This window comes from Bacillus taeanensis, from assembly GCF_003318295.1.
Classification (GTDB): domain Bacteria; phylum Bacillota; class Bacilli; order Bacillales; family UBA6769; genus Maribacillus; species Maribacillus taeanensis.
The window spans coordinates 1-56,027 of sequence record NZ_QOCW01000014.1 but is presented as its reverse complement, the minus strand read 5'-3'; the positions used below and the strand labels follow the sequence as shown (position 1 = coordinate 56,027).

The window sequence follows — 56,027 nt, the reverse complement described above, 5'->3', positions numbered from 1 at the left end:
CAATGTTGAAAAAGAAAAAAAAGAACGTTTAAAAGAACTGCTGCCTTCGTTAATAACTGGAAAAGATAGAGAGATAGGTGCTGTAAATCGTCATCTTCAAAAGAAAAAGCGAGAATTGATGCGTTCAAGAGCAGAATACTTGTATTTAATTCAACAGCTTCATGAGATGAGATTGTATGCTGATGAAGTAGATGAAACATATCGAAAAGCAGCAAGGGAAATTAATGAACGTCGTCCAACTCCTCGATTTGAAGGAATTTCAGTTCATACGTTATCATTTTCGCATCATGAAATTCAATCTGTTTATGAAACTGGGAAACTTCCAGCTTGGGTAGAAGAAATATTAGGAAATGAAGATCAAAGAGTCCCTAACGACAAAGAACTTTCCTTCAAGTTATTATCAAAAAAATAAGTATAAAAAACAAAGAGATTACATCTTCTTTGTTTTTTTTATAGAAAATTCCACATAAGCCTTGTACAAACGCCTCTTCCACTCTTGGATTTATACATAATATGTAAATAGGTGACAATATTTTTAATAACAGTTATGACAAATAGTATTGGAGATTTTTTTAAGAAAGGAGGATAAAAATGTCATTTGAACATTATTATCACACTTGTTGTGAGCATATCGGACGCACAGTAGAAATTGGGTGTCGTGATGGAGCTGCTTATCGAGGCGTTATTGAACATGTTGATAAAGAGTATGTATATTTACGTCCTTTTGATGAAGAAGTGAACGAACATCATGAATCTCCAAATCATGGTTTATTTTTATGGGGATTTGGAGGAAGCTTTGCCGGTGGTTTTCTAGGTGGCTTAACGGGTGTCGCTTTAGGGAGAATTGCCTTTTTTAGACCATATCCGTATTACTATTAAATCTTTTAGAACATATTAGTAAATCAAGTAATAAGATAGTTACAAGAAATAAACCAAAGAATTTGTATGACGGCTTTCTTAAAAAGATAAAGGCTGTGTCTTTGTGTCTCTAAAAATTCCCCCTTCTTATTTTATTAAACGAAGGGGGATTTTTAGCACCATCGTACAAGAGTGAAAAATGTTAATAAAGGGGAAAAAAAATGAAACATGAATGGAAATTTCCGCTGATAGAATCTCCCCATCTTATTTTTAGAAGACTTGAAGAAAGAGATTGTGAGGCTGTTTTTGCACTTTTTTCAGATAAAGAAGTGATGAAGTATGATGGAGGAAGAATAATGACTGATCGAAAAGAGGCAGATTATTATATTGATGTTTTTTCCAGTCCTCATTCATACTACCGAATGAATTCAATACGATGGGGAGTAGAACGAAAAGATTCCAATACATTAATTGGAACGTGCGGTTTTAAAAATTTAGACCGTGTTTCACATCATGCTGAAATTGGCGGTAATCTTTTGAAAGAATATTGGCAACAAGGCTATGGAAAGGAAATGCTGCAAACACTTATTGATTTTGGGTTTAATAAGATGAAATTAAATCGAATTAGTGCGCTAACAAGAGCTGAAAATAAAGCAGTTCTTAAGCTTCTTGAAAAGTTTCACTTTCAAAAAGAAGGCATATTACGTGAATACCAACTCGTGAATGGGAAGTTTGTAGATGCTCTTCTATTTTCGTTATTAAAGGCAGAGTTTATCGAATGAATATACAAAACAAATAAAATGCTGTTTGACACTCATACAATTTAAATAAGCTAATAAAATAAAATCAAAAGGGGGGCATGTAGAATGCCGGCAGTTGTTGGAAAGGTTAATTTTATTTCAATTGGGGAAGCAACAGTTACACAATTTGGAGATATTTTTTGGGTTGCTCCAGTAAGTGAGGATATTATTTTTGGAGGTCCAGGTTCATTTAATTCAGGTGATTTTGATCGTACGTATTCTGAACAAAATGTTACATTGATCCCAAACGATGATGATCTAGTTGATACATCCAATATAGGTGTATTGTAAAGAAGCTGCTTCGTATTTTCTCTCATCACTTCTTTTGTACGTGCATATGATCAAATAAAGAGTTGTAGAAGAAGTGGGAGGGAGTTGGATGTATTACCCGGATTTGTACCAGTATTTACAGCAAGTATATCAATATATGAAAACGCAGCATGAGCGTGTGAAAAATTTAGAAGCACGTATGGATGAATTAGAAGGTGAGATAAATGCTTTGAAAAGCAATGGCGCAATGAAGATTGACAAAATTGAATATAAATTTGATCAGTTAAAAGTTGAGACACTTGAAGGGACACTAAATATTGGCTTAACGCCCAATCTTTCAGAGGAAATTGAACAGTTTTCTGTTAATGGTAAAGAGAAAGAAGAAGTTTCAGAAGGTCAAGAGCAATTATTTCAACGTATTCATAAAGATGTGCATCATTACTTAAATCATGAGATTGTTAACGATATTAGACAATTTGAAGAAAAGTATAATTACAAATTAGAGGATCCCTATCGTCAATTTATTGTGCAAGATATTCGAAAACAAATTGATCGCAGAATTAGCTTTTATTTAAATCAAATGAATCGAAATGGATCAGCAGAAGGTCCAGTTGAGCAGGCCGTACTTGAAAAGGTGAAAAAAGATATTTATAAGGCAATTGAAGCGTTTATTAACAATTTGCCACAGAAGATGGAGGGGGATAGGTAATGTTTTTCCAAGTTATAAACCGGGAGCTTTCTGTTGGGAATATTAATATTACTGGGGTGGGAAGTGCTTCAATTGTACTTGTTGGTGATACAGAAACGATTTGCTTATCATCGATTTTTGATACACCGCCTGAGTCATTAATTATTGGTACGGAGTTAGCATTTACGCAGGTATAATGTAGTTATATAATTCGGGGAGGGATAAAATTGACTTCGCGAATTTCATCAGTTCGACATGTGGAGCTGATATCAGTTGGTGGGTCTTCCATCGTTCATTTTGGTGATTCTGTTGGTGTTACACCGAAAGCGAAAGGGTTTGCAGTTCAGCGTGAAGTGGCTACTTTTAAAAAGGATGAGGGAGATTTTTCAGATCCATTGTTTGTTGAACCGATTCCCACACCTCTCATGACAGAAAAAGTACGCATGAATCGCTTTAACGAATTATCGTTTATTAATGTGAATCGACTGCATATAATATCTGTAGGGAGTGCTTCCATTATTCAAATTGGTTCTAATCGTTTTATAGACGCTGAAGCGCGTATTAAGAATACACGGCAATTTATTTCACCACCTTCTAAGCAAAATGAGCAGGAGGAAAGGTAGAAACATATGCAACCGAACATATTAGAATAATCAACATACAATACACTAACACTATTGAAAAAGGGTGTTAGCATATGCCTTCCATTGTAGGAGCAGTTAACATAGTGAGTGCCGGGGGAGTCATTAATTTTGGCGATTCCTTTTATGTAGCACCATTTAGTACTTCAAAAACATATGCTGGTTCAGGCTCATTTAATACAGGGAATATTGTTGAAACATATAATCGTTACAGTGCTACAAATGTGAATGACCCTGACTTAGTGGACAATTCAAATGTAGCCAACATTTAGTTGGAGGAGCACTGTTTATGAATTTTTTTATTAATCAAAGCATTGTGATCCATCAGTTCAAAGTTGGTGGTGTATCAAATTCTTCTGTTCTTCAAATTGGCAGTGCCGGTATGATTAAGTCGCTTTCTAATTTATATAATACAGGTGGCTTTACAAAGGAAGCTCCACAAATAAGTGAAGAGGTTCCAGAAGTTACTGTAGAACTTCCACCTCCTTCCGAATAAAAGAAGCACCAAGATTTGGTGCTTCTTTTATAATTGTAGAAAAGAAACGTTATAGCAATTTACTTATAAGCTTTTCCTTTTGTTAAAATACAAGGAATTCCATAACCGACTGCTCCAGGCTGTGACATTTTTTCGATGTAGGAGATTCCACGGACGCACTTTGTTTTACAAGCTTCACAAATACCAGAGTGTACAACTTTCATATTATATTGATGTTTGTTCACATCGGACTGTATTACTTTTTTCTTATTCTTTTTTGCCATGGTGTGCTGACTCCTTTTCGGGATTATTTCTGTATTGTATGATGAAAATAAGATTTGGGTGATGAGTTTTCTTTATTGAAAGTCTTCCGGGCAAAATAAAGGAAAATTAAAATAAAACAATGCTATCATAAAAGTAACTGTATAAATTTAGACTCAAATCAATAAGGTATTTACAAACTTATCTATTTAAAGAAAAGAAGGTGATGAATGATGGAATTTTTCTTTTTAATAGGGCTAGCAGTCGTTGTTCTTCTTCTTTTGGTTAGTCTAAAACAGAAGAAACCGTCACTGCGTTTAAAAAATGAAGCCCCATCTAAAAATCTTGGTGCGCGGCCAGGCAGCATGGATCTTGCTGTACGCCTTGAATCAGCATTGGATGATCAGTTAGTAAAGAAAGTAAAAGACCGTCTTCAGCAAAAAGATCCCACTCTTTCAGATCACCAATTTGATTGGCTTTTTTATGAATTAAAACGCTATTTTCTTATGAGTGCTGTTTTGAAAAATGTCCCAATGTTTAGTGAGAAAGTCGATCAATTATGGCATGAAATGTTACTATTTACAAAAGAATACCAACAATTTTGCGAAGCATTTTCTGGACAAATCATTCACCATATGCCTCATGAACAGAAACAAGCAGATTCAGATGGACGAGCTTGGTTTGACTGGGTTTACAGCCAGCTTTTTATAGTGGAAGAAAACAGTATGAGGATTTGGAATGGATTTTATCGTTATCCTTTAAACAAAGAAATGCTTCTGCAAATCGAGTCTTTGAAAGCTCACCAAATAAGAGAAAAATATTTTAAGCAGGTTCCCCTTATTAAGGAAGTAGACGAGAGCATTGATTATGTGATGAATAGGTTACGTGAAACGTTCGAGGAAATCCGAGCTGTAAAACAACAAGGGGGAACGTTTGAAAAGTATCGCAATTTAACAGATTGGGCTTATCTTTCTGCACCAATGGTTTTTTATTCCGTGTACGACTATGAAAATTATCAGACAGAAATGGATCAATTATTGCCAAATGACTTTCAAAAAGGTGGATCAGATAGTTCAGTGTGCTCTTTTGATGGCGGAGGAGACTCTGGTGATGGAGGTAGCTGCAGCAGTAGTTGTGGCGGTGGGTGTGGTTCATAAGGTTAGCTGAAACTTTTTTGCTTGCCGTTCGTATATAACAATGTAATAAAAGTATTTGATGGAGGATTTACTATGACACATTCAAGGTCATCCGGCAGCCAAAAAAGATTGAAAAGTATTTTGGTTACAATAGGTCTTCTTGCTGCTACAAAATTAAAATGGATTATAGGCTTTTTAAAGCTCTCAAAATTTGGTACCACTTTTATTTCACTAGGTATTTCTCTTGCAGGATATGCTGTTTTTTATGGATGGAAATTTGCTTTCGCGTTAATTTATCTTATTTTTATTCATGAAATGGGGCATTTACTTGCAGCGAAACGAAAGGGAATTGCAACATCTCCAGCAGTTTTTTTACCATTTGTTGGCGCCGTTATTTCAATGAAAGAAGCACCAAAAGATGCAAAAACAGAAGCCTATCTAGCATATGGAGGACCTTTAATAGGGATGATTGGTTTTCTACCTGCTATCCCCCTTTACGCTGTAACAAATAATCCATTTTGGGGGCTTGTTATTATGCTTGGAGCTATGATTAATCTTTTTAATCTCTTTCCTGTTTCTCCACTTGATGGTGGTCGAATTGTCTCGGTTTTATCAACAAAAATTTGGTTTATTGGTCTTTTAGTGATGCTGCCTCTTTTATTCTTTTGGTTCAGTCCAATCTTAATTCTTGTGTTTATTTTTGGGTTTATAACATGGTGGAAACGTGCTCGTGAAGGGTATATAAGAAAAGTACTTTCTTATAAAATTGATAAACAAAAAACACATATTAATGAATTAAATAATATGACAGCTTATATGTTTGATCCAGCGGTAAATGATGAAGGAGAGCTTATTTATCGACGTAATGTTAGCTACTATAATCTACAGGAAGTTTATCGTAAACAAGAACGACAAATGATGAGTAATATTAAACAGAAGCGTTCCTTTTTCATTCCATTTTTACAAGACAAAGAACGTTTTAAGTACGATCAACAAAAAGTTGAGTTTGAATTTTTAGAAAAGAAAAAGCATTTATTAACGGTATTTTCAATGGATAGTGAAAATCTAACAAGAAAAATTCATTCAGAAGAAAAAGAATTAATGAATCTAAAAGAGAATATGGCACGTCTAAAAACTTATTATGAAGCTCCAAAGAAGACAAAATGGCTTGTACTTGTTTTGTATGTTGGCCTTGCAGCTGTTTTATCTTTATTTTTCTGGTATGGGACAAATATTATGGAACAGTATCCCCCAGGGATGTTTTAATTAAAGAAGTAATATAGCGTTAATAAAAAAATAAGACCATTATAATGGTCTTATTTTTTTATTAGATAACATGTTTTATTCTATATAAAGGAAAAATGCATAGTTAATTTATAAAAAAGGGCAAAGGACTTTCCTTTGCCAACTAAGGAGAGAAAACACATTGTCATTCATCCGCAGCTAAGCTTATTTTACGAAGCTTACTCCAACAATGATTAACAGAATAAATAATACAACAATTAACGCAAAACCTTTGCCGCCTCCATAACCATATCCACCGTAGCCGTAACCACCGTAATTATATCCGCCACATCCACAACCGTAGGACATCTAACACCCTCCTCATTATTATATTGAAGGTCTCTTTACCTTCATTAATAATATATGCTCCATCATTCGACTTTGTAGAGGACAAGAGTGGAGGATAAGTGCGGAACTTTTTTATCAAAAGAATAATTTATGAACAAGTAGGAAAAAAGAAGAGTAAGAAAAAGCTTGTATAATAAAGGGGAGAAAATCATTGGAAAAAAAGCGTTATTATGTCAGGGTAGGATCTGGAGAAATTCTTGAAGATCAACATGCTTCTCCATATGAATTTGAAATTGATGCAACTGAAGAAGAAGCAGCTCAGCTTGCGGAATTGTTTGATAAAGCTTCTGCCGAAAATATGAGTGACTGGTATAAGGTCACTCATCCTATTTCAGGAAAAGATGTAGAAAGTAAACATTATGATCAAACATTGCAGGAAGTTTATCGATTTATTCGTGATCATGGAACAGAAAAAACACGAAATCATATTGAAAGTATGAAGATAATTGAACAACTTGGGGAAAAATATCATTAAGGCAATTACAAAAGAAATTAGGTGAAAACAATGTATCCATTTTTAACATTTATGATTATCGCCTTACTTGCTTTTGGACTTTGGTATACGATAAGAAAAGGAAATCGTCAAGCAGATGTTAGCTATGAAGAACAAACGGATAACCCTGTGAAGTCTCTTTCGATGATGTATATAATCGGGACAATCATCGTCTTAGGTGGGATTTTTATTTATATTTATTTAAGAGGATATTAAATTAAGAAAGTGACTCATTTGAGTCACTTTCTTATCATCCGTAATGACTACTTAACGGTAATTAATAAATTGGATTTCAATTGGAAGATCAATTTCCCGAATGAGAGCAATAACTTGCTGTAAGTCATCTTTACTTTTTCCGGAAACACGAACTTGATCATCCTGAACCTGTGCTTTTACTTTAAGTTTTGCGTCTTTAATCGCCTTTGTGATTTTCTTCGCATTTTCTTTATCAAGACCTTGGACAAGCTTGGCGCGTTGGCGTACTGTACCACCTGAAGCAGCTTCAATTTTACTATAATCAAGGTTTTTAATAGGTACGTCGCGCTTAATTAATTTACTAATTAGAACATCTTTTAGTTGGTTTAATTTATACTCATCATCTGAAACTAACACGATCTCTTCATTTTCAAGAGCGAGCGTACTTTTGCTTCCTTTAAAATCGTAGCGGTTTTCAATTTCTTTTCTTGCAATTTGAAGTGCGTTTGTTACTTCAGGTAAGTCGATTTGTGAAACGATATCAAATGAACTTTCTTTTGACATATCATGTATTCTCCTTTATATAAGCTTTTCTTTATTGTAGCAAATTTTAGTGAAGTTTTCTTGTTAGGGATTTACTGTTCACTAATGTGGAAAAATAAACATACATCCTTTATCCAGATTAATGAGAAGGGAGGTTTTAAAATGAAAGAAGAAACATTATCATATGAGAAAAAGAAAGCAACATATAAGCCAGGGGATTCGGTAGATCAACATCGAATGATTGAGACCGCTAATGAATATTTATCCAAAAAGGAAATTGGACAAGTTACCGAAAACAGTTAATAGAAAAGTATTAGTAATTAAAAAACCGCTATCTTAAATGATAGCGGTTTTTTTACGATTAATTAGAGTGTTCTGCTAACCAATCGCCAATCTTTGGATAAGTATGTTTGACAGCACGAGATCCAATTGTAACAGAAACGTGTCCAGTTGGAAGGACTACATATTCTTTGTCTTGGCTGGAGATATTGTCCATTAAAGCTTCTACTTGGTGCGGCATTGCAATGTGATCACGCTCTGCAGCAATGTTAAGTACATTTGCTTTAATGTTTTTTAAATCGACTTTCTTTCCGCGAATAACAAGTTCACCTTTAATCAACTTGTTTTGTTGATAGAAATCTCGAATCCATTGACGATATGCTTCTCCTGGGAATGGAATACCATCACTTAGCCACTTTTGCATAAGCTTCCAGTTGTTAACAAATTTTTCATTGTCAGAATTATTGACAAGGTTAACGTATGGTCCGCAGAAGTTTGCAATTGGTTTAAGCATTTTATTTCCAAAATCAATCATTTCAGGAGGAATAATTCCCATTGTTTCTACTAATTGATCAAGGTTAAAGTAGCGTTCATCCAAGAAATGATCAAATAAACCAGAATCAGAAAAGTCGAATGGACTTGTCATGAAAATAAGGTTTCGAACTGGTAATTCTGGATGAAGGGATGCAAAGATTGAAGTCATTGTTCCGCCCATGCAGTAGCCTAGAACAGAAACTTCTTTTGCTTCAGACGTTCTTAATACTTTATTAACTGCTCTTGGAATATAGTCAAGAATGTAGTTATCTAGTTTCATGTTTTTATCTTCATAACTAGGTGTACCCCAATCAAGAAGATAAACATCAAAGCCACGATTAACTAAGTATTCTATTAAACTGCTTCCCTTTTTTAAATCTAGAATATAGGGTTTATTAATTAAAGCATAAACTAGTAATAAAGGAACTTTGTGTGTTGATGGTTCATTGGATGTATATCGATAAAGTTTTGCTTTATTTTTTGTCCAAATTACTTCTTTCGGTGTTGGACCTACTTGTGGTTCAGGTTCGACTGCTAAAACTTCTGTAGCACGTTTTACACGTGTGTAAGTTTGTGTTGCTTCAGGAGCAAGTGACTCTAGGAAGTTTTCCCAATCTTTTGTCACAGCTATACTCATTTCATCACAACCTTTATAAGAGTTTGATTCACAAAAACCAAATAAAACAAATTACATGTAAAGGCCGCCGTTAATATTTAACTGTTGTCCTGTAATGTAAGACCCGTCTTTACATAAGAATACGACACCGCGAGCGATTTCTTCTGCTTGTCCTAAGCGTTGAGAAGGAATTCCGCCAACAATTTGTTTAAGAATGTCTTCTGGAATTTCAGCTACCATATCCGTTTCAATAAATCCAGGACAAATTGCGTTAACAGTTACTCCTTTTCTAGCAAGTTCAAGTGCAAGTGATTTTGTGAAACCAAGAATACCAGCTTTAGCTGCTGCATAGTTAGTTTGACCAAATCCGCCTTTTTGTCCAATGATAGAAGAGATACTGATGATACGACCTGCATCAGACTCTTGAATGTGTGGAAGAGCTGCTGAAGACATGTTATATACGCTGTTTAAGTTTACGTTAATAACTTCACCCCAGTTTGCATCATTCATTTTTTTGAATGAACTGTCGCGAGTAATACCGGCATTGTTTACAAGAATATCTAAACGATCATATTGTTTAACAGCTTCACTTACTAGATTGTTAGCCGCTTCAACATTCGATACGTCTGCTTTCACAGCAAGAGCTTCTCCGCCAGCTTCTTTAATTTCGTTTACAATTTTGTCTGCAGCTTCACTGTTGCTGTTATAGTTAATCACAACTTTAACACCATTTTGTGCTAGTTCTTTTGAAATAGCAGCTCCAATTCCACGAGATCCACCTGTTACGATTGCTACTTTGCCTTGTAATTCTGTCATGTGCTAAAACACTCCTTCTATTTATGTAAATCAAATGTAGATTTTATCAATAGTAATTCATCTAACTAACTTCTTGTGTAAGAATGTTTAGAAATTGTATTTATAGGTAAAGGTCTGAAATTATTTCTTTTGCTGCTGCGGCTGCTTGTTTTGTTGTTGTGGAGTATTAGATTGCTCAACACTTGCAGCTGCTTGTTTTTGTTGGCTTAGCTGTTCAATAATTTGATCGAGCTTTTTGTCGAGGTTTTTCATTTCGTTTTTCATACGTGTTACGTCACGTTTTAATTCGGATTGATCTCCTTGCTTATCAAGTGTATCCTCAACTTTTTCTTCTAAATCATCAACTTTAGATTCAACATTAATAACAAGGTTTGCTAAATTTGCAATATCGCTTTTAGATGGGACATTTGCTTGTTCAAGATAAGTTTCTGTTGTTTCATTTAACATTTTTTTATACTGAAGATTCATGTCTAACAACTGACCCATCCATTGAGAAAACTCTTCTTTTCGCATATTTTCATCAATCACGTTACTCCAATAGTTTTCGGATTGACTATAAATATCTTTCCATACAGCAAACGGATCAAACGTTTTTTGCTCGCTCATGGTTCAGCTCCTCTCCATTTTTTCTAGGAAAAATACCAAGTTATTTCCAAGTTGAATTATAGTAAAGATACACACAAAAAACAATTGATACTTTTCTATATTTTTCGACAATTATTACGGTTTTTATGTAAAGCGATTACAAATATAGAAGTTTATCATAGGTTATTAGAAAAAATAGTTCGAAAAATGTATTATATTGTCGAAAGAAAAGTTGAACTCTTAATCTAAAAATATTACCTGTATAGGTAAATTATGGATGTTAAATAAATATCTTCAATTTATTGATGTAAAGAGTATTGAGTTTCTCTTTTTTTAATAGTAAGTAAAAGAATGTGAAAAGGTTGCTTCACAAAGATAAGTTATTCTTCGAATGTTTATATTTTATTATCCAATCTTTAGGATGAAATTATATAATTGAGATTAGTTTCTAAAAACTGATTGACAATAGAGATCTATAGGTGTAAATTACATGTAAGAGGTATTCTACAAATAACAGATATTTTAAGTGAGTGGGTGATCGAATTGACAACCAATGATCATAATACATCTACGAATTCGAAACCAAAGAATGAAAAAGTGGTCACCGGGACACCAAAAAATTTAATGGTACCTGTTTTGCTTCTCAGCCTTCGAGGTTGGAATTTACACGGCTACAAATTGATTCAACAATTAACACAATTTGGTTTCGCATCAATCGACCAAGGAAATGTTTATCGCACGTTACGTCAGCTGGAGAAGGACAACATGGTAAAGTCAGAATGGGACACTTCAGAAGGAGGCCCTGCTAAACGAATCTATTCTTTAACTGAAGCAGGGGAAAAGTATTTAGACACGTGGGCAAATTCTTTAGAGCAATATCAATCAATGTTAAGTCGCTTCTTTTCAATGTATACGGATATGATGATGCCGAGCAGTTTTGAACGAAAAGATGACGATAATGAGAGATGAAAAGGTGCAATGGAATAGTGATCCTGCAGCATTGCTGTAATCACAATACATTATTATTAAAATTATTTAGGAGGTTTTTTAAATGGCTGTAAAAACTACGACTGCAAAAACTGAAAGTAAAAACAATGAAGCGTTACACTTAGTGGACGCAATGTGGGATAGCTGGAAAAATGGATTAAGCATGGTTTATGCTTCTCAAACTGAGCTTGAAAATCAAACACTTCAATTGTTAGAGCGTCAGCAAGAAGCTTGGGCAAAAGCAAACGGCAACATTGATAAAATGGAAGAAGAAATGAAGAAATCAATTATTGAACTTCGTGAAAACGTAAATCAAAACATTCAAAACGTAAGCGGTAAAGAAGCTGGTAAGTCATTTGAAGAATTTAATAATCGTGTAGATGAAATCGTTGGCCGTATGCAGCATTTATTATTAACACCTAATAAAGCAAACTTAACAGTATTAAATCAATTTCAAGATCAGGTTCATTCAACACTTAAGCAAGTCATTGAACAGCAGCAAAAAACACGTGAAGAAACAAAAACAGTATTAGAAGATTTCTTCTCACAAGCAAAATCAACACAAAAAGAATTAATTGAAAAGTTTGAAGAAAACACAAAAAATACTATTAAACTATTTTCTTTTAATCAATAATATTAAAAACCTTTCACATATAATGTGAAAGGTTTTTTAATAGATTAAAAAGCTGGATTTGGCGGGTCGACCGCTAAGATCTTTTCCCCATCTACTTCAATCCAGATATATGAATAATCGATTTCTTGGACGGATGTTTCAGTAATGAAATTATGAATAATAGCTTCTTGAGGCTCAAACATCTAGTTTGTAGTTTCTTCATTATATAATAAGAAAAAAGTCATTTTTGAATAAAGCAAAAAGGAAGACTAAACAGCATTAGAGAAGTGATTAATTTTGATCAACATTAAATTCAATCAGATTGCCATCAGGATCACAGCAAAAGATTTGTTTGAATCCGCTTTTACTAGCTGGCTTGGATTTAATTTCAATACCTTGTTGTGTTAAATATGTTAATGCAGCTTCATAGTCTTGAATACGAACAGCAAAATGACCATCTCTTGAATTAATGCCGCCATTTGTCCTTAATGTTTGAGCGTGATCATGAACAATAAGGTGAAGCTGTTGAGAACCAATTTGAAACCAAGCTCCTGGAAATCCAAAATTTGGTCGTTCAATTTCTTTAAACTGTAAGACATTTTTATAAAAGTTTTTAGCGCGTTCTATATCTGTAACTGCAAGACTTACATGATGAATCGCTTCATAATTTATCAACTATTACACTCCTTGTATATATTTTTCATTCTTTCATTATAACTTATTATTTTGTAAGAGAAAAAGTAAAAAAAATAACTCCTCTTGCTGTCAAAGCAAGAGGAGACTCTATATACATCCACTAATCTTCTTTAATAAATGACTTAAGCATCCAAATATGTTTTTCTAATGCTGTACGAATTTTAATTAACAAATCAGCGGTTGGATCATCTTTTTCTTCCGCTGCATTTTCAATTCCCTGTTTCAATTCATTAAGGATAATTGTAAAATCAGCGATAATGTTTTTTACCATTTGCCCTGCATTTTCATGTTCATCTGCTTCATGAATGGAAGCTTGTTCGAGAAATTCCTGCATTGTAGATAAGGGTGTGCCGCCTATTGCTAACAACCTTTCGGCAATATCATCAATATAGGCAGCAGCTTCATTGTAAAACTCTTCAAATTTCTTATGCAGCTCATAGAAGTGACTTCCAGTTACAAACCAATGATAATGATGGAGTTTAATATATAAAACACTCCAATTTGCAATTTGTTTATTTAAAATCTGTTCTAAAGGTTGCGACATTTAATCCACTCTTTCTTTATTTCTTCTTCAAATTTTATTATGTGCATAATAAACATTTTCTAGGCACTATCATTCTCATCTATGATAAAATATTGCTAATTGTGTTGAATTAAGAAAGAAGTGATAAATGTGCAAAAGGCTATTTTTTATATCCTTTTACTTTTAGTAATGGTAATCTGGGGTCTGAATGTTGTAGCAATTAAAATTGTTGTAGAGGCATTTTCACCTGTAATGATTACATCAATGCGTATTTTTACAGCATTTCTCGTTGTAATGCCTATTTTATATTTAAGGAAAGATTTTTGTAAGCTGACTAAGGAGGAAGGGTTTTTAATCTTTGTTGCTGCGGTAACAGGAATTTTCGGGCATCATTTTTTCTTGTCAGTTGGCCTAACGAAAACAACGGCATCCAATGCAGGTCTTATTTTAGGATTAGTTCCGCTTTCTACTTCGCTTCTTGCTATGCTGCTGCTTGGAGATCGAATCACTTTATTTAAATTTTTAGGTATTATTTGCGGCATTACAGGTGTCTCATTTGTTGTGCTTGCCGGAGATAGTCAAATAGGTTTTATCTCTGTAGGAGATTTTTATATTTTTTTAGCGGTAATTACACAGGCTGTTAGCTTTATTTTTATTAAAAAAGCAACCAAAACAGTTCAATCACGTCTTGTTACAGGATATATGCAATTTATTGGAGCGCTGCTGTTGTTTATTGTTAGCATACGTTTAGAGCCCAGTGGATTTTCTACACTAAAAGAGGGATCAATGACAGCCTGGATTGTATTTTTAGCGTCTGCAGTGCTGGCAACTGGATTGGGACACCTTATTTATAACAAAGCAATTCACCATCTTGGTGCAGGTGAAACAGCAATTTTCATTAATTTATCTCCATTCTTTGCACTGCTTGGTTCTGCATTCTTTTTGGGGGAAAACATTATGATTACTCAAGTTTTTGGCTTCTTCTTTATTGTAGTAGGTGTTTTATTAGGGACAGGGGCACTCGAGCAAAAATATCAACTGCATAAAATGAAACAATACGAGTATGCAGCAAATAAAAAATAATAGGAAGATATACTTTCGACTTAATTCGTGGTCATCGTCTTGATGTGAAGTTCTCAAGGTTAATTTGTATACAGAGTGTATAAAGAAGTAACGTAGGTGTAGATTTTTGCCAATACGTTACTTCTTTTTTATTGAACTTACCAATTTAATTGATTAAAAGCAGCTGAAACATCATCATTATATTTTTTGAATTATTAGGCAGAGGTCCACACCAAATGTTAGTGTAAAGCCTATACTATCATAAAAACAGCATGTTGAGGGGGAAGTACTCCAATGTTGTCCCTTACAGTTTATTTTTTGGTCGGTTTCATAATAAGTGTGCTGTTAAGTTTATATCCAAGAAATAAATTATCGTTAGGTTTTTTTCTGCTTTTTGTAGTAGGATGGCTGCCTTTATATCTTGCAGCCATCGTAATGACAGCGCTATACGAAAAAACGTAAAAGGTGAAGAAGTTAATCTCTATATGATTAACTTCTTCACTTTTTATGTTAAAAAACCTCACATGATATAAGACAGCTGAAAAAATAAATGGCATAATTGCTACATAGAAAAAGTCAGAAAAAAACAGTCAATACTTTGGAGGTATTAGTGTGAAGAGAAAACTTGTACTTGTTGGAAATGGAATGGCTGGAGTTCGCTGTATTGAGGAGATCTTAAAAATTGACAAAGAGGCATTCGAAATAACAATTTTTGGAAGTGAGCCTCATCCGAATTATAACCGGATTTTGTTATCAACGGTTTTACAAGGTGATACATCCATCGATGATATCGTTATTAATGATTGGAATTGGTATAAAGAGAATAATATTACATTATATACAGGTGAAACTGTTACAAAAATAGATTCTGAGAAAAAGGTTTTATATACAAACAAAGATAGAGAAGTAGAATATGATGATGTAATTCTTGCAACAGGATCAAACCCATTTATTCTTCCGCTTCCGGGTGCTGATAAAAAAGGTGTAACAGCATTCCGTGATATTAAAGACTGTGAAACGATGCTTGATGCTTCAAAGAAATATCCAAAAGCAGTCGTTATTGGCGGCGGATTACTTGGACTTGAAGCTGCACGCGGATTGTTAAACCTTGGCATGAAAGTTGACGTTGTCCATATTATGGATGCGATTATGGAACGCCAGCTCGATCGTACAGCTTCTAAAATGCTTGAAGAAGAGCTTAAAAAACAAGGGATGAACTTCTTGCTCGAGAAGCAATCAGCAGAAATACTTGGTGAAGATCGTGTAACAGGTTTACGCTTTAAAGATGGTACTGAGGTAGAAGCTGACTTAATAGTAATGGCAGTTGGAATTCGTCCGAATGTTCAGCTTGCGCAGGACAGTGGAATCACTGTAAACCGCGGAATTGTAGTTAATGACTATATGGAAACAGAGACACCACATGTCTATGCAGTTGGGGAATGTGCGGAACACCGTGAAATTGTATATGGTCTTGTTGCGCCGCTTTACGATCAAGGAAAAGCACTAGCACAGAAGATTTTAGGGATTGATGGTCCAAAATATGAAGGATCTATTCTTTCTACACAATTAAAGGTTTCTGGTGTTGATGTGTTTTCAGCAGGGCAATTTGGTGAAGATGAAACAACAAAAACGATTAAAGTATTTGATGATTTTGAAGGAGTTTATAAAAAGGTTGTAGTTCGTGACAACAAAATCATCGGTGGCGTGTTATTTGGAGATACAAGTGACGGGCCGCGACTTCTCAGCATGATTAATGAACAAAAAGATATTTCTGGTATGGACCGTGTCTCTATTCTGCAAGCTCCTGGAGAGGCAAAAGCCGAAAGTCCTGTTATTGCAATGGCTAATTCAGAAAATGTGTGTGGATGTAACGGTGTAACAAAAGGTGCAATTATTGAAGCCATTCAAAATGAAGGACTAACAACTGTTGATCAGGTGAAAGATTGTACAAGTGCTTCTCGTTCATGTGGGGGATGTAAACCACTTGTTGCTGATCTTCTTGAATATACATTAGGTGATGCGTTTGATGCGGCATCTCAAAAGGAATCAATCTGTGGCTGTACAGATTTAACAAGAGAAGAAGTTGTGGCAGAGATTAGGGAAAAAGATTTAACGTTTACGAAAGAAGTTATGAATGTTCTTGGCTGGAAAAATGAAGAAGGATGTTCGAAATGTCGTCCTGCTTTAAACTATTACCTTGGTATGATTCATCCAACGAAATATGAAGATGAAGAAGAATCACGCTTTGTAAATGAACGTATGCATGCCAATATTCAAAAAGACGGGACGTATTCAGTTGTTCCTCGTATGTATGGAGGAGTAACGAATGCAGACGATTTAAGAACAATTGCCAATGTGGCTGATAAATATAATGTACCAATGATTAAATTAACAGGTGGACAACGTATTGACCTATTAGGAATTAAGAAGGAAGATCTTCCTAGCGTATGGGCAGATCTTGGGATGAACTCTGGTTCAGCTTATGGAAAATCACTTCGTACTGTAAAAACATGTGTTGGGGAACAGTTCTGCCGCTTTGGAACTCAAGATTCTACAGGCCTTGGTATTAAATTAGAAAAGAAATTTGAGTTTCTAAATACTCCCCATAAAGTAAAAATGAGTGCATCTGCTTGTCCTCGTAACTGTGCAGAGTCTGGTATTAAAGACTTTGGTGTTGTTGGTGTTGACGGTGGATGGGAGCTTTATGTTGGTGGTAACGGCGGTACAGATTTACGCGGCGGCGACTTACTGTGCACGGTAAAAACAGATGAAGAAGTAATTGAAATGTGTAGTGCTTATTTACAATACTATCGTGAAACAGCTGATTATTTAGAGCGTACATCTAAATGGTTAGAGCGAGTTGGGTTAGAGCATGTTCGTGAAGTAATATTTGATAAAGAACAGCGTGCAGAACTTGTAGAGCGTATGGAAGTGACATTGTCTACACGAAAAGATCCTTGGAGAGAAGCGGTAGAAAGCAAAGAGAAACAACAAAAATTATTTGAAACAATTAATCAGTAAGCTGAGGGGGAAGCGATTATAATGGCTAAAGTGATGAAACGAGTTGAGGTTGCAAAGCTTGACAGCTTACCAAAAAAGCTTGGTAAAACCGTGAAAATTGGTGAACATGATATTGCATTATTCCGATTATCAAATGATGAAGTGCGGGCGATTGAAAATCGCTGCCCGCACAAAGGTGGGGTATTAGCACAAGGGATTGTCAGTGGAGAGAATGTTTTCTGTCCGCTTCATGATTGGAAAATTTGTACGAAGGATGGTAAAGTTCAAGCACCTGACGTAGGGTGTGTTAAAACATATAAAGTAGAAGTCGAAGATAATAAAGTGTTTATCAGTCTATAAAGGAAGTGCCTTTGGTACTTCCTTTACAAATAGAAAAGGTGAGACAATGAGTGATTTATTAAAACATTTTCGTACGAAACAGCAAGCAGTAGGTTCTGAAAAAGTCTATCATACTCAATGTCCTTACTGCAGCATGCAGTGTAAGATGGAATTGATTGAACAGCGCGTTGTTGAACGAAAAAGGTTTAAGGTTGTCCCAAAGAACAATCCAACATCGGAGGGGCGGCTTTGTATTAAAGGGATGAATGCCCACCAACATGCTGTTAATAAAGAACGAATTACTCAGCCGCTTATGAAAAAAAATGGCGAATTTGTACCTGTTTCTTGGGAAGATGCGCTTCAATTCATTAAGGAACGTTTTACAGCCATACAACATGAAGATGGATTAAATGCATTATCAGTATATGGCGGAGGTTCTCTTACAAATGAAGAAGCTTACTTACTAGGGAAGTTTGCAAGAGTTGGACTGAAAACGAAATACATTGATTATAATGGAAGGTTCTGTATGTCTGCTGCGGCCACGGCAGCAAATCAAGCGTTTGGAATGGATCGTGGGTTGACAAATAAGCTGTCAGAAATTCCATATTCTAAATGTATTATTTTAGCCGGAACAAATATTGCTGAATGTCAGCCGACAATTATGCCGTACTTTCAGAAAGCGAAAGAAAATGGCGCGTATATTATTGCGATTGATCCAAGAGAAACAGCGACAACGAAGATGGCTGATCTTCACCTTAAAGTAAGACCGGGCATGGACGCGTCACTAATAAATGGAATGCTAAAAACCGTTGTAGAAGAAGGATATGTTGATCAAGCTTTTATTGAAACACGTACGAATGGTTTTGATGAATTAAAGACACACCTTGAAGCAATTGATCTTAAGGAAATTGAAGCATTAACAGGTGTTTCACTTACTCTTATTCAAAAAGCTGCACAAGAATATGGGAAAGCGGGCTCAGGTATGATCTTTACAGCTCGCGGAGTTGAGCAGCAAACCGATGGCTATATGACTGTAAGAAATCTGTTGAATATGCTGTTAGTTACAGGGAAAATTGGGAAAATTGGCAGCGGTTATGGGGCGATTACAGGTCAAGGGAATGGTCAAGGTGGAAGAGAGCATGGTCAAAAAGCTGATCAATTACCGGGATATCGTTCCATTGAAAATATAGAACATCGTCATTATATTGCGGATATATGGGGAATTCCAGAGAGCGAACTCCCGCGTAAAGGTGTATCTGCATATGAAATGATGGAAAAAATCCATGAAGGTGAAATTACAGCCATGTTAGTATTGGGTTCTAATCCTGTTGTTTCAAATCCGAATGCTCTTTTTGTTGAAGAAGCAATGAAGAAATTAAAATGCTTAGTTGTTGTTGATTTATTTTTATCAGAGACAGGAAAATATGCGGATTTAATTTTACCGACTTCTTCTTATTTAGAAAATACAGGAACAATGACAAACTTGGAAGGCCGAGTGACGCTGCGTGAAGCTGCAAAACCTCGTTCTAATGAAGTGAAACATGATTGGGAAATATTGTGTGAGATTGCACGGGTGTTGGGGAAAGAAAAGTATTTTTCATATGAATCTTCCGAAGAAATCTTTAATGAATTAAGGCTTGCAAGCCGTGGTGGTATCGCCGATTATTACGGAATTACCTACGAAAAGTTAAGGAATAACGGTGTTTATTGGCCTTGCCCAAGTGTTGAAGAGGAAGGGAAAGGGAGAATTTTTGAGGAGTCATTTGCTCATAAAGATGGAAAAGGTGTTATTATCCCTGTTGAAAATTATGTACCGAAAGAACACGCCAATGAAGAATATCCTTTAAATTTAACAACAGGTCGTGTTATGTCTCACTATTTAACAGGAGTTCAAACACGACGCAGTCCAACACTTGAAGCGCGGAATATTGAAGCATTTGTTGAGATTCATCCGAACACTGCAAAGAAATTTAAAGTGAAAGATAAAGCATTGGTGAAAGTGGAATCAATACGCGGCAGTATTGTTGTAAGAAGTAAATTTACAGAATCTATTCGTGAAGATACGGTTTTTGTTCCTTTTCATTGGGGAGATAACCAGTGTGTGAACAGACTTACAAGTGAAGAACTTGATCCTACTTGTAAGATGCCTGGATTTAAAGTGTGTGCGGTAACTATTTCACCATTAGTCGATTTAACATTAAATTAAGCAGTTCTATACGTATTTTTCTTTAAAGCCCGCCTAAATGATGGTAGGGTTCTTTTTTATGAATCATTCGTTTTTTATAAGATCTTAACAAAAAATTAATATAAAGCTAATAAAGCTGTAATAAGCTATTCATAAAGATTGAGGAAGGTAATAGAAAATTATATATTGTCACCCTTTATCCCCCCAATTATACATACATAAAATATGGAAGTATTGTGAGACAGGTTATTTATTTTTACTATGAAATATAGTAATGTTTTGATTAGTTAGCAGCCAATTTTAAATTAAAGGGATGAGTTCATGTGGTACAAACAAGCTTAAACGAATCAAAAATAATTCAGGTAGATGATTTGAATAATCCCGCTTATTATAATAATAGAGAGCTAAGCTGGTTGGCTTTCAATAAACGCGTGTTGGAAGAAGCGATCGATAATCAAAATCCTCTATTAGAGCGTTTGAAGTTTCTTAGTATTTTTAGTTCGAATTTGGATGAATTCTTTATGGTTCGTGTTGCAGGGTTAAAGGATCAGGTGAAAGCAGGTTTCAATAAACCAGAAAATAAAGCAGGTTTAACACCGAAAGAGCAGCTTGTGAAAATTTCTACGATTAATCATGAGCTTGTAGAGATGCAGTATAACACATTAATAGATAAACTTCTTCCTGAGCTAGAACAAGAAAAGATTCGGTTTGTGAAGATGGAAGAGTTGGATTCAAAAGTCGATCATTACATTGAAAAGGTATTTGATGAACAAATCTTTCCTGTTTTAACTCCGATGGCAGTAGATGCGTATCATCCATTCCCGATGCTCCTTAATAAAAGTTTGAATTTAGCAATTTTACTCCGAAAAAAAGATCAAGATGAATATGAAACATACCACATTGCTATTGTACAAGTGCCAGCAGTACTCGATCGTTTTATTGAATTATCTGCTGTAGAGGGTGAACGTCAGATTATTTTTCTTGAGGATGTTATTGCCCACTTTATTCATAAATTGTTTAAAGGACTGGAAGTTATTTCGGTTTCTCAATTTCGGATTACAAGAAATGCAGATCTTACCATTCATGAAGAGGGGGCACGTGATTTATTAAAAGAAATTGAAAAAGAGCTTAAAAAACGGAAATGGGGCGCAGCAGTTCGCCTTGAAGTTCAAAAAAATAGCATGGATAAAGAAATCCTCAACTTTTTATTAAAAGAGTTAGAAATACATGAAAAAGATGTTTATTGGATTAACGGCCCGCTTGATTTAACTTTTTTAGGTAAATTTTATAACAAAATGGCCGATGGAAATGAGCATCTTGTATATGGAGCCCTTATCCCTCAACCTTCAAAAGATTTAAACGATAATGAAGATATGTTTGATGTGATTGCACAAAAGGATGTTCTTCTTCATCATCCCTATGAATCATTTCAATCTGTGGTAGATTTTGTAACGAAAGCTTCTGAAGATTCAGATGTATTAGCGATTAAACAAACATTATATCGGGTAAGTGGAGATTCCCCTATTATTAAATCATTAAAGAATGCAGCTGAAAAAGGAAAGCAGGTAACAGTGCTTGTGGAATTAAAAGCGCGTTTTGACGAAGAAAATAATGTTCAGTGGGCAAAGGAACTTGAAAAGGCAGGCTGTCATGTTATATACGGAATGACTCATTTAAAAACACATAGTAAAATTACGCTTATTGTCCGAAGGAAACAAGGAAGAATTGAAAGGTTTGTACACTTAGGTACTGGCAATTATAATGATATTACAGCGAATTTTTATACGGATATGGGATTGCTAACGGCAAATCGTAAGTTTGGAATTGACGCAACAAACTTTTTTAATTATTTAAGCGGTTATAGTAAGAAACCTGTGTTTGAACATCTTGCTATTTCTCCTTTTGATGTAGGTGAAAAATTTATTGAATTAATTAATCAAGAAATTTTATATCATCAACAATATGGAAATGGCCGTATTATTGCGAAAATGAATTCTGTTACACACAAGCCAATTATTCAGAAGCTTTATGAAGCATCACGCGCAGGTGTGCAAATTGATTTAATTGTACGGGGAATTTGCTGCTTGCGCCCTGGTATTAAAGGAGTAAGTGAAAATATTCGTGTGCGAAGTATTGTAGCTCGTTATCTTGAACATACTCGAGTGTTTTACTTTTATCATAATGGGGAACAAAAAACATATTTATCCTCCGCAGATTGGATGACTCGTAATATTGAACGACGTGTTGAAATTTTATTTCCTATTTTTGATCCGGTCATTAAGGGGAAAATTAAACGTGATCTTGGCATTATTCTTAGTGATAATGTAAAAGCGAGAGAACAGGATGAACAAGGAAGTTATCATTATGTGAACCGTGAAAAAGGAGAGCGGGTTATTAACAGTCAAATGGAGTTGTTTTATTTAACATATCAAGTTTCAGAAGATGAGGAATAAAATAAAGTCACCGACTAGAGCGGTGGCTTTTATGTGTTGGAAAGCTGCTTAGACAGCGGTCTCAAATAAGGTTTAGTCTTTGACTAATTGTAATCACGATGATTAAAAATAAAATAATTAAACTAACAAAAAAGATGGAAAGACGTCGTGATGTATAAGCCCGCTGCATTTCTTCCCATTTTAAAGGACGAATGCCGCTTAAGGAAAACACTGCGATGGCAGATAAAAGTATCGAATTAATGTTAACAAGCAGCAAAAGAAGTGCTCCAAGCGCTTTATCCCACATTAGACCGCCTGTTGTCATACCGAGAACAACAATGGGCGGTAAAAGAGCAACAGCTACCATGACTCCGACAAGAGCTCCGGGAAGACGATTTAAAATAGATAGTGCCCCAGCAGCACCTGATGCTAGCGCAAGGATAACATCTGTAAAGTCAACTTGTGTTCTTGCGGCAAATTCAGTGCTGTCAAGAGGAATATAAAAATAACCAAAGCAAAGTGAAATAAAAAATACAAGGGCAATTCCAAAGTGTAAAGTTAGAAAAGAACGCCATAGCACGTGATAATCTCCTAATATAGAGGCAAAGGCAATGGAAATAACTGGACCAAGCATTGGGGCGATCACCATTGCTCCAATGACAACAGCTGGGCTGTTTTTCATAAAACCAACAATGACAACGAGCGCGGATAAAATAACGAGAAGCGTGTAATTTAAGTTAATTTTACTTGACCTTAAAATTGTTTCATATAACTCCTGCCGGCTTGCGCGAAGAAAGTGCTTATCTTTTTGCTTTTTTTCTTCTTCTTTTTTCTCCTCATTTTTTCTTGTGATATACGTTTGAACAGGGATAAGCATCACTTCAAAACCATCTATTACATTTGAGACCTTTTCAAGAAAATTCAATGTTTCTTCCGTATGTTTTGTATGAACTAAAATGCGTATGAGCATCCGTTCTTTCGATTCGTTTGTACTCCAATAAGAAACGTGAGAAAGGTCTTGAAGAGATTGATCAACTTTCTCAAAATGCCGTTTTGGAACATAAGCTTCAATTAACTGTAAGTCCATCTTCTCTCACCTCTCCAATAGTTTCGCCATCTTTAAAATGTTCATTCAATAGTCTTTCCTAATAAAAAATCCTTCTTTCCTTATGTAAAACAGATAAGAGATTGGTGGATTTATAAAGTACGTAAGATTATATTACATAGTTGTTGTTTGGAAAGGTCGTCCCATGTAAAAATATAAATAACACAAGATGTTAATTAACTTTACACCAATCGATAAGGCAAATAAGTGAAGGTTGTAAAATTGAAAGGAGAGGTTATGATGGATCCGATGTTTTTAATGAATAGTCTTTGGGTAATGGTAGCAGCGGTCCTTGTTATTTTAATGTTAGGTGGCTTTATTTTACTGGAGGCAGGATCAACTCGTATGAAAAATGCCGGCCATATTGCTGGTAAAACTATTTTCACATTTGGTATTGCATCATTAGTCTTTTGGGCAGTCGGATATGGTTTGATCTTTGGTGAAGGAAATGCTCTTTTTGGATTAACGGACTTTTTCTATTCAGGTTATGAAATTGAAGGATTAGGGCTTTCTGGTTCAGTATTCTTTTTATTCCAACTTGCTTTTGCAGGAATTTCATTAACTATTGCATTTGGTGGTTTTGCAGAACGTGCTAAATTATCAGCTTATATTATTTTTGCGGTCTTATTCTCAATTTTTGTTTATCCGGTTATTGCACATTGGATCTGGGGCGGCGGTTGGTTAGCTGAACATGGTAAACAAGACTTTGCAGGCTCAACAGTTGTTCACTTAACAGGTGCGATGGGTGCTTTAGCAGCAACGATTCTTTTAAAGCCTCGTATCGGTAAGTACAATAAAGATGGCTCTCCAAATAATATTGAAGGACATAACCAAGTGTTTACTGCTTTAGGTGTACTCGTTTTATGGGTAGGTTGGTTTGGATTTAATGCAGGTAGTACAGTAGCAGTTGACGATGCATTCTTCGGTTTTGTAGCATTAAACACAAATTTAGCAGCAGGCGCTGGTGCAGTAGCAGCATTATTAGTTGCATGGGCAGTAACAGGAAAAGCAGATGTTCCTACAATGTTAAATGGTGCATTAGCAGGTTTAGTTGCCATTACAGCATCTTGTGCATTTGTAGATACATGGGCAGCTGTTGTAATTGGGTTAGTTGCAGGTATTATTGTCTTTTACAGCATGAGATTTTTTGAAAAACGTAAAATCGATGATCCAATCTTTGCTTTGTCAGTACATGGAACACCAGGTATTTGGGGAACATTATCAACTGGTTTATTTGCAACACCGGAACTTGCTTCAGTTGGTCAACCAGGTTTATTTTACGGCGGTGGCTTCACACAGCTTGGTGTTCAAGCGATGGGTGTTGCTGCAAGTGGTTTATATGCATTCGTTGTAGCGTTTGTACTACTAGCAATTATGAAGAAAGTTCTAAATGGTTTACGTGTAACAGAAGAAGAGGAAATCATTGGGCTTGATTTAAGTGAACACGGCAGCTATGGCTATCCTGAATTACTGCAAACATCTCAACCACAACAATCAGCATCGGCACAGCAGTCAGTAACGCCAGGAACTTCTCAAGGTACAGTGAATAGCTAACCCGTTTAAAATTAAGGGGGCTGTCAAATGGTAGCGGACTTTAATAGTTATGAAGATGTCCGAAAAGCTAGAGAGTTAAAGATAAAAGAAGTTTCATTCGATCACTTTGCACTTAATAAACTGCATGATCAATTAATGTATGAGGTTGTTCAAATTGCATTAAAGAAAATGAAAAAAGAGTGGGGGACTCCTCCCTCTCCTTTTTCTTTTTTTATAATGGGAAGTGCTGGGCGGTTTGAGCAGGCGCTTTGGAGTGATCAAGATCATGGGATTGTTTATGAAAGAAATAGTGAAGCAGCAAATGATTATTTTCTTAAACTCGGCAAAGAAATTTCAAAAGGACTTCACCAAGCGGGATATGAACTTTGTGATGGAAATGTGATGGCTTCAAATCCGTTATGGTGTAAATCGCTTGAAAACTGGAAACTGCAGCTTGAAAAGTGGATGAAACAAGAAAGCTGGGAATCCATTCGTCATTTGTTAATTTTTATTGATGCCAGAGGATTGATTGGTAGGGATGAATATATTACGGAGTTAAAACAATGCATTCATCTTAAGGTAACCGAATCTCCAAACTTATTAAAAAGAATGTTAAAAAATACTATGCATGTAAAAAAAGGGGTTGGGGTATTTGGGCAGCTTCTTGTTGAGAGGCATGGTGTTCATACCGGGGATGTTAATCTAAAAGAAACCGCTTTTTTTCCTTATGTAAATGCAGTAAGGCTTCTTGCTTTAAAAGAAAAAATCCACAATACTTCAACCTTATCAAGGCTAGATGCTTTATCAGAAAGCAATATGGATCCTGCAGATCGAGAAGATTATCGGCGAGGATTTTTAAGATTATTACAATTTCGCCTCGTTCAGGGGGAACATGATAATTACGATGCCATTCACTACGTAAATATTGATGATCTTAATAAAACTCAAAAGAAAGAGCTGAAGGAGATTTTGAAAAAAGGGGTTCAACTTTATAATTACACCAAAAGGTTAATAGAAAAAGGGTGTTAACCAATGCGCATGAATCAAATGATTCAATTTATAAAGCAGTTGTCTGGTAGGGTAAATTCAAGCATGTATGCATCCATTCAAGATCAATCAAATCCACAGCATATTTCGTTATTAAGACAGCTGCAAAAAGAAATTAAAGTGAAAAATAGTTTAGATCTCTCTCTGAAGGATTTAAAGGTCGTCGTCTTTGATCTTGAAACAACAGGTTTTTATCCTCAGAAGGGGGATACTATTTTATCTATCGGGGCTGTTAAAGTAACAGGTGAGAAAATAGAAGAGGATACATTTTATTCTTTGGTTCAATCAAATGCAGCAGTTTCGCCACGTGTAGAAGAATTAACCGGGATTAAGGAAGAAGAATTAAGAGCGGCACCACCTTTTTCAGAAGTGCTTACAAGTTTTTATCAATTTATAAAAGGACATACCCTTGTTGCGCATCACGCGAAACATGAACAAGTATTTATGCAGCATGCGACATGGAGCTTAATGCGGGCAAATTTTGATCACCGTATTATTGATACCTCCTTTTTAATGAGGATTGTTGATCCGGTTCAAAAAGATTTCCAGTTAGAAGAGTGTTGTATAAAATGCGGAATCGACGTAGAAAATCGTCATCATGCTTTAGGGGATGCGAAAATGACAGCAGCACTTTGGTGTTATTACTTAAGAGAGATTCAAGCATTAGGGTTTGAAAATTTGCGTGAGGTTTATGAACGTTTAGCTCAAATGTAATCATAGGAGTGATTTGCTTGGATGAAATTAAAAGAAATGAAGCCTTATTTCCAATTAGTGTGGTCAAGGAAATTACTAATTTAACAGCACGGCAAATTCGTTATTATGAAGAACAAGGGCTTATAAATCCAGGGCGTAATAAAGGAAATCATCGTGTGTATTCATTAAATGATATTGCGCGCTGTCTTGAAATTAAAAGGTATATTGACCAAGGGCTTAATATTGCCGGTATTAAAGCAGTATATGATTCAAAAGTACAAGAGAAAAATATTATACCCAATCATATGGAAAAACTAAAAATTGATCTTTCAGACCTTGAGCTTCGTGAGTTATTAGTAAAAGTGAAGAAAAAAATTTATGGTTCATAAAGAATTATGCTTCATTGTACTTCATTTTAATTCAAGTATTGCTGCTCTTTTTAAAACAACTGGCGAGGGAATAGTGGATCTATTTAGAGAAAATATTAGACATTTCTTCGCCCTATATTAATGTTTTGATAAAAGCAGCAATCTTATGTAAGAGATTGCTGAATTTTTTTCTTGCATCTTTTTTTAAAAATATGCTATAGTGTGATTATGAAGGTTAGATGTCTGACGACTAGCTTTAGAAGTAGGGCGTGTAGGGCTCTTTTTTTATTCAGAAGTGTAAGCGTATTCTCATGAGTTTATTTTTTAGAAATAAAGATTCACCTAAAAAGTCTGACATCTTACAACAAATTGGAATATTTAAAAATAGTTTACCGCACTTAGTTTATTTCATAAAAATAATCTTCAGCTGAAAACTACTTATAAGAGCTTAATCGTTTAAAAAATTTATGATGTGTTGTTATACAGATTATAAAGCGTTGGAACAGGGAAATATGATTGGTGCCGAGAAAAAAATATAATAAGAGGTTGTTTGGTTTAATACAATAAAAAGGGTGATAAGCGATGAGAATGGTTGATTTAATTGCTAAAAAAAGAGATGGCAGAGAACTTACCAAGCAAGAGATTAATTTTATGATTCAAGAGTATACGAAAGGGGAAATTCCTGACTATCAAATGTCAGCTTTTGCAATGGCGGTTTTCTTCCGTGATATGACGCCTGACGAGCGTGCGAATTTAACAATGGCCATGGTTGAATCAGGAGATCAAATCGATTTATCAGAAATCGAAGGTATTAAAGTAGACAAGCATAGTACTGGTGGAGTAGGAGATACAACCACATTAGTATTAGCACCGCTCGTAGCAGCGGTAGGTGTTCCAGTTGCAAAAATGTCTGGACGCGGCTTAGGTCATACCGGTGGGACAATTGATAAGCTTGAAGCTGTTCCGGGCTTTCATGTAGAAATCGATAACAACGAATTTAATGAGCTTGTAAATAGAAATAAAGTGGCAGTTATTGGACAAAGCGGCAACTTAACACCTGCGGATAAAAAATTGTACGGTTTACGTGATGTCACAGCGACTGTTGAATCTATTCCGATGATTGCAAGTTCAATTATGAGTAAGAAAATTGCTGCTGGTGCTGATGCAATTGTATTAGATGTAAAAACAGGCAGCGGCGCGTTTATGAAGAAGCTTGAAGACTCAAAAGAGCTTGCAAGATCGATGGTTGAAATTGGAAATAATCTTGGGCGTAAAACAATGGCAATTATTTCAGATATGAATCAACCGCTTGGGTTTGCAATTGGGAATGCGCTGGAAGTAAAAGAAGCGATTGACACGTTAAAAGGACAAGGACCGAATGATCTCCAAGAATTATGTCTTGTATTAGGAAGTCAGATGGTTTATTTAGCTGAAAAGTCTTCAAGCGTTGAGGAAGCTCGTAAAATGCTTGAAGAAGCTATTTCAAGCGGTAAGGCGCTTGAAAAGTTTAAGCAGTTTTTAGAAGCACAGGGCGGTGATGCATCTGTTGTTGATAATCCTTTAAACCTTCCTACAGCAAAATATACATTTGAGGTAGAAGCGAAAGAAGATGGCATTGTTTCTGAAATTGTTGCCAATGACATTGGTACAGCTGCCATGATATTAGGTGCAGGGCGTGCCACGAAAGAATCTGAAATAGATTTAGCGGTAGGTCTAGTTCTTCATAAAAAAATTGGCGACAGTGTAAAAAAAGGCGAGCCGCTTGTAACGATTCACAGTAATAAAGAAGAGGTAGAAGATGTAATTGAAAGAATTTACGAGTCTTACACAATTACTCAAGATAAAGTGAAAATTCCTACATTAATTTATGATCATATTCAGTAATTTTTAAAATGTTAAATAGTGAAAATTGGAAGGGTGTTTATAATGAACGAAAACGTTGCGAAAATGATTGACCATACATTATTAAAACCAGAAGTAACAAAAGAACAAATTATTACATTATCAGAGGAAGCAAAAGAATACAATTTTGCGTCTGTTTGTGTAAACCCAACTTGGGTAAAAACTGCTTATGATGTATTAAAAGATACAGATGTAAAGGTTTGTACAGTTATTGGTTTTCCGTTAGGTGCCTCAACTCCGGAAGTGAAGGCATTTGAAACGAAAAATGCGATTGAAAACGGCGCAGCAGAAATTGATATGGTATTAAATATTGGGGCTTTAAAAGATCAAAACAATGAGCTTGTTGAGCGTGATATTACAGCTGTAGTAGAAGCTGCAAAAGGAAAGGCGCTTGTAAAAGTTATTATTGAAACATGCTTATTAACCGAAGAAGAAAAAGTTCGCGCCTGTGAATTATCTGTACGGGCAGGAGCTGACTTTGTTAAAACATCAACAGGATTCTCTACAGGTGGAGCTACGGCAGAAGATATCGCCTTAATGCGAAAGACAGTTGGACCGGATATTGGTGTAAAAGCTTCAGGCGGTGTACGAAGTCGTGAAGATGCTCATGCCATGATTGAAGCTGGCGCAACGCGTATCGGTGCAAGTGCCGGTATTAAAATTGTAAAAGGTGAAGTTGCTGATTCGGATTACTAAGACATATATATAAATATCGACTGAAAAGATGAGGGAGAGAAAATGAAAGAAATTTTATTAAGTATCCTTGCCGGTATTGTTATTGGGATTGTTTTTAAAGTCTTACGCCTTCCAATTCCTGCACCGCCTGTATTAGCTGGAGTAATGGGGATTTTTGGTGTTTATTTAGGCAGTTTATTTGCAAGTTGGATGTATAAATTATTCTTCTAGAAGTCTTTTAAAGAGGTGAAAATAATGAACCAAACAAAGCTTATTGAAGAAGCAAAAAAAGCGCGTGAAAGGGCTTATGCTCCTTATTCGAAGTTTAAGGTGGGAGCTGCTTTATTAACAGAGGATGGAAAAGTTTATCATGGTTGTAATATCGAAAATGCGGCATACAGCTTATGCAACTGCGCGGAGAGAACAGCATTATTTAAGGCGCATTCTGAAGGAGATCGAAAATATGAGCTGCTTGTAGTTGTTGCTGATACAGAGCGACCGGTACCTCCGTGCGGCGCGTGCCGTCAAGTTATCTCTGAGCTTTGTGATCCAGAGATGAAAGTGATTTTAACGAACTTAAAAGACAATATACAAGAAATTTCCGTAAAGGAATTGCTTCCTGGGGCCTTCTCACCTGAAGATTTAAACTAAAAAAACAGGATATGTAATTAAAAACGTTACTGCTCTAACTAGAGCAGTAACGTTTTTTTAGCTATATGAGCAGTATGTTTACTTGCCAATGAACGGAAAGGTCTAAAAAACTCGCGGAAAAAGAAAAGAGTGGAAGGGGGATAAGGATTAATTTCACTGATAATCTTATTTCGTTCATTTCTGCTTTTTTCATACATACAAATAGTACTATAACAGTTAGAAAAAATAGGGGGGATTTGAATGGGCGCGCTTACCTCGCAAATTTTAGTTGGACAAGGAAACCCTGAAGAAGGGGGGATCAACCCAAGTCATTATCTTTATTTATCTGAAGATGGTCTTTCTGTTTGGTCATTAGTGCAAACAACAAATGAAGTAGAAAATGACTGCAAAAGAGTTACGTGGGTTTCAACCCCTGAACACTTATTAGAAGATGCCCTCTTAATGATCGGATTATATGTTATTAAAGATCATGAATTAAAACAGATGGCCGCAGAATATTTTACAGAGAAAAAAGGTAGAGCCGTTGTTATGTTAAAAGAGAAGGATGATCGAAAAGAAAAACTATATCGAAGAGCACGAAAAATTGCGAGTCATAAAAAGATTATTTTAACTGTGTTTCATGGATCCAGTGTCAAAAAACAAATTGGGAAATTGAGACAATATAAAATGAATATAGAGGTTTGTACACCGTTGTTTTTATTGGATTAAATAGAAGGAAAGGTCAATCGTAGAAGAGCGGTTGACTTTTATTTTTTAAAATGTATAAAAACGTTTTTTGAAACAGGTTTATTAAAGAGAGAGGATTGTATGAGTAACCTTGAAAGTATTTAATTAATTTCTTATATAATAGAAGGAGTTGCGGGGGAGTCTGTTAGGATACAGCACCTTTTTCTTCTAATATAAAAGACAGAGGGAATTTTCCTTCTGCCTTTCTGTTTGTGATTGTCTTATAAAAAGTAAAAACCGATTCCCATAATTAAATAAGCTGCTAAAAGTGTCGCTCCTTCAAACCAGTTTGTTTCTCCGTCATTTGAAATAATGACGGTCAATAGAACGGCAGATGCCATTGAAATGAGTTCTGGCAATGTAAAAACAAGCGGCATTTTAATCGGAAAGAATAATGAAATGAGCACAAGCAGTGGTGCTACAAACATAGCAATTTGTAATGTTGAGCCAACGGCAATTTCAACTGCAATATTCATTCGGTTTTTATACGCCATAATAATTGCGGAAGCATGTTCTGCGGCATTTCCTACAATCGCTACAATAATAACTCCGATAAATAATTCGCTCCAGCCAAATGTTTCACCTACTATTTCAAATGTATGAACTAAGTTTTCGGATACATAAGCAACTGCAGCGGTAGCGAGCGCTAAAATAAGCATTGCTTTTCGCTTTGACCACTCCGGTTCTTCTTCATGCGTTGGGTCATCATTTTGATGTTTATAAACACCGCGATGTGTGACAAGTTTAAAAAAGAGTGCTGCTAAATAAAGAAGAATAAGAATAGCTGAAATTCCAATGCTTAATGCAAGTGATTTTGAGTTCGTCATTTCAGTAGAAAAAACTTCTGGAATGACAAAAGCAACAATAATGGCAAACATTAATAAACCTGAGTTATGTCTTGCATCATAAACATTAAATGCTTGTCGTTTAAATTTTAATCCCCCTATAAAGAAAGATAGTCCTGCGACAAGAAGCAGGTTTCCTAACACAGAACCGGTTAAAGAAGCGAGCACAACTTCAATCAATCCCTCTTTTAAAGCAAAGATAGAAATAATTAATTCGACTGCGTTTCCGAAAGTAGCGTTTAGAAGACCGCCGATGCTTGGTCCGGATATAATTGCTAAACTTTCGGTTGCGCGTCCCATATAAGAAGCAAGCGCAATAATTGTGATACAGTAGATTATAAACATGAGAATTTGTGACCAGTGCAGTAAACTGCCTAAAATGGACAAAGGTACTCCTGTGAAAACAAGCAGAGAAAAAATTTTATTCATACGTGTTCATCCTTTCTTCACTTTAAATGCTGTTTTCTTAGTATTCCCGTATTATAATAGGATTTAACGAATAAAGTTTCGGGAATTTTGTACAATATCCCTCTTTTTCTAAAAAATTCTTTGATAATTTAGCTAAAAAAGTATTGCGAAAACTCTAACTTTATCTTATAATGAGAAACAACAAGATGATGTTAAGAAAGATTACATGAAGGGGAAGTGTTTATTACATGTCGACGGTTTCTGTAAATCAAAACGTATTAGAACAAATTAAAAATACAATTCAAGAAAAAAATGTTGAATTATTGCATATGCAATTCGTAGATATTGAAGGGACTTTAAAGCATGTGACAATTACAGCTGAACAGCTTGATCAAGCGGTTAGTGGTCAAGTAATGTTTGACGGTTCTTCAATTACTGGTTTTTCACCGATTAACAAATCTGACTTATACTTAAAACCTGATTTAAATACGTTCGCAGTTCTTCCTTGGTCTGTTGAAGAAGGTTATTCTGAAGCGCGTTTTTTATGTAGTGTAACAAATCCGGACGGAACTGATTTTGAAGGAGATCCACGTAACGTTTTAAAAAAGACAGTTGAAAAAGCAGCAGAAGCTGGTTACTCTATCAACGTAGGACCAGAGCTTGAGTTCTTCCTTTTTGAAACAGACGAAACAGGTCGTCCAACACAACAAACACAAGACTTTGCGGGATATTTTGAGCCATCTCCACATGATTATGGTGAAAAAGTACGTCTTGCAATCTACCGTGCATTAAAAGCAATGGGCTTTACAATTGAAGCGTCACACCACGAAGTAGCAGAAGGTCAGCATGAAATTAACTTTAAATATTCTGATGCTCTAGGTGCTGCAGACCTTTCAACAACTTACAAATGGGTTGTTAAAACTGTTGCAAAACAATTTGGTCTTCATGCTTCATTTATGCCAAAACCAATTGCTGGCGCAAACGGAAGCGGAATGCACGTAAATGTTTCTTTATTTAACAATGAAGAGCAAAAGAATTCATTCTTTGATGAAAAAGATGAAAGACAACTTTCTGAAACAGCTTATCAATTTATTGCTGGTTTATTAGAAAATGTAAGTAACTTTGCTGCAGTTACAAATCCGCTTGTAAACTCTTATAAGCGTTTAGTACCTGGTTATGAAGCACCTTGTTATATTGCATGGTCAGCATCTAACCGTTCTGCATTAGTTCGTATTCCTGCAACTCGCGGTGCTGGAACTCGTGTGGAAATTCGTTGTCCAGATCCATCTGCAAATCCATATCTTGCATTTGCTGTAGTTGCTTCAGCTGGTCTTGATGGTGTTACACGCAGTTTAACTCCACCAGCAGAGGTAGTGGACGATATCTTCAGCATGGACGAAGCTGAGCGTAAATCACGTGGTATTGATAATTTACCACCAAGCTTAGAAGCTGCATTAAACGAGTTTGAAGCAGGTCATATTGCTCGTGAAACACTTGGTGAGCATGTATATAGTGAGTACCTTGGTTTAAAGCGTAAAGAGTGGGATAGCTTCCGTACAACTGTTCATGGTTGGGAACTAGAGCAATATCAAACAAAATTCTAATTCATAAAGTTACTAACATACAATAAAAAGTGCTGTGTAAGCTTCAAACTTACACAGCACTTTTTTCTTATTTATTAACTTTTTCGAAAATAAACTCTTGCATAATAGACCTCATATAAAGTACCCTTGCTTTTGTATAAGGGGGAAAATTCATGGATATTGGTTTTATGATTACCATTTTTGTTATTGGTTTTATTGGCTCATTTATTTCAGGGATGGCGGGAATTGGTGGTTCAATTATTAATTATCCAATGCTTTTATATATTCCTCCATTTATTGGCATATTTTCTTTAACAGCTCATGAAGTAACAGGAATAACAGCTGTTCAAGTTTTTTTTGCTACGATAAGCGGTGTAATGGTGTATCGTAAGGGGGGGTATTTAAATAAGACATTAATTGTTTATATGGGAACAAGTATATTAGCAGGAAGCTTTATTGGCAGCACTGCTTCAAAATTAATGACAGCTGAATCTATTAATATTGTATATGGGGCCTTAGCAATTATTGCCTCAGTACTGATGTTTGTTCCAAAAAAAGGACTTGATAATGTGGAATTTGCACAGGTATCGTACAATAAATGGCTGGCAGCATTTCTTGCCCTTTTAGTCGGTGTAAGTGCTGGAATTGTTGGTGCGGGCGGTGCATTTCTATTAGTACCTATTATGCTTACCATATTAAAAATTCCAACTAAAATGACAGTTGCAACATCGCTTGCCATTACTTTTATGTCTTCTATTGGCTCGATAATTGGGAAAGCGGCAACCGGGCAAATTTTGCTTTTACCGGCACTCATTTTAATGATTGCAAGCCTGCTCTCTGCACCAATAGGAGCAACAATAGGCAAAAAAATAAACGCTAAACTGTTACAAGTAATTTTAGCGGGGTTAATAGCGGGTGTTGCTGTTAAGATTTGGTTTGATCTTCTTTTCTAAGCAATTTACTCGGTTTCAATATATGTTTCAAGAGCCGGATGATATTCTTTTTTATAGTGGCCATCTGGACAGCTTTTTACAATTCCACCACAAAAAGAACTCACTTTAGGTGTAACAAGCGTTTTTTTACATGTGGGGCATTGCTCTGTAAGGAACTTCTTTAGAAATTTCATACAATTCACTCCTTAATCCCGTTAATTCCTATTAATATACTGTGAATTATAGCGTATTTTTATTTATTTGAAAAGAAAAAAGCTTAAAAATTTATCGGGTGAATAATGCTGGTTTGACAGGGGGATTTTGGTTATGAATTAAAAAGCTATAGATTACGTTTATGTTGTGAATTTTGTTTACGCATGAGAAGGGAGAAGAAAAGTGAACAGAGAAAGCAGTCTTGTGTTTGTATATGGCTCATTGAAGAAGAAACAATCTAATCACTATTTTTTAAAGGATGCAGCATGTGTAGAGGAGCATTGTTGGACAAATGGGAAGCTATACGATACAGGATGTGGATATCCAGCTGTTGAAGAGTTACCTAGAGAGATTGTTTATGGAGAATTATATAAAGTGAATGAGGAACAATTGTATAAGTTAGATAGTTTAGAAGATTACTTTGGAGTTGGAAAAGAAAATTTATATGAACGAATTACTCAAACGATTTATACAAACTCAAAAAAATACGAAGCTTATGTTTATGTAATTTCAGAAAAGAAGAAGCATATGTTAAAGGCTTTAATAGAAAACGGTATATGGAATAAATAAGCGATGTAACAGATTTTCTAGAAATATTCAAGGGTAACAAGCTTAATAGATAATGGAAATGGAAGTATAATAGAAAATAAATACTTTTAGAAGGTTTAACAGGAGGTGATGCTGTGGATTTTGAAAATTTAATTTCTTTTGTTTCGATTTCAATGTTGTTAACACTTGCTCCAGGACCTGATATTCTTTTTGTGATTGTTCAAAGCATTTCTCAAGGAAAACGTGCTGGAATTGCTGTTGCTCTTGGGTTATGTACAGGGCTTATCGTACATACGACAGCTGCGGCTCTCGGTATTTCAGTTATTCTTAATCAATCTACTGCTGCGTTTCAATTAGTTAAATATGCTGGGGCTGTTTACTTGTTATATCTTGTGTGGCAGGCATTTAAAGAAGGGGATACATCTTTTTCAATGAAGGAAGCAAAAAATCAGCAGTTTATCAGTTTGTATAAGCGTGGAATTTTTATGAACATTTTAAATCCGAAAGTTTCTCTTTTCTTTTTAGCTTTTTTACCACAGTTTGTATCGGCTGAACTAGGAAAAATACCCTTCCAAATGATTATTTTAGGTATCATCTTTATGGCGCAGGCATTCATTATCTTTACAGGAACAGCACTTTTTTCTGTAAGTTTTAGTCAAAGGTTTTTTAGTAACCATAAAATAGGGAAATATATAAATTACTTTAAAGCAATTATTTTTGCAGTAATAGGAATTCGTTTAGCATTTATGGAAAAATAAATGTGCTAATATCAAAAACAGCAAAGGATGAATTCCTCATCCTTTGCTTTCTTTATGTGGATGGGGAGTATGGTCTGAAGAGTATGTGAAATATCAAACTATCAATGGGGATTATTATTATCTAATAAAAAGTATTGAAATTTTATCAACCTGATCTTTGAAGCTGGAGAGATGCTCAAGTTGATTGTTGGAAGGAGTTTGCGCGTCTGCGCAACAATTCCACTTGCTCTTTTAGGAATTCAATGTCTGCTTCATTTAAACCGTCTGTATTAATAATTAATTTGTTGTCTTGCTGCACAGTTGTGTATTGTTGAACTAACCGTTGCGAAGGCATATTTCCTGTTACTAAATAGTCAATTGTTACTTCAAATAATGATGCGAGTTTAGCCATCACCTCCTTAGACGGATCACGCAAACTATATTCCCAATTAGCATATGTACTGCTTCTTTTTAAACCAAGCTGCTTTGCTACATAAACTTGAGACCATCCTCTTTTCAAACGTTCTTCCCTTAATCGATCTCCCATTTTCATTGTTTTATCACTCCATAATACGTCATTTTTAATAAATTTTACCATTATAGAGTATGAAAAGGGAACAGTTTTCTGCAAATATTTACAAATATTGAGTTCTGAAGGCTAATAAACGGTGGTGGAGTATTCTAGAAGGGTATCTTAAGAAGTATCATAAGGTGAAAAATAGCCAGATTATTGTTTTAAAAATACATCTTTTGTTTCTTAATGTCATCATATACCATATTAAAGAAAAATAAAAGGATAATTTTGTTAAGATTATGTAAACATCGTAATGTGTAATAACTAGAATAATTAAGTAACTATATTAAAAAAGAAGATCTTCAGTATACAAAAGAACTTTCTAGTGATTTATCCTTTGCAGAAGAGCTGTCAGATGGTGGAGAGCGGAATGAAGTAATTAAACGACAAATAAAAGGAAAGTAATAAAAGTGAGAAGGCTTACTGCTTCTCACTTTTTTGTATAGTTCTCCTTCTTTATTAGCAATCTATAAATAAACGCTACATAAAGGAGTCCAAAAGATGGAAATGGGTTGGTTGTCAATTTTGCCATTTCTTGCAGTCATTATTGTTGCAGGAATTACCAAACAAGTACTGCCTGGATTAACAATTGGCTTAGCAGCAGCTTCATATCTTGTAAAGCCTGAATTATTAGGTGGCATACAGCAAATGTTAATGTACGCAGTTGAGGGAATAGGCAATGAAAATAATATTAAAATTATTATCTTTCTTTATCTCTTTTCCGGCTTAATTGGTATGATAAAAATGTCAGGTGGAATTAAAGGATTTGTAGAAACAGTCTCAGAGCGTGTGCAGTCAAAAAAAGGGGCTCTTTTTTTAACTTGGTTATCAACAGTTGGTACATTTAGTGCACCCACATTTCGCTTTGTAACGATTGCTCCAATAATGAGAGCGTTGTTAAAACGGATAAAGATGACGACACAAGAGCTTGGGTTTGTTATTGAAACAACAGCCACTCCCATTGTTGTGTTAATTCCCATTGCTACCGCATTTGTCGGCTATATGGCTTCAATTGTGGATATTGCATTAAAAAATCAAGGAATTAAAGGGGACGGCTATGATTTATACATACAAAGTATCCCGTATAATTTTTTTGCTTTTACTATTATTATACTTGGTTTTTATTTAAGCTTTTTTCATCATGCCAAAAAGCCAGCGACAGATGCAAATGGAGGGAAAAATGAAATTGAGGATGATGATTGGCATGATTGTCATCCAGCTGTAGCGAAAGATCTTCCTTCAAAACCATGGAACTTAGTTATTCCTCTTGTTCTTGTCATTGGATTAACGCTCTTTTTAACGTATTGGGACGGTTTTAAGCAGGGGTATAGAGGATTTAAAGCATTTGTTGAAGCGGATGTCTTAACGGCAATGGTCCTTGCGTTAATGATTACATTTTTTATTTCTCTTATCCTTATGCTTGTACAAAGGTTTTCACTAAGAAAAACCATTCTTTATTTTATCGAGGGCGGAAATAGTTTGATGTCTGTTATTCTTCTTCTAACCATTGTATGGGGATTAGCATTAGCGACAGAAGATCTTGGTTTTTCAAATTTTGTAACTGAAAATGTAGATTGGATTCCACAGATGTTTGTACCGCCTGTACTATTTCTGCTTGGAGCAGTAATTTCATATTTTATTGGCTCTGCATGGGGAACATGGGGGATTTTAATGCCTTTAGGAATTTCACTTGCGCAAGTGTCAGGAGTAGAGCTTCCACTTGTTATTGGAGCCGTATTTGCAAGCGGAACATTTGGTTCATTTGCTTCCCCACTTAGCGATGATACGAATACAGTAGCAGGAATTTTAAAGTTAAAGGTTATTCCATATGCTAAATTCAAATTAGTTCCTGCCCTTATTGCAGCAGGGATTACAACAGTTTTATATATGATAGTACCGTTTATCCTCTAATAAAAATGCCCTTCAGCACTGAAGGGCATTTTTATTAGAGAGTTTTAAAAAGACCTGTATTTAGTAATTCAGCATATACTTCTTTGTTATCTGTGTCTTTTACAAGTATTTCAACGGTTTGATCAGGTTGTAAAGAAAGTGCTAAAATGCCAAGTAAGCTTTTAGCGTCAACTACCCAATGTTCTTTTTTGAACAAAATAGTTTCTTCAAATTGATTTGCTTTATTGACAACTAAACTTGCGGATTCGGCAAAAACAGGTTTTAATACTTTTACTTTCATGTTTTCACATCCTTTTATATGTATTTCTTACTAGTATAAAAGTAAATATTTTCATAAAGCAATAGGACGTTTTAACTGTTAGCATATTTTAATGATTTTTATCCGCGAATTTTATGTGGAAGTAGGCATATTGAAAAAAACGATCAAAGTATTTATTAGTATTTTTTATCCCTAAAGAAGTTTCAACCGCATATATTTTAATGTAGTTAATTCAAAAGGGGGAGTAAAATGATGCATAACATGGTTCCGAATCCTACACCACACCAACCGATATCTAATCCTTCAATTCGTCAGTACCCTCAAATTGATTCAATGGCCTTAATGCAGTCAGCAAAGTCTTATAAGAATTTATTACAAGAGGCAAACCTTTTGATTGATAAATTATCGAGCTCTACAGATTTTAATAATAAATTAATGTATGCAGCTCAACATTCTAATATAAAAGAAGTAGAACGACTGATTACATCAATAGGCATCACTTCAAATTTGAAAGTTTCTTATAATCCAGATGGTCTTCATTTAGAAATATATTCAAAGATAGAACATGTAACTTGTTGTAAATTAATCATGGCAATTCGTTGGCGTTAAGAAAAGTTTAAGACCCGGCAAAAGTTGTTCACGCTCTTTTTATACCATTACAGGAAAAACAGGTAATAATAAAGAAAGAATTATCTCTTGGAATGAATTTTTTTGAAACCTTTATCATCTATCATCGTAAATGTAAAAGAAGCTGATGATGAAGCAATGAAAGGGAGAGAGTATAATATGTCCTTTATGAAAAAAATGCTATCAAGTGTTGGAATTGGTGCTGCAAAGGTTGATACGCAATTAGTGCAGGAAGAAATTCAAGCAGGTGGAAAAATGAGTGGTCGTGTTGTGATTTCAGGAGGAAGTGTGCAGCAAGATATCGATAATATTTATTTAACGCTTATGACAACTTATGAAAAAGAACATGATGACCGAAAAGTGACTGAAGAAGTAGTAATCGCTCAGTATTTAATTAGTGAAAGATTTACAATTTTCCCTAATAAAACGGAAGAGATCGATTTTGAATTTGACATTCCTATGGACACTCCAATTACTGGCGGTTATTCAAAAGTGTGGGTGCAAACGGGTTTAGATATAAAAAATGCCATTGACCCGTCAGATCGTGATTATTTACAAATAAAGGCCCATCCATTAGCAGAGGAGGTTTTTTCTGCATTAACAGACTTAGGCTTTAAACTGCGCAAGGTCAATAATGAAGCAGTTCCCTACCGTATGCAAAAGCGTTTGCCATTTGTCCAAGAATTTGAGTTTATTCCCATAAGCGGTCCGTTTCAAAATAAATTGGATGAACTTGAAATTGTTTTTTTTCTATCAGAAGAAAGCTGTGAACTTTTCATGGAAGTAGATCGTCGAGCAAAAGGATTAGGAGGTCTGTTTTCAGAAATGCTTGATATGGATGAGGCAAGGGTACGTTTTACATTCACAGAAAATGAACTCCCAGTTTTAACAGAGCAGTTAGAAGAAGTTATTAGACGCTTTAGTTAAAAAAGAACCTCCCCTCTCTTTTAAGAGAGGGGAGGTTCTTTTTGTGGAAGGAACTTCGAATTAGGGAGGTAGGATTTCAGATGGACGCTTCTAAAGTGGGTGGGGCTTAGCAATCGTCCAATACCTGAATCCATACCCTGATGCATAGCTCTCCCGTCATACTATGTAATATGATGGGGATAAAACAGTTTAGGGGATGCTGTTTAAAACTATTGTACATCATTTTGTTAACGCTTACAAACTATTTTTTTAGAAGATCATTAATTGTTTTGTATTAAATACATATATGTGTATTTACAGAATGATTGTCTGAAATTTGCTGGCTTATCCAAGTTTGGCATTTAGGGCAAAAAACATCAGCATTAGGAAGTGTCCAGACAAGGTTTTTATCACATGTGTGACATGTTATTAATACGAGTTTTGGTTGTTTTTCTTTCATGCTATCGCCTCCACGTTCAATATAACATAAGTTAGAATATTCTGAAAACTATTTTTTGAAAAATATTCGTTTATTTTGTGGATTTCCCTTTGTAGAAATATGTATAAGCGATAATTTTTAAAATAGTACTAAATTTAATGAGAAAGCAAAAAAAGATTTTTTACTTAAAATAAGTGCTTAATTATAGTAAACTAAATTATTGTGCAGAAATTAAATAGGTGGAATGGAAGTGGATAGTATGGGAGTAAGACGAAATGATCCTTGTTTTTGCAGGAGCGGCAAGAAATATAAAAAATGTTGTATGAAAAGAGCAGAAGTGGTACAGCTTCAGCAGTTAAGGGAAGAACGTTTTGAAGACTTAAAACAGCAATTTACAAAGCAAATTAAAGAGTTTGTATCCAATCAGATTTCTTCAGAGACAATGAAGAAAATAAAAAAAGATTTTCAAGACCGTTTTCAAGTTAAAATGCTTACAAACTTATTAAATACATATTTTGATATGTGGCTTGTTTATTTCATTACATTTGAGAATGGCAAGCGTGGTGTGGAATGGTTTTATGAAGAAAATCAAAGATACCTTGCTAATGATGAAGATCAAGTATTAAAAAATTGGATGGAAAACTCACCAAGACTTCTTGAAACGGCAGCAATAGATGAAAATGGTGTCATGTTTCAAGATTGCTTTACAAAAGAAACATTTAAAGTTTCACAAACAAAAAAAATGGAAGCTTTTGCTCCATGGCAAGGTACTATAGGATTTATTCAAAGCTTTAATGGTGTTCATTATATTCATGAAGTATGTAGATTTTATGAGCCTGAACGAATCAGAAATGCAAAAGTAGAAATAAATCGCTTAATGAATGAAAGAAATGAATCCTATAAAGAAGTGATAATAAGCAGTTATCCTGAAATTTTATTGCAGCTGTTACAGCATGATCTTAAGAAAGAAAATGAAACAGTGAGCATTGAACAATTTATTTTTTCATATGAACTTTCTAATAAAGAGGAATTCCTTACTGAATTATTTAATCGAAATGATATTATTATGGAGAATTGGCATCAAAATAATGGAGTATTAACATGGATTGGTGACTGGTATTGTTATGAAGATAGTGAAACGGCTTTTCCTGTTTATATTGCGGAGGCTTTTGCACAGCTTCATATTAAAGATGAAAGACTTTATTTTGATTCGCTTTCTGCAAGCAGCAGTGAAGAGTTTGAAGGGTGGATAAATCAATTTAAGAACGTTTCATTATTAAATAAAGAAATAAAGAAGCACCAAATTCCAAAACAGGCCAAAGCATTATCTTTTTCAATGAAAGCAAATGAGCAAACCCCAAGATCTTTTGCATTATTTGCTCAAAGTCGGATGTTAACGGAAGATCTTAATGAACCTCTCAACTTTCTAAATGGAAAAACACCAAGAGAAATGGCAGCCGCCGGCGAGGTGGAAATACTGGATGCTTGGTTGAAGCAGCATGAATATAATAAATATGTTCAAGTGAAAGCACAATTTGGTAAGGTTGAGCAAACAGAAGATGTTAACTGGATGCGTAAAGAATTAGGCTTACCGCTATCACCATTTGTTACAAATAGCAAAGTCCGTAACACAACGTTTACTTTATTTGAAAAGGTAAGTGAAGCGCCAAAAAATAAAAACGACATTTCAGCAGAAGTTGGTACTATTTTTAAGGAACTAGGATTTAGTATTGAAGAGGCAGAAGATTTTTATGCCCAAGATATTGTCGAGTTTTTTAAAGAAAAAACAGATGGTAAGGCTCAATCAACAGTAAAAAAATATTGTACAGGTTTAAATGCTTTAGTAAAAAGTTTGTTAGATTATCCTACTGAGTGCTCTTCATGGAGTGAATGCTCAGCTGATTTTTGGAATTACTTGCTTCAATATAGCTATTTAAATAACAATGATCAAGTGAGTCTAAATCAGGCAAAAGCAGTACTTTCAACAGTAAAAGCTTTTGTAAAATGGCTTGATGAAAGATATAAAACAGAGCAGGTGTCTATTTTCAAAACCGTATTAGCTCAGAATGAACAACATCTTTATAACACCATTCAGTTTTTTGATTACTATGTACCATTTTCTGCACGGAGATCTCGTGCCAAGTCAGCAAAAAAAGGGTTTAAAGTAAAGCCGGAGCTTTCTTCTTTTGAAGGTAAAGTTGAAGGACTATTTAAGGTGAAGCAAAAAAATGGTTCCATTATAAAAATCGAGACAATAATGAATGATAAAGCTGACATGTTTGAAGTAACGATTCCAGCTGAAATTTTAGAACTTGTTCATGAGGAAATGGTTGTAATTGGAAGTATTGAAGAAGATCACAGCTATCGCTGGAAAATTAGTGATCTAAAGCGTGTATATCTTAGTGGTGCACGGAAGTATATGTAATACGAAAAATAAAAAATCTCTACAGTTTTCTTAGACGGAAAAGATGGTATTCTCATATAAAGCATTTATTAAACCATACATTGGCTCAAAATGTATGGTTTCTTTGTTTTCTAAAGAAGCAATCGGTCATTCAATAAGATGGATGATATATCAAATACAATAAGGAGAGGGGATTTGTCTCAACTTCTTTCATTTGTTAGTAATTTGTAACAATTTTTAGGGTGTAAATTTTACCAGTTAGGTAAGAATAATGTTATCGTTAAAAAAGGAGTGAATAAAATGGAAGTAAATATGAGTTCAAACGAGGTTATTTCCCAAATTAGTCAACTTCATAAGAGCGGTGAGCCTTTAAACAAAAAGAAAGTAAAAAAAGCCTATCCAGAATTAATGCGAAGTGCGCTTTACTATTTTCCGGATTGGGATCATGCATTGTCTGAAAGTGGAGTAGAATAGGAAAAGAGAAGCAGTTCATTAAGGTTCTAATGAACTGCTTCTCTTTTATCATATATAGCGAAATATAATAAAATAATTTTCAATAAAGAGTATTGTTTTTTGGACTAGTCATATGGCACAATGGGGGTAATTCATTTTTATTATAAGATAAGGAAGATTATATGCTGAACTTATTGCTTATTTTTGTGCTGCAAGTTGTATATATTGCTTTAAATACATTACGGATTGTATTTGTCGTAAAAAATATTATGACTTTAGCGTCATTACTTGGGTTTCTTGAAATGCTTGTGTATGTATTTGGACTTGGCATTGTTTTAAATAATCCAACTCTTCTTGGAATGATTATTTATGCACTTGGTTTTGCAGCTGGAATATATGTTGGTGGGTATATTGAACAAAAGCTTGCTATTGGCTATATTACAGTTTCTGTTAACATTCCCAATAAAAATTATGAGCTTATTGAATGTTTGCGAAATGAAGGATTTGGGGTCACTGTGTTTAACGGAGAAGGAAGAGACAGTATTCGTTATCATTTGAAAATTTTAGCAAAGCGAAGTCGTGAAGAGGTCTTATTAAAATTAATTGACGATCATGAACCACGCGCATTTATTATTTCCTATGAACCGCGGAAATTTAAAGGCGGTTTTTTATTAAAAGTGATGAAAAAACGAATGAAAAAACAGCAAACTTACTAATAAAAAATAAAATTCTCTGCTAATTAGCAGAGAATTTTATTTTTTATTGGAAATTACTTATTTAACCTTGAATTTCTATGTGAATTTTGTGAGAATAAAACAGTCTACTTTTCTATCATGTTTTTACTGTTGAGTTACTAAACCTAAATATTTTAACTTTTTACTAGGATGTTTTTTGGGAATATGTTAAAATGTCCATATATGTATAAAAATGTAATGAAACCTCAGGAGGAATTTGAAATTTGGGGCAAAATATTGATTTAATAGAAGAAATTGAAGCGTTAAGGAAAGAAATGTACGAAGCGTACAGTCAATATGGTAATTTTACAGATCATCGTATTGTGCGCATTAGCCAGCTGTTGGATGAGAAGTTAAATTCTTTGCGGTTTGTCCAATGTAAAGAGAAGGAACTGGTAAATTCGTAATTACTCTGCTGAGCATGTATTCGGAAATAATATACATGTTTATAAAGAAATTATGATCATACTAGTTCCTTTTCTAATTTTACAATTTTAACTTTTATAATAATTATTTAATGGATTAATCATTATTATTTTAAAACTGTTTCTTTTTTTATATCTATTTAAAAGAAGTTTCAGGCTTAGAATGATCAAAAATCACTTCTGTTTTTTTAGTAAACGGATCATAAAATCCATCAATTGAAAGCGTACCTTCAAAATCTTCTTTTGTCCAACGAGACATAAATCCTTCCCAACCGTCTTCAGCTTGTGAATATTCCTTTTTCCATCCGTATTTTGGGAGTTCAGTAAGATAATAATGATAAATTTCTTTCCACTTTTCTCCTTTAGCGATGTATTTTGATTCTTCTGGTTTTAATTCCGAATATAAAGGAATACTATCATTTTTTTCAGGAATAATACTCATTCCTGCATATGTACTATCTATTAGCGAATGATAGGTAATTAAAACTCCAACTAAAAGTAGTAACGGAATGCTAATTTTCATTAAAAAGACTTTTTTCATCGTTTTCACCCTAGTTCTTTTGTCTTAATTTTAGCCACTAAAATATAGTAACAAAAGCATTTTATAATTTCAAAACATTCTTTTAGAATGTTAAATAAATGTAATATAAGTGTTAAAATATAAAAGAAATTACATATATAGGATTTGTTTTTTAAAAGATTACTAGAAAAGGGAGAACAATCATTTTCTAGTAATACCTAATGCGTTCTAATAGAACCTTCTTTTTCATAAACTAGTTTAGATGGACAAAGAGGGGGAGTTGGGATGGAATGGAATGGCTAATTTTAGCTGTGCTTGTTATTGTTGTATTAATTGGTGTTGTTCAATCGGCTTCAAAAGGAAAAAAGAGCAGCGGTTCTCATCATGATCGCCTTGATGATGATTGGCAGGATGATGATAAAAATGAGGATTATCCTGAGTTTTCAAATGATGATGACTAATAAAAATAGTAAAAAAACACCTTTTCAAAGGCGTTTTTTTTTACTATTTCCATTGAAATTTTTTACCGCAAAATGGAATAAATATTAATTTCGTTTGCCCTAATTCAATGACATCATAGGGCTGCAATTCTTCTGGATTAATTACTTCTTCATCATTTAAATAAACTAACCCTCGACTATCACCTGGATAAATACGGAAGTTTTGCTTTTTAGGGCTGTAGCTCACAATTGCATGGTTTTCTCTAGAGATTGACTCATCGCCTGTAATGGCAATATCCATTTTATCAGAACGTCCAATAAAGTTTCTTTCACTATGAATACGAAAATCACGCCCTTTTTGGGCACCCTCAATACAGATTAGCCATCCAACGACAGGATCTATACCGAGATTTTTGCGAACAATACCAATCGTTTTGTTTGAATCATTTTGGGAAGGTGGACTAGGCACTTTAGCTTGTGTTTTTGGGAAGTCTACTTGCTGTTTTGTCATTGTCCGCTCGAAATTCAAGTCAATATTAATGCCGCAATGGGGGCAAGAGCTATGTTTTGAAACTTCATAATAGTGCCCTTTAGAACAGCGCTCCATAATTTATTCTCCTTTCACTTTCGTATCGTAAATTTTCCATGGAAACAGTGAATCCTCTGTCATTTTTAATGTATGAATGAGTGTATTAGTTGATTGATAGGTTTGTGAGCCATCATCATAGTGAAGGTGTTGGAGAACTTCCACAGTTGCACTCTCGCCGTTAATTGCAATGTTTTGAATTGTTTCAATTTCAAGTTTAATATTGTTGTAGGCTGCAAAAAATTCTTGCAGAAATTGTTCGGTTTCTTTATTAATGCCATCTGGTTCAGCAATTGTACTCATATAACCGGGAAGATCTTCACGCTCAAAAGAAATCGCGTTCGCATAAATTGTAATCATTATTTCATCTTCATTAGAAGTAGTGGTATTAGTAGGATTGGAAGTATTTTCATTTAACAGTTGTTTAATTTCATTAAAATGAGGGTGCGTAACACCGGCGTTTTCTAATGCTGTAAAATCTTCTAGAAAAAATTCCTTAAATGGTTTTCCGTTATCAAATAACTCGTCTTTGTATTCTAAATACAGCTGTTTTGCTTTCTCAAATTGGTTATTAAGAAGATAACCATGAGCAAGATTGGCATACATCCATTTTTGATTAGAATCAATGGAAAGTCCTTTTTCTGCTGTATCAATTGCTTCTTTCGGGTAGTTGTTTAGCAAATATGTCCAAGAAAGATTGCCATAAGAAATAGCTAGTTCTGTTTGGTTGCTGTTAAATACAGGATCTTTTTCCGCTAAATCATTTAAAATAGCAACACTTTTTATATTATCTTGAAGGGCATAAGAATAATAACCGAGCTCCTCTTTTAAAATTCCGACAGTTCGGGCAAGAACCCCTTCAGCAAATTGGGCATCAAAGTCACCATTATATTTCACGAGTTCTGCTGCCATATCCCGTGCTTGAATATAAGCTTTAAGGGAACCTTCTTTGTTATTTTGCTCATAAAGGGCAGCCCCTTGATCCCAATATTTGTTAATGATAGCCAATTGTTCTGTTTGAATTATTGCAAGATCAACAGGCAGTTCAATTCCTTTACTTATTGTTAGATCAACTGTATCGTTTTTATTTGCAATTGTTTCAGGTTCCATTGATTGATTAATTATTAAACCTTTATCAATAAAAGAATTCTCTTCATAATGAATACTGCCAATTTTAAATCCAGCATTTGTAATAAAAGTTTTTGCATCATCTTCTGTTTTATCTAAAACATTTGGAACTGTTAATTTTTTAGAAGAGCTCTCATTGCTTGTTTGTGTAAGAACAGCGGTCGTGCCGTTTATAGATTCTTCTGTTACAGGGTCAATGTCTTCGTTAAAAATACCGATAAGCAGAATCACTCCCAAAATTCCTGCTGTAATAACACCGAGAGTACCAATTGAAAGAACCCCAATAAGCCAGACTGGAAATCGTTTTTTAGCAGTTGGTTCTTTTTTTTCTAATGGTGTAGAAGGAGGGCGAATAGATTCAGCATGGGCGAGTTGTTCCTTAGTTGATAATGAGAATGCTTGTTGAAACTCAGCGATACTCTGAAAGCGATTAGCAGCTTTGACAGAAAGAGCTTTCATTAAAGCGTTCTCTGCTTCTAGTGGGATAGAAACATCAAATACAGAAGGTGGTTCAATTATATCCTCCTCTAAACGATCGAGAGACTCAGGTGGTGTTTTTCCAACAATCGCACGGTATATTGTTGCGGCAACAGCGTAAATATCTGTCCAAGGCCCTTGTTTACCTTTGCTTCGATATTGTTCTTCAGGAGCATAACCTGGTTTTAAAATAACTGAAATACTAGTGTTGAAGTCATTCATAGCGTGACGTGCTGCACCGAAATCAAGAATTTTTATTTGCCCTTCTTTTGTAATATAAATATTATCAGGACTAATATCACGATGGAGAGTTCCGTATGTATGAACTTCTCTTAATGCATCCATAACAGGCATCATAATTTTTAGGGCAGTTTCAAATGAAATTGTTCCTCCCTGTTGTTCTAAATATTGTTTAAAATCAATTCCTTCTAAATAATACATGACAAGATAAGCTGTTCCATTTTCTTTAAAAAAATCTCGTACCCCTACAATGCCGGGATGATTACTAAATTGTGCTAAAATCTTTGCTTCATCCAAAAATTTATTTAAACCGTGATCAAAGTGCGTTTCAAGTTCCCAAGTATAAATGGATACAGTTGCTTGATCGCTCCCTCGTGTTGCGAAATTGCGCGGCATATATTCTTTTATAGCAAGCTTCATTTCTAAATGAACATCCCAAGCTAAATAGGTAATGCCAAATCCACCGTGCCCAAGGACTCTTCCAAGGATATATTTATCATGTAAAATAGTTCCAGGAGGCAGGTGTTGAGGCGACTCTTGCATTGTGCCTTGTTCCCATCCACAAACAGGACAAACTTTTTCCATGCCTTTGTCGATCATACATCCCATACATAAGTGGTCAAATTCCGACATGCTCCTCACCTCTTTCCGCTATAAAAATTGCAATAGCAGTATAGTTGTCATGCTTTTTTGAAACCCGTGGTAAAAGAATGTCCTGCATGAAGGTAAGCCATTGTTGGGGAGTTTTTGCTTTTAATAACGTATGTTCCATTTCTTTTTCAGTCACATACTCCCAAAATCCATCTGTGCAAAGAAGAAAAGCGTCATCATTATGAAGGGAAACTGAGTCAGTTATAATAGATGGCTTTAACTGTTTTTCCATGCCAAGTGCCTGTAGGAGGCGGCTGCGATCTTCGTGAAAGCGAATCTCCTCTTGGTTAATTTCACCGATATTGACAAGGGTTTGACAAAGACTGTGATCTTTTGTTTGTGACTGAATGATGCTGTTTTTAAAATGATAAAGCCTTGAATCCCCGATATGTCCCCATCGGGCTTTTTCGTTTTCAATCGTTAAAATAGTAATGGTTGTTCGAAATGAAAAAGGGGAATGCTGGTTTTGTTGAAGCTTCAGCAGATTATGGTGTGCTTCGTTTATACAATTAGGGAGACTTTCGTTTGAAAGGGAGGGATTTTTTTTGAACGTACTAAGTATTGTATGAGCAGCTGTTTTAGAAGCTGTTTCTCCTCCCTTATGACCGCCAAGGCCGTCGGCAACAACCCAACAGCCTCCTGTTTCGGTTAAGCAATAATCAGCAAAATCTTCATTGTTTTTTCGACCACCTTGATTTGATAATAAAGCTGTTATCATCTTCATTGTTGTTTTTCCAATCTTACTTCAAACATTTGTTCAGGAGTTACTAAATAAAAGCGGTCTCCGGATTTAAGTTGATACCCTCTATCTGTTGAAAAACGCTCTCCTGAACGAAGAAAAGTTCCGTTATAAGAATGATCTTCTACAAAGAATGTTTCACTGGATGCTTCAAACCTAACCGTACAATGTGTTCGGCTAATATCATCTTGAGAGAGTGGATAAACAAGCTGACATGTATTTGGATCACGCCCAATCATTGTTGTGTTTTCTATTCTAATTGTCATGCCAGCAAAATATCCTGAAATCCCTACAAGAATAGGCTTTTTTACTGCTGGAGGAGCCTGAGAAGGAAGTGGATTAGCGTTTTTTTGTTTTTTATTGCCTTTCATAATAAATAATAGTAATACAACAATAAGAATTAAGAATAAAAGGCTCCCGCCAACTAAAAGGAGAATCCACAGCCACCCAAAAGAATGACTTTCATTATTATTAGGCTCGGTATGAGGGATTTCGAGATTAGAGGCTAGTTGATAAGGGATACCTCGAGAATCGAGAAGGGGAATGAGTTCATTGATTTGAACGGCCCCGTTAATTCCCGAGACGCCTTGAACACCAAACGTATTAATGCCAATAACATAACCATCTTTGTTAACAAGCGGACCGCCGGAATTTCCACCGCTAATATTTGCATCGATTTGAAAAATCTTCCGACCGCCTTCTTCGGAAATTTTACTTACAATTCCCCTTGTAATGGTAACATCACCAGCTTCTCCTGAAGGGGTGTCGTCAATTAAATCTGCAGCACCAGGAAAGCCCAATGCATATACTTCTTCACTCGGCTTTACTGTTTCGCTTGGTGCAAGAGCAACAGGAGGCCGTTTGTATAAATCTTCGCTTAGCTTTAAAACAGTAATATCTTTAACACGGTCAAATGCTACGACTTCAGCAGGTATTTGATCTTCTTTTGAAAGTAAAATCGTCACACCGTTCATGTTTGGTTCTACAACATGGTAGTTTGTTACAATATATTGGACAGGCTCATTTGTACCAATGGCAAAACCAGAACCAGTATAATATTGTCCTGTTCCATCATTGGTAAAACAAAGAATTCGTACTACACTATGAACAAGTTCATCAATTTCTTTTGTTTGTGCAGAATGCGGTTTGAAGAGAAACATCGCTAACAGCCCGAGAACAATCAACAACGTAACACGCCATAATGATTTTTGATAAACTTGTATTTTCACAGCCTAATTCCTCCTATGATGTTTGATAACCTAAAATTGCTGCTGTGACATTATCCTGCTTAGGGTGCTGCTTTCTAAGAACAGATTGAAGCAGTTTATCTGCAGCTTCTTGAGGGTTGAAATGAAGATGATTAATCATCTCTAATTCAGTCAGTCTTCCATATAACCCGTCACTGCATAACATAACACGGTCTTCAGGTAGAAGGATAAGAGGGGTATGCTGCCGATCAATTTCAGGAATGGTCTCTAAGCCTAGAAAGCTTGTTAAATAATTTCGTTCAGGGTGATTGGCAGCTTCCTCAGTTGTTATTTCCCCATCTGCTGCTTTTTGGTCTAATTTCGTTCCATAAATATGATCTTTTGTTAGCTGTGTAAGGTTTTGTTGGCGATAAAGATAAATTCGGCTGTCACCAGCAGAGCGCCAGTAAAGATATTGATCTTTTATCACTGCGGCAATGAGTGTAGTACCCATTTGACCTTGAAGTTCTTTTTGGAGGGAGAGTTCATATACCGCTTTATTAGCAGTATATAATGCATCATCTAACCGCTCTTCAATGGTTTCAAAAGTAGAATTTAAGTACGTATAAAGGAAGGTTTGCACTGCTGTTTGACTTGCCTCACGTCCGCCGCTCAGCCCCCCCATTCCATCTGCTACTATACTTAAAACACCAAATTTCTTAATTGTTTCATAATCAGTTAGGTCTGAAAATGCAAAGGCATCTTGTTGTTCAGTTCGTGCTCCAATATGTTGAGCGTTTCCGGGCGTAATGAAAGCAGCGGCTTTTTTGTCATGTTGATTACTAGAGCTGGTACGTATTCTTCTCCACCTCATTAAACTAAATAGAAGCACAACAGCAAGAGCTAAAATCACGTAGAAAGAAAGAGGGGTTTTTTGAATAAATGATTGAAACCGTTCGAGTGTAGACAGATGGATAGGAGTTAATTCACTTGCTGCACAAGAGAATGCAGAAGAAGTATAGAGAAAAACTGTAAATAAACTTATTGTTTTGAACTTCATCAGTCTCCTTCTTTCTTATTAGTGGTTTGGCGTTAAAATTATTCTTTCTCAATTTATGCCTTAGAAGAGGAAATTAGCCCTGTAAATATGGAAGATAAAAACTTCTTAGCATTTCGTTTAATTGAGATAATAACACGAGTATGAAGAAACATAACATAACTGCAGATGAACATTTCATTTGGAAAGATTTAATTGGTTTTAACAGTAGGAAAGTTAAAAGAGTCCCCCAAAAAACTAGTGTCAAGATAAGTAAACTGGAAATTAGAATATAAGACATTAAATGAAAATAGGTCAGACTTCCTAAGCAAAATGCCAAAGTGAAGGGGATGAAAGCTTCTCTTTTTTTATATAAAATGCGCCGCTCTTTTAGAGATTGATTATTAAAATTAAGCATAGGGATAAGAAAGAAGGGAAGCATGACGCCAAAAGGAATTCCAGTTGTAAGACGGAGAAGATTGCTGCTTTCACGTAAGTTCATATATGAAGTAAGTCCATCTAAGGCAATAGGGACTGTGAGAAGTAAAAGAATAAAGCTGTTTTTTATGGTTGGTATTTGATTTGCTTTATATTTCTTAAAAAGGCATAGATATAAAAGTGTACTGAATAAACCGATTAAAATTCCAGTGTCACGAGCACAAAGGGGGAGATAGCTGTTGTTTATAAGAAAGGTTCGCTCCGGAAGTTGATGACAAATAGCTCGACCAAAAAAAGAAAATAACGCGCTTATATACATATTGCTCTCCTTTTAGATTTTTAAAATGAGATTGACTAATAAGAAAAGGAGAAGACCCTACCTAATAAGTCAACCTCATTCAAAATTTTCTATTAATAGCTGCTAAATAGGGCAGGTAAAAGCGATGCGGCAAACCAACAAATACAGCTTAAGACTATGGAAACAATTCCGATAATTAAACATATTTTCCCTGTTTGTTTCTTTTCTTCATTTTCATCATTTAACCATATGATTCCAACAATAATACCGACGATTGGAATAAAAAAAGATAAAATGTACAGCAGTGCCTTTATTCCCCCTGACAATTTATACACCTCCCCTGTTAAAAAGACAATGGAAGAAATCATTGAAATATTTTTATTCATAAGAAAGGATTTCTATGAATGGGTTTTATAATTTAAGGGCGGCTGAAGAAAGTTTTAAAGTGGAGAAGGAAAGGAGGAATAAAAAAGCACTCGACGAATATTTAAGCCGAGCGCTTTTAATATACTTTTATCCATGTTGAAAAATTTTCTTTTCATCTTTAAAACGCAGAAAGGAAGGAGCCCACCAGTTCCAATCTCCAAGAAGTTTCATAAGAGAAGGCACTAAGACCATCCGAACAATCGTCGCATCAATAAAAATAGACAGCGCAATTGCAATGCCCATTTGTTTAACAGGAACAACTCCTGTAAATGCGAATGCGCCAGTAATAACGATCATAATGGCAGCAGCAGAAGAAATAATTTTACTTGTTGAGGTAAGTCCTTCTAACGTTGCCTTGTCATTGTCTTTTGTTTGTTGATACACTTCATGAATTCTAGAAATAAGAAAAACTTCATAGTCCATTGATAATCCAAATACAATTCCGAATGTAAAGATCGGAATCATTAGGGCGATGCTTGTTGGTTCAATACCAAAGTGTCCTCCTTGAAACAGCCAAACGACAATCCCAAATGTTGCTGATAAACTCATGATATTCATTAAAATTGCTTTTAATGGAATAAGAACAGAACGAAAAGCAAGCAGCAAAATCACATATGTTGAACTTAGAACAAGAAGAAGGACATAGCCAATTTTTTGATAAACTTCATCAAAAATTTCTTGATTAAATTTTGCTTGGCCGCCTACTTGAAGCGTAAAATTATTATAATTTCCATTCCAGTCTTTCACCCAATTTTGTGTGCGATTTGACATATGATCCGCATCTAAATAAACAGTTAAAAGCATTTTTTTATCGGTAGTTAATGCTTCAATTAGCGGAAGAAACTGCTGTTTAGATGATTCATTGTGATAAAGTTCCCAAAAGGAATCTGCATTTAAATTTGAAAGTGAAAATACTGAATCAACCTTTGAAACAAGTGGGTCAGCACTAAGTTCTTCTGTTAATTTTTCAAGATGTTGTAATGTATCTTTTTCTAAAAAGTTTGCATTTGTATTTACAATGATTGGTACTTTTGTTGTATTTTTTTCCATGAATGCTTTTTTATACGTATCAAACGCTGTTCTTGATTCATAACTTTTTGGAAGTGCGTCTGCTTCTGGAATTGTGACGTTCATATCTTTAACAGGAAGTATACCAATCATTAGAAGAACAAAGGCTGAAAGAGCCATAAGAACAGGTCTTTTCATAACAAACTTAGCAAAGCGGTGCCATGGACTTACTTTTGAAGTATTTTGTTTTAAAATCATTAGCTGATTAATTGTTTTACCGATTATTCCAAGTAACGCTGGTAAGAATGTAATGGCCGTAACCACTGATAATACCACAACAAACATGCCGCCAATGGCAACCGTTTTGAAAATATCAATATCAATTAAAAGCATACCTGCTAAACCTAAAAAGACGCATAATCCTGAAAAGATAATCGACCTGCCAGCCGTTTGAACAGTAATAACAACGGCATTTTGAGTCGTCTTTGTTTCAAGTTCTTCACGAAAACGATTAATAAAAAGTAAAGCAAAATCGATTCCTAATGCAAGGCCTACCATTGGAACCACATTTAATACGAAAATAGAAAGATTTAAAGAGGAACTTATAAAATAAAGAAGTCCCATCGTGCTTACAACACTTATGATTCCAATAAAAAGAGGAATAACCGCGGCGACAAGTCCACCAAAGGCAAACAGCAGCACAATGAGAGCAATTGGAAGACCAATCAGTTCAGCGCGCTTTAAGTCATGTTGACTGGCCATGTTCATATCTTCTTCAATAACCGGTCCTCCTGTTAGACTAATGTTAATAAATTCATCATTAGCTAATTTATTGCGAACTTTTTCAATGTTTTGAGCGGATTTTTGGCCATTTTCGTCAAAAGAAATAGCGGCATATGCGGCGTTTTGTTTAATGCCTTCGCCTGTCTCAAAGGATGATGAAATCATTGAAAAACCTTCAAGTTCTGTTAATCTTTCTAGTGTGTTATTCATGGATGTTTTTAGCTGTTCATCGCTTGTTTCCGAGGTTTTCTTTTCAAAAACAAGAAGCATTGTATGAGCGGGAACATTAAAATCATTCTTTAAAATCTTTTCAACTTCTGCGTAAGTACCTTCTGTTTCAAATCCGCTTCCATGCAGGGCAGAAGGAAGCTTAAAAGCAAATATCCCAAGAACGATGGCTGTAATTAACCATGAGAGTAGGATTGCTTTTCGAAAGCGGTACATAAATATTCCAAGCTTTTTCACTATTCTCTCTCACCTCATTAAAATTTGAAACTTCCATTACGCTCTTCATTATACATTTTTTAACACTATAAATACTAGAATAATGATGTGTCAATTTAAAGAAAAAGAGACAAGCAGAAGTATGGTGCACCCCAAAAGTTAGAGTGAAATTCTAATCTTTTGGGGTGCTTATTTTGGCTAAGAAATATAGTGATGAATTAAAGTTAATGGTGGTTAAAGAGTATCAAGAAGGAAAGTTAGGAATTAG

General features: G+C 35.0%; 67 protein-coding genes (1 of these 67 running past the window's edge). 43 read left to right on the top strand and 24 right to left on the bottom strand.

Annotated elements, in window-relative coordinates; translation table 11 throughout:
• From DS031_RS13770 to DS031_RS13730, 9 genes are all read left to right on the top strand, one after another.
• A protein-coding gene (locus DS031_RS13770; RefSeq protein ID WP_113806648.1) for a hypothetical protein crosses the window boundary here: on the top strand, window positions 1-412 show its 3' portion. 233 nt of this gene lie to the left of the window's left edge; 412 of the gene's 645 nt are visible here — the last part of the coding sequence; the start codon falls outside the window, past its left edge; it ends in the stop codon at window positions 410-412.
• A 179-nt stretch (window positions 413-591) separates the two neighbouring features.
• Window positions 592-879 carry a hypothetical protein gene (locus DS031_RS13765; protein ID WP_113806647.1) on the top strand — a complete coding sequence of 96 codons (288 nt, stop codon included), beginning with the start codon at window positions 592-594 and terminating at the stop codon, window positions 877-879.
• Between the two features lie 200 nt (window positions 880-1,079).
• Window positions 1,080-1,640 carry a GNAT family N-acetyltransferase gene (locus tag DS031_RS13760; protein WP_113806646.1) on the top strand — a complete coding sequence of 187 codons (561 nt, stop codon included), beginning with the start codon at window positions 1,080-1,082 and terminating at the stop codon, window positions 1,638-1,640.
• 84 nt (window positions 1,641-1,724) lie between these two features.
• Entirely contained in the window at window positions 1,725-1,949 is a 225-nt protein-coding gene (locus DS031_RS13755; protein ID WP_113806645.1) for a spore germination protein, read from the top strand.
• Between the two features lie 88 nt (window positions 1,950-2,037).
• Window positions 2,038-2,637, top strand: a complete 600-nt coding sequence (gerPC, locus tag DS031_RS13750; protein WP_113806644.1) for a spore germination protein GerPC — start codon at window positions 2,038-2,040, stop codon at window positions 2,635-2,637.
• Entirely contained in the window at window positions 2,637-2,813 is a 177-nt protein-coding gene (locus DS031_RS13745; protein WP_113806643.1) for a spore gernimation protein GerPD, read from the top strand. The genes gerPC and DS031_RS13745 overlap by 1 nt, the downstream gene beginning before the upstream one ends.
• 30 nt (window positions 2,814-2,843) lie before the next feature.
• Window positions 2,844-3,239: a spore germination protein GerPE gene (locus DS031_RS13740; RefSeq protein WP_181833159.1), complete on the top strand. Its 396-nt coding sequence runs from the start codon at window positions 2,844-2,846 to the stop codon at window positions 3,237-3,239.
• A 74-nt stretch (window positions 3,240-3,313) separates the two neighbouring features.
• Window positions 3,314-3,529, top strand: coding sequence for a spore germination protein (locus DS031_RS13735; protein WP_113806641.1), 216 nt, complete (start codon window positions 3,314-3,316; stop codon window positions 3,527-3,529).
• A 17-nt stretch (window positions 3,530-3,546) separates the two neighbouring features.
• Entirely contained in the window at window positions 3,547-3,753 is a 207-nt protein-coding gene (locus DS031_RS13730; RefSeq protein WP_113806640.1) for a spore germination protein GerPB, read from the top strand.
• A gap of 59 nt (window positions 3,754-3,812) precedes the next feature.
• Here the strand turns inward: DS031_RS13730 and DS031_RS13725 are convergent, their stop codons facing one another.
• On the bottom strand, window positions 3,813-4,016 hold the full coding sequence (locus tag DS031_RS13725) for a hypothetical protein (RefSeq protein WP_113806639.1): 204 nt from the start codon (window positions 4,014-4,016) through the stop codon (window positions 3,813-3,815).
• A gap of 210 nt (window positions 4,017-4,226) precedes the next feature.
• On the opposite strand from DS031_RS13725, the gene DS031_RS13720 reads away from it, so the two are divergent.
• Window positions 4,227-5,150: a glycine-rich domain-containing protein gene (locus DS031_RS13720; RefSeq protein WP_113806638.1), complete on the top strand. Its 924-nt coding sequence runs from the start codon at window positions 4,227-4,229 to the stop codon at window positions 5,148-5,150.
• A 72-nt stretch (window positions 5,151-5,222) separates the two neighbouring features.
• Complete coding sequence (locus tag DS031_RS13715) at window positions 5,223-6,395, top strand: site-2 protease family protein (RefSeq protein ID WP_113806637.1); 1,173 nt, start codon at window positions 5,223-5,225, stop codon at window positions 6,393-6,395.
• Between the two features lie 183 nt (window positions 6,396-6,578).
• Here DS031_RS13715 and DS031_RS13710 read toward each other — a convergent pair whose 3' ends face one another.
• Window positions 6,579-6,722, bottom strand: a complete 144-nt coding sequence (locus tag DS031_RS13710; protein WP_113806636.1) for a YjcZ family sporulation protein — start codon at window positions 6,720-6,722, stop codon at window positions 6,579-6,581.
• A 190-nt stretch (window positions 6,723-6,912) separates the two neighbouring features.
• Between DS031_RS13710 and DS031_RS13705 the strand changes: the two genes are divergently transcribed.
• The gene (locus DS031_RS13705; RefSeq protein WP_113806635.1) at window positions 6,913-7,236 is read left to right on the top strand and encodes a hypothetical protein; all 324 of its coding nucleotides are present in this window, start codon (window positions 6,913-6,915) and stop codon (window positions 7,234-7,236) included.
• Window positions 7,237-7,266: 30 nt separating this feature from the next.
• Complete coding sequence (locus DS031_RS13700; protein ID WP_113806634.1) at window positions 7,267-7,470, top strand: hypothetical protein; 204 nt, start codon at window positions 7,267-7,269, stop codon at window positions 7,468-7,470.
• 51 nt (window positions 7,471-7,521) lie between these two features.
• Here the strand turns inward: DS031_RS13700 and DS031_RS13695 are convergent, their stop codons facing one another.
• Window positions 7,522-8,013 carry a YajQ family cyclic di-GMP-binding protein gene (locus tag DS031_RS13695; RefSeq protein WP_113806633.1) on the bottom strand — a complete coding sequence of 164 codons (492 nt, stop codon included), beginning with the start codon at window positions 8,011-8,013 and terminating at the stop codon, window positions 7,522-7,524.
• Between the two features lie 141 nt (window positions 8,014-8,154).
• Here DS031_RS13695 and DS031_RS23740 point away from each other — a divergent pair, with 141 nt between their 5' ends.
• Window positions 8,155-8,295 carry a hypothetical protein gene (locus tag DS031_RS23740; protein ID WP_181833158.1) on the top strand — a complete coding sequence of 47 codons (141 nt, stop codon included), beginning with the start codon at window positions 8,155-8,157 and terminating at the stop codon, window positions 8,293-8,295.
• A gap of 58 nt (window positions 8,296-8,353) precedes the next feature.
• Here the strand turns inward: DS031_RS23740 and phaC are convergent, their stop codons facing one another.
• The 3 genes from phaC to phaR form a co-directional block, all read right to left on the bottom strand.
• Entirely contained in the window at window positions 8,354-9,442 is a 1,089-nt protein-coding gene (phaC, locus tag DS031_RS13690; RefSeq protein WP_113806632.1) for a class III poly(R)-hydroxyalkanoic acid synthase subunit PhaC, read from the bottom strand.
• A gap of 51 nt (window positions 9,443-9,493) precedes the next feature.
• Complete coding sequence (gene phbB / locus DS031_RS13685; RefSeq protein WP_113806631.1) at window positions 9,494-10,237, bottom strand: acetoacetyl-CoA reductase; 744 nt, start codon at window positions 10,235-10,237, stop codon at window positions 9,494-9,496.
• 120 nt (window positions 10,238-10,357) lie between these two features.
• On the bottom strand, window positions 10,358-10,843 hold the full coding sequence (phaR, locus tag DS031_RS13680; RefSeq protein WP_113806630.1) for a polyhydroxyalkanoic acid synthase subunit PhaR: 486 nt from the start codon (window positions 10,841-10,843) through the stop codon (window positions 10,358-10,360).
• A gap of 522 nt (window positions 10,844-11,365) precedes the next feature.
• Here phaR and phaQ point away from each other — a divergent pair.
• A complete protein-coding gene (gene phaQ, locus DS031_RS13675; RefSeq protein WP_113806629.1) occupies window positions 11,366-11,791 on the top strand; it encodes a poly-beta-hydroxybutyrate-responsive repressor in 426 nt (141 codons plus the stop codon).
• Between the two features lie 82 nt (window positions 11,792-11,873).
• Window positions 11,874-12,443, top strand: coding sequence for a polyhydroxyalkanoic acid inclusion protein PhaP (gene phaP / locus DS031_RS13670; RefSeq protein WP_113806628.1), 570 nt, complete (start codon window positions 11,874-11,876; stop codon window positions 12,441-12,443).
• 44 nt (window positions 12,444-12,487) lie between these two features.
• On the opposite strand, the gene DS031_RS23735 is transcribed toward phaP, so the two are convergent.
• From DS031_RS23735 to DS031_RS13660, 3 genes are all read right to left on the bottom strand, one after another.
• Complete coding sequence (locus DS031_RS23735; protein WP_181833157.1) at window positions 12,488-12,625, bottom strand: hypothetical protein; 138 nt, start codon at window positions 12,623-12,625, stop codon at window positions 12,488-12,490.
• Window positions 12,626-12,713: 88 nt separating this feature from the next.
• A complete protein-coding gene (locus tag DS031_RS13665) occupies window positions 12,714-13,097 on the bottom strand; it encodes a VOC family protein (protein ID WP_113806627.1) in 384 nt (127 codons plus the stop codon).
• Between the two features lie 121 nt (window positions 13,098-13,218).
• On the bottom strand, window positions 13,219-13,662 hold the full coding sequence (locus DS031_RS13660) for a Dps family protein (protein WP_113806626.1): 444 nt from the start codon (window positions 13,660-13,662) through the stop codon (window positions 13,219-13,221).
• A gap of 129 nt (window positions 13,663-13,791) precedes the next feature.
• Between DS031_RS13660 and DS031_RS13655 the strand changes: the two genes are divergently transcribed.
• From DS031_RS13655 to DS031_RS13635, 6 genes are all read left to right on the top strand, one after another.
• Entirely contained in the window at window positions 13,792-14,724 is a 933-nt protein-coding gene (locus DS031_RS13655; RefSeq protein ID WP_113806625.1) for a DMT family transporter, read from the top strand.
• Window positions 14,725-14,997: 273 nt separating this feature from the next.
• Entirely contained in the window at window positions 14,998-15,165 is a 168-nt protein-coding gene (locus tag DS031_RS23730) for a hypothetical protein (RefSeq protein WP_181833156.1), read from the top strand.
• A gap of 150 nt (window positions 15,166-15,315) precedes the next feature.
• The gene (gene nirB / locus DS031_RS13650; protein WP_113806624.1) at window positions 15,316-17,724 is read left to right on the top strand and encodes a nitrite reductase large subunit NirB; all 2,409 of its coding nucleotides are present in this window, start codon (window positions 15,316-15,318) and stop codon (window positions 17,722-17,724) included.
• Between the two features lie 21 nt (window positions 17,725-17,745).
• Window positions 17,746-18,063 carry a nitrite reductase small subunit NirD gene (gene nirD, locus DS031_RS13645; protein ID WP_245947415.1) on the top strand — a complete coding sequence of 106 codons (318 nt, stop codon included), beginning with the start codon at window positions 17,746-17,748 and terminating at the stop codon, window positions 18,061-18,063.
• Window positions 18,064-18,109: 46 nt separating this feature from the next.
• Window positions 18,110-20,248, top strand: a complete 2,139-nt coding sequence (nasC, locus tag DS031_RS13640) for an assimilatory nitrate reductase catalytic subunit NasC (protein ID WP_113806623.1) — start codon at window positions 18,110-18,112, stop codon at window positions 20,246-20,248.
• Window positions 20,249-20,550: 302 nt separating this feature from the next.
• On the top strand, window positions 20,551-22,680 hold the full coding sequence (locus tag DS031_RS13635; RefSeq protein ID WP_142675776.1) for an RNA degradosome polyphosphate kinase: 2,130 nt from the start codon (window positions 20,551-20,553) through the stop codon (window positions 22,678-22,680).
• A 61-nt stretch (window positions 22,681-22,741) separates the two neighbouring features.
• On the opposite strand, the gene DS031_RS13630 is transcribed toward DS031_RS13635, so the two are convergent.
• On the bottom strand, window positions 22,742-23,746 hold the full coding sequence (locus DS031_RS13630; protein WP_113806622.1) for a TIGR00341 family protein: 1,005 nt from the start codon (window positions 23,744-23,746) through the stop codon (window positions 22,742-22,744).
• 258 nt (window positions 23,747-24,004) lie between these two features.
• Between DS031_RS13630 and DS031_RS13625 the strand changes: the two genes are divergently transcribed.
• The 9 genes from DS031_RS13625 to DS031_RS13585 all read left to right on the top strand — a co-directional run bounded on the left by DS031_RS13625 (window position 24,005) and on the right by DS031_RS13585 (window position 31,341).
• Window positions 24,005-25,318 carry an ammonium transporter gene (locus tag DS031_RS13625; protein ID WP_113806621.1) on the top strand — a complete coding sequence of 438 codons (1,314 nt, stop codon included), beginning with the start codon at window positions 24,005-24,007 and terminating at the stop codon, window positions 25,316-25,318.
• A 27-nt stretch (window positions 25,319-25,345) separates the two neighbouring features.
• A complete protein-coding gene (locus tag DS031_RS13620) occupies window positions 25,346-26,326 on the top strand; it encodes a DUF294 nucleotidyltransferase-like domain-containing protein (protein WP_113806620.1) in 981 nt (326 codons plus the stop codon).
• Between the two features lie 3 nt (window positions 26,327-26,329).
• Window positions 26,330-27,058, top strand: coding sequence for an exonuclease domain-containing protein (locus DS031_RS13615; RefSeq protein WP_113806619.1), 729 nt, complete (start codon window positions 26,330-26,332; stop codon window positions 27,056-27,058).
• A gap of 8 nt (window positions 27,059-27,066) precedes the next feature.
• On the top strand, window positions 27,067-27,426 hold the full coding sequence (locus DS031_RS13610) for a MerR family transcriptional regulator (RefSeq protein WP_425451968.1): 360 nt from the start codon (window positions 27,067-27,069) through the stop codon (window positions 27,424-27,426).
• A gap of 561 nt (window positions 27,427-27,987) precedes the next feature.
• Window positions 27,988-29,289 carry a pyrimidine-nucleoside phosphorylase gene (locus tag DS031_RS13605; protein WP_113806617.1) on the top strand — a complete coding sequence of 434 codons (1,302 nt, stop codon included), beginning with the start codon at window positions 27,988-27,990 and terminating at the stop codon, window positions 29,287-29,289.
• A 42-nt stretch (window positions 29,290-29,331) separates the two neighbouring features.
• On the top strand, window positions 29,332-30,003 hold the full coding sequence (gene deoC / locus DS031_RS13600; RefSeq protein WP_113806616.1) for a deoxyribose-phosphate aldolase: 672 nt from the start codon (window positions 29,332-29,334) through the stop codon (window positions 30,001-30,003).
• 42 nt (window positions 30,004-30,045) lie between these two features.
• A complete protein-coding gene (locus DS031_RS13595) occupies window positions 30,046-30,213 on the top strand; it encodes a XapX domain-containing protein (RefSeq protein ID WP_113806615.1) in 168 nt (55 codons plus the stop codon).
• A 24-nt stretch (window positions 30,214-30,237) separates the two neighbouring features.
• Window positions 30,238-30,633 carry a cytidine deaminase gene (locus DS031_RS13590; protein WP_113806614.1) on the top strand — a complete coding sequence of 132 codons (396 nt, stop codon included), beginning with the start codon at window positions 30,238-30,240 and terminating at the stop codon, window positions 30,631-30,633.
• Window positions 30,634-30,873: 240 nt separating this feature from the next.
• Complete coding sequence (locus DS031_RS13585; protein ID WP_113806613.1) at window positions 30,874-31,341, top strand: hypothetical protein; 468 nt, start codon at window positions 30,874-30,876, stop codon at window positions 31,339-31,341.
• Window positions 31,342-31,580: 239 nt separating this feature from the next.
• Here the strand turns inward: DS031_RS13585 and cax are convergent, their stop codons facing one another.
• On the bottom strand, window positions 31,581-32,633 hold the full coding sequence (gene cax / locus DS031_RS13580) for a calcium/proton exchanger (RefSeq protein ID WP_113806612.1): 1,053 nt from the start codon (window positions 32,631-32,633) through the stop codon (window positions 31,581-31,583).
• Window positions 32,634-32,860: 227 nt separating this feature from the next.
• On the opposite strand from cax, the gene glnA reads away from it, so the two are divergent.
• Both glnA and DS031_RS13570 read left to right on the top strand, forming a co-directional pair.
• Window positions 32,861-34,216, top strand: coding sequence for a type I glutamate--ammonia ligase (glnA, locus tag DS031_RS13575; RefSeq protein ID WP_113806611.1), 1,356 nt, complete (start codon window positions 32,861-32,863; stop codon window positions 34,214-34,216).
• A 152-nt stretch (window positions 34,217-34,368) separates the two neighbouring features.
• Entirely contained in the window at window positions 34,369-35,148 is a 780-nt protein-coding gene (locus DS031_RS13570; protein WP_113806610.1) for a sulfite exporter TauE/SafE family protein, read from the top strand.
• A gap of 5 nt (window positions 35,149-35,153) precedes the next feature.
• On the opposite strand, the gene DS031_RS23725 is transcribed toward DS031_RS13570, so the two are convergent.
• A complete protein-coding gene (locus DS031_RS23725; protein WP_181833155.1) occupies window positions 35,154-35,321 on the bottom strand; it encodes a hypothetical protein in 168 nt (55 codons plus the stop codon).
• Between the two features lie 202 nt (window positions 35,322-35,523).
• Between DS031_RS23725 and DS031_RS13565 the strand changes: the two genes are divergently transcribed.
• Window positions 35,524-35,910, top strand: a complete 387-nt coding sequence (locus DS031_RS13565; protein ID WP_245947412.1) for a gamma-glutamylcyclotransferase family protein — start codon at window positions 35,524-35,526, stop codon at window positions 35,908-35,910.
• Window positions 35,911-36,023: 113 nt separating this feature from the next.
• On the top strand, window positions 36,024-36,647 hold the full coding sequence (locus tag DS031_RS13560; RefSeq protein ID WP_220182087.1) for a LysE family translocator: 624 nt from the start codon (window positions 36,024-36,026) through the stop codon (window positions 36,645-36,647).
• Window positions 36,648-36,822: 175 nt separating this feature from the next.
• Here the strand turns inward: DS031_RS13560 and DS031_RS13555 are convergent, their stop codons facing one another.
• The gene (locus tag DS031_RS13555; RefSeq protein ID WP_181833154.1) at window positions 36,823-37,179 is read right to left on the bottom strand and encodes a helix-turn-helix transcriptional regulator; all 357 of its coding nucleotides are present in this window, start codon (window positions 37,177-37,179) and stop codon (window positions 36,823-36,825) included.
• Between the two features lie 522 nt (window positions 37,180-37,701).
• On the opposite strand from DS031_RS13555, the gene DS031_RS13550 reads away from it, so the two are divergent.
• Entirely contained in the window at window positions 37,702-39,111 is a 1,410-nt protein-coding gene (locus DS031_RS13550) for a Na+/H+ antiporter NhaC family protein (RefSeq protein ID WP_113806608.1), read from the top strand.
• A gap of 34 nt (window positions 39,112-39,145) precedes the next feature.
• On the opposite strand, the gene DS031_RS13545 is transcribed toward DS031_RS13550, so the two are convergent.
• A complete protein-coding gene (locus DS031_RS13545; RefSeq protein WP_113806607.1) occupies window positions 39,146-39,391 on the bottom strand; it encodes an HPr family phosphocarrier protein in 246 nt (81 codons plus the stop codon).
• A gap of 228 nt (window positions 39,392-39,619) precedes the next feature.
• Between DS031_RS13545 and DS031_RS13540 the strand changes: the two genes are divergently transcribed.
• Both DS031_RS13540 and DS031_RS13535 read left to right on the top strand, forming a co-directional pair.
• Complete coding sequence (locus tag DS031_RS13540) at window positions 39,620-39,979, top strand: YuzC family spore coat inner layer protein (protein ID WP_113806606.1); 360 nt, start codon at window positions 39,620-39,622, stop codon at window positions 39,977-39,979.
• Window positions 39,980-40,081: 102 nt separating this feature from the next.
• Window positions 40,082-40,924, top strand: coding sequence for a sporulation protein (locus DS031_RS13535; RefSeq protein ID WP_342767249.1), 843 nt, complete (start codon window positions 40,082-40,084; stop codon window positions 40,922-40,924).
• 274 nt (window positions 40,925-41,198) lie between these two features.
• On the opposite strand, the gene DS031_RS23720 is transcribed toward DS031_RS13535, so the two are convergent.
• A complete protein-coding gene (locus tag DS031_RS23720; protein WP_181833153.1) occupies window positions 41,199-41,363 on the bottom strand; it encodes a hypothetical protein in 165 nt (54 codons plus the stop codon).
• 238 nt (window positions 41,364-41,601) lie between these two features.
• Here DS031_RS23720 and DS031_RS13530 point away from each other — a divergent pair, with 238 nt between their 5' ends.
• The 4 genes from DS031_RS13530 (at window position 41,602) to DS031_RS13520 (ending at window position 45,340) form a co-directional block, all read left to right on the top strand.
• Window positions 41,602-43,767: a YecA family protein gene (locus DS031_RS13530; protein ID WP_425451969.1), complete on the top strand. Its 2,166-nt coding sequence runs from the start codon at window positions 41,602-41,604 to the stop codon at window positions 43,765-43,767.
• A gap of 279 nt (window positions 43,768-44,046) precedes the next feature.
• Window positions 44,047-44,220, top strand: a complete 174-nt coding sequence (locus DS031_RS23715) for a hypothetical protein (RefSeq protein WP_181833151.1) — start codon at window positions 44,047-44,049, stop codon at window positions 44,218-44,220.
• A 161-nt stretch (window positions 44,221-44,381) separates the two neighbouring features.
• On the top strand, window positions 44,382-44,915 hold the full coding sequence (locus DS031_RS13525; RefSeq protein ID WP_113806604.1) for a DUF2179 domain-containing protein: 534 nt from the start codon (window positions 44,382-44,384) through the stop codon (window positions 44,913-44,915).
• 242 nt (window positions 44,916-45,157) lie between these two features.
• The gene (locus DS031_RS13520) at window positions 45,158-45,340 is read left to right on the top strand and encodes an aspartyl-phosphate phosphatase Spo0E family protein (RefSeq protein ID WP_113806603.1); all 183 of its coding nucleotides are present in this window, start codon (window positions 45,158-45,160) and stop codon (window positions 45,338-45,340) included.
• 154 nt (window positions 45,341-45,494) lie between these two features.
• On the opposite strand, the gene DS031_RS13515 is transcribed toward DS031_RS13520, so the two are convergent.
• On the bottom strand, window positions 45,495-45,899 hold the full coding sequence (locus DS031_RS13515; protein WP_113806602.1) for a hypothetical protein: 405 nt from the start codon (window positions 45,897-45,899) through the stop codon (window positions 45,495-45,497).
• A gap of 269 nt (window positions 45,900-46,168) precedes the next feature.
• On the opposite strand from DS031_RS13515, the gene DS031_RS23710 reads away from it, so the two are divergent.
• On the top strand, window positions 46,169-46,339 hold the full coding sequence (locus DS031_RS23710) for a hypothetical protein (RefSeq protein WP_181833150.1): 171 nt from the start codon (window positions 46,169-46,171) through the stop codon (window positions 46,337-46,339).
• Between the two features lie 43 nt (window positions 46,340-46,382).
• Here DS031_RS23710 and DS031_RS13510 read toward each other — a convergent pair whose 3' ends face one another.
• The 8 genes from DS031_RS13510 to DS031_RS13475 all read right to left on the bottom strand — a co-directional run bounded on the left by DS031_RS13510 (window position 46,383) and on the right by DS031_RS13475 (window position 55,780).
• Window positions 46,383-46,925 carry an FHA domain-containing protein gene (locus DS031_RS13510; RefSeq protein WP_113806601.1) on the bottom strand — a complete coding sequence of 181 codons (543 nt, stop codon included), beginning with the start codon at window positions 46,923-46,925 and terminating at the stop codon, window positions 46,383-46,385.
• Between the two features lie 3 nt (window positions 46,926-46,928).
• The gene (locus DS031_RS13505) at window positions 46,929-49,382 is read right to left on the bottom strand and encodes a serine/threonine protein kinase (protein ID WP_113806600.1); all 2,454 of its coding nucleotides are present in this window, start codon (window positions 49,380-49,382) and stop codon (window positions 46,929-46,931) included.
• Window positions 49,369-50,124: a PP2C family protein-serine/threonine phosphatase gene (locus DS031_RS13500; protein WP_113806599.1), complete on the bottom strand. Its 756-nt coding sequence runs from the start codon at window positions 50,122-50,124 to the stop codon at window positions 49,369-49,371. The genes DS031_RS13505 and DS031_RS13500 overlap by 14 nt, the downstream gene beginning before the upstream one ends.
• A complete protein-coding gene (locus DS031_RS13495) occupies window positions 50,121-51,368 on the bottom strand; it encodes a trypsin-like peptidase domain-containing protein (protein ID WP_113806598.1) in 1,248 nt (415 codons plus the stop codon). Before DS031_RS13495 ends, DS031_RS13500 begins: the two co-directional genes overlap by 4 nt.
• Window positions 51,369-51,381: 13 nt before the next feature.
• Window positions 51,382-52,386 carry a PP2C family protein-serine/threonine phosphatase gene (locus tag DS031_RS13490; RefSeq protein WP_113806597.1) on the bottom strand — a complete coding sequence of 335 codons (1,005 nt, stop codon included), beginning with the start codon at window positions 52,384-52,386 and terminating at the stop codon, window positions 51,382-51,384.
• Window positions 52,387-52,459: 73 nt separating this feature from the next.
• Entirely contained in the window at window positions 52,460-53,119 is a 660-nt protein-coding gene (locus tag DS031_RS13485) for a DUF2085 domain-containing protein (RefSeq protein ID WP_113806596.1), read from the bottom strand.
• Window positions 53,120-53,211: 92 nt separating this feature from the next.
• Window positions 53,212-53,484, bottom strand: a complete 273-nt coding sequence (locus tag DS031_RS13480) for a hypothetical protein (RefSeq protein ID WP_142675775.1) — start codon at window positions 53,482-53,484, stop codon at window positions 53,212-53,214.
• A gap of 127 nt (window positions 53,485-53,611) precedes the next feature.
• Window positions 53,612-55,780: an MMPL family transporter gene (locus DS031_RS13475; RefSeq protein WP_342767248.1), complete on the bottom strand. Its 2,169-nt coding sequence runs from the start codon at window positions 55,778-55,780 to the stop codon at window positions 53,612-53,614.
• Window positions 55,781-56,027: the final 247 nt, after the last annotated feature.

Coding starts and splice junctions, on each gene's coding strand:
- DS031_RS13765 (WP_113806647.1), top strand. CDS start 592: ATGTCATTTGAACATTATTATCACACTTGTTGTGAGCATATCGGACGC.
- DS031_RS13760 (WP_113806646.1), top strand. CDS start 1,080: ATGAAACATGAATGGAAATTTCCGCTGATAGAATCTCCCCATCTTATT.
- DS031_RS13755 (WP_113806645.1), top strand. CDS start 1,725: ATGCCGGCAGTTGTTGGAAAGGTTAATTTTATTTCAATTGGGGAAGCA.
- gerPC (WP_113806644.1), top strand. CDS start 2,038: ATGTATTACCCGGATTTGTACCAGTATTTACAGCAAGTATATCAATAT.
- DS031_RS13745 (WP_113806643.1), top strand. CDS start 2,637: ATGTTTTTCCAAGTTATAAACCGGGAGCTTTCTGTTGGGAATATTAAT.
- DS031_RS13735 (WP_113806641.1), top strand. CDS start 3,314: ATGCCTTCCATTGTAGGAGCAGTTAACATAGTGAGTGCCGGGGGAGTC.
- DS031_RS13730 (WP_113806640.1), top strand. CDS start 3,547: ATGAATTTTTTTATTAATCAAAGCATTGTGATCCATCAGTTCAAAGTT.
- DS031_RS13725 (WP_113806639.1), bottom strand. CDS start 4,016: ATGGCAAAAAAGAATAAGAAAAAAGTAATACAGTCCGATGTGAACAAA.
- DS031_RS13720 (WP_113806638.1), top strand. CDS start 4,227: ATGGAATTTTTCTTTTTAATAGGGCTAGCAGTCGTTGTTCTTCTTCTT.
- DS031_RS13715 (WP_113806637.1), top strand. CDS start 5,223: ATGACACATTCAAGGTCATCCGGCAGCCAAAAAAGATTGAAAAGTATT.
- DS031_RS13710 (WP_113806636.1), bottom strand. CDS start 6,722: ATGTCCTACGGTTGTGGATGTGGCGGATATAATTACGGTGGTTACGGC.
- DS031_RS13700 (WP_113806634.1), top strand. CDS start 7,267: ATGTATCCATTTTTAACATTTATGATTATCGCCTTACTTGCTTTTGGA.
- DS031_RS13695 (WP_113806633.1), bottom strand. CDS start 8,013: ATGTCAAAAGAAAGTTCATTTGATATCGTTTCACAAATCGACTTACCT.
- DS031_RS23740 (WP_181833158.1), top strand. CDS start 8,155: ATGAAAGAAGAAACATTATCATATGAGAAAAAGAAAGCAACATATAAG.
- phaC (WP_113806632.1), bottom strand. CDS start 9,442: ATGAGTATAGCTGTGACAAAAGATTGGGAAAACTTCCTAGAGTCACTT.
- phbB (WP_113806631.1), bottom strand. CDS start 10,237: ATGACAGAATTACAAGGCAAAGTAGCAATCGTAACAGGTGGATCTCGT.
- phaR (WP_113806630.1), bottom strand. CDS start 10,843: ATGAGCGAGCAAAAAACGTTTGATCCGTTTGCTGTATGGAAAGATATT.
- phaP (WP_113806628.1), top strand. CDS start 11,874: ATGGCTGTAAAAACTACGACTGCAAAAACTGAAAGTAAAAACAATGAA.
- DS031_RS23735 (WP_181833157.1), bottom strand. CDS start 12,625: ATGTTTGAGCCTCAAGAAGCTATTATTCATAATTTCATTACTGAAACA.
- DS031_RS13660 (WP_113806626.1), bottom strand. CDS start 13,662: ATGTCGCAACCTTTAGAACAGATTTTAAATAAACAAATTGCAAATTGG.
- DS031_RS23730 (WP_181833156.1), top strand. CDS start 14,998: ATGTTGTCCCTTACAGTTTATTTTTTGGTCGGTTTCATAATAAGTGTG.
- nirD (WP_245947415.1), top strand. CDS start 17,746: ATGGCTAAAGTGATGAAACGAGTTGAGGTTGCAAAGCTTGACAGCTTA.
- nasC (WP_113806623.1), top strand. CDS start 18,110: ATGAGTGATTTATTAAAACATTTTCGTACGAAACAGCAAGCAGTAGGT.
- DS031_RS13630 (WP_113806622.1), bottom strand. CDS start 23,746: ATGGACTTACAGTTAATTGAAGCTTATGTTCCAAAACGGCATTTTGAG.
- DS031_RS13625 (WP_113806621.1), top strand. CDS start 24,005: ATGGATCCGATGTTTTTAATGAATAGTCTTTGGGTAATGGTAGCAGCG.
- DS031_RS13620 (WP_113806620.1), top strand. CDS start 25,346: ATGGTAGCGGACTTTAATAGTTATGAAGATGTCCGAAAAGCTAGAGAG.
- DS031_RS13615 (WP_113806619.1), top strand. CDS start 26,330: ATGCGCATGAATCAAATGATTCAATTTATAAAGCAGTTGTCTGGTAGG.
- DS031_RS13605 (WP_113806617.1), top strand. CDS start 27,988: ATGAGAATGGTTGATTTAATTGCTAAAAAAAGAGATGGCAGAGAACTT.
- deoC (WP_113806616.1), top strand. CDS start 29,332: ATGAACGAAAACGTTGCGAAAATGATTGACCATACATTATTAAAACCA.
- DS031_RS13595 (WP_113806615.1), top strand. CDS start 30,046: ATGAAAGAAATTTTATTAAGTATCCTTGCCGGTATTGTTATTGGGATT.
- DS031_RS13590 (WP_113806614.1), top strand. CDS start 30,238: ATGAACCAAACAAAGCTTATTGAAGAAGCAAAAAAAGCGCGTGAAAGG.
- DS031_RS13585 (WP_113806613.1), top strand. CDS start 30,874: ATGGGCGCGCTTACCTCGCAAATTTTAGTTGGACAAGGAAACCCTGAA.
- cax (WP_113806612.1), bottom strand. CDS start 32,633: ATGAATAAAATTTTTTCTCTGCTTGTTTTCACAGGAGTACCTTTGTCC.
- glnA (WP_113806611.1), top strand. CDS start 32,861: ATGTCGACGGTTTCTGTAAATCAAAACGTATTAGAACAAATTAAAAAT.
- DS031_RS13570 (WP_113806610.1), top strand. CDS start 34,369: ATGGATATTGGTTTTATGATTACCATTTTTGTTATTGGTTTTATTGGC.
- DS031_RS23725 (WP_181833155.1), bottom strand. CDS start 35,321: ATGAAATTTCTAAAGAAGTTCCTTACAGAGCAATGCCCCACATGTAAA.
- DS031_RS13555 (WP_181833154.1), bottom strand. CDS start 37,179: ATGAAAATGGGAGATCGATTAAGGGAAGAACGTTTGAAAAGAGGATGG.
- DS031_RS13550 (WP_113806608.1), top strand. CDS start 37,702: ATGGAAATGGGTTGGTTGTCAATTTTGCCATTTCTTGCAGTCATTATT.
- DS031_RS13545 (WP_113806607.1), bottom strand. CDS start 39,391: ATGAAAGTAAAAGTATTAAAACCTGTTTTTGCCGAATCCGCAAGTTTA.
- DS031_RS13540 (WP_113806606.1), top strand. CDS start 39,620: ATGATGCATAACATGGTTCCGAATCCTACACCACACCAACCGATATCT.
- DS031_RS23720 (WP_181833153.1), bottom strand. CDS start 41,363: ATGAAAGAAAAACAACCAAAACTCGTATTAATAACATGTCACACATGT.
- DS031_RS13530 (WP_425451969.1), top strand. CDS start 41,602: ATGGGAGTAAGACGAAATGATCCTTGTTTTTGCAGGAGCGGCAAGAAA.
- DS031_RS23715 (WP_181833151.1), top strand. CDS start 44,047: ATGGAAGTAAATATGAGTTCAAACGAGGTTATTTCCCAAATTAGTCAA.
- DS031_RS13525 (WP_113806604.1), top strand. CDS start 44,382: ATGCTGAACTTATTGCTTATTTTTGTGCTGCAAGTTGTATATATTGCT.
- DS031_RS13515 (WP_113806602.1), bottom strand. CDS start 45,899: ATGAAAAAAGTCTTTTTAATGAAAATTAGCATTCCGTTACTACTTTTA.
- DS031_RS23710 (WP_181833150.1), top strand. CDS start 46,169: ATGGAATGGCTAATTTTAGCTGTGCTTGTTATTGTTGTATTAATTGGT.
- DS031_RS13510 (WP_113806601.1), bottom strand. CDS start 46,925: ATGGAGCGCTGTTCTAAAGGGCACTATTATGAAGTTTCAAAACATAGC.
- DS031_RS13505 (WP_113806600.1), bottom strand. CDS start 49,382: ATGTCGGAATTTGACCACTTATGTATGGGATGTATGATCGACAAAGGC.
- DS031_RS13500 (WP_113806599.1), bottom strand. CDS start 50,124: ATGAAGATGATAACAGCTTTATTATCAAATCAAGGTGGTCGAAAAAAC.
- DS031_RS13490 (WP_113806597.1), bottom strand. CDS start 52,386: ATGAAGTTCAAAACAATAAGTTTATTTACAGTTTTTCTCTATACTTCT.
- DS031_RS13485 (WP_113806596.1), bottom strand. CDS start 53,119: ATGTATATAAGCGCGTTATTTTCTTTTTTTGGTCGAGCTATTTGTCAT.
- DS031_RS13480 (WP_142675775.1), bottom strand. CDS start 53,484: ATGAATAAAAATATTTCAATGATTTCTTCCATTGTCTTTTTAACAGGG.